This window comes from Mesorhizobium caraganae (assembly GCF_016836705.1).
Taxonomy (GTDB): Bacteria; Pseudomonadota; Alphaproteobacteria; order Rhizobiales; family Rhizobiaceae; genus Mesorhizobium; species Mesorhizobium caraganae.
The window spans coordinates 1-55,358 of record NZ_JAFCGY010000023.1; the positions used below are offsets into that span (position 1 = coordinate 1).

General features: G+C 62.8%; 55 protein-coding genes, 2 tRNA genes and 1 pseudogene (1 of these 58 running past the window's edge). 29 read left to right on the forward strand and 29 right to left on the reverse strand.

Translation table 11 applies throughout. The features are described from left to right. Positions 1–282 precede the first annotated feature (282 nt). Positions 283–1,173 carry an ankyrin repeat domain-containing protein gene (locus JQK88_RS26645; RefSeq protein ID WP_203279966.1) on the forward strand — a complete coding sequence of 297 codons (891 nt, stop codon included), beginning with the start codon at positions 283–285 and terminating at the stop codon, positions 1,171–1,173. Between the two features lie 85 nt (positions 1,174–1,258). Here JQK88_RS26645 and JQK88_RS26650 read toward each other — a convergent pair whose 3' ends face one another. Together JQK88_RS26650 and thrS are read right to left on the reverse strand one after the other, a co-directional pair. Beyond that, complete coding sequence (locus JQK88_RS26650) at positions 1,259–2,197, reverse strand: lysophospholipid acyltransferase family protein (RefSeq protein ID WP_203279967.1); 939 nt, start codon at positions 2,195–2,197, stop codon at positions 1,259–1,261. A gap of 85 nt (positions 2,198–2,282) precedes the next feature. Next, on the reverse strand, positions 2,283–4,256 hold the full coding sequence (gene thrS, locus JQK88_RS26655) for a threonine--tRNA ligase (protein WP_203279968.1): 1,974 nt from the start codon (positions 4,254–4,256) through the stop codon (positions 2,283–2,285). 206 nt (positions 4,257–4,462) lie between these two features. On the opposite strand from thrS, the gene JQK88_RS26660 reads away from it, so the two are divergent. After that, on the forward strand, positions 4,463–5,191 hold the full coding sequence (locus JQK88_RS26660; protein ID WP_246750055.1) for an SAM-dependent methyltransferase: 729 nt from the start codon (positions 4,463–4,465) through the stop codon (positions 5,189–5,191). Positions 5,192–5,311: 120 nt separating this feature from the next. Here JQK88_RS26660 and blaOXA read toward each other — a convergent pair whose 3' ends face one another. The 3 genes from blaOXA to JQK88_RS26675 form a co-directional block, all read right to left on the reverse strand. Then, positions 5,312–6,127 (reverse strand): class D beta-lactamase, encoded by an 816-nt coding sequence (blaOXA, locus tag JQK88_RS26665; protein WP_203279969.1) that lies wholly within the window; start codon positions 6,125–6,127, stop codon positions 5,312–5,314. Positions 6,128–6,283: 156 nt separating this feature from the next. Beyond that, positions 6,284–6,652, reverse strand: a complete 369-nt coding sequence (gene yidD / locus JQK88_RS26670) for a membrane protein insertion efficiency factor YidD (protein WP_192257192.1) — start codon at positions 6,650–6,652, stop codon at positions 6,284–6,286. 124 nt (positions 6,653–6,776) lie between these two features. After that, positions 6,777–6,935, reverse strand: a complete 159-nt coding sequence (locus JQK88_RS26675) for a hypothetical protein (RefSeq protein ID WP_192257194.1) — start codon at positions 6,933–6,935, stop codon at positions 6,777–6,779. A gap of 92 nt (positions 6,936–7,027) precedes the next feature. Between JQK88_RS26675 and JQK88_RS26680 the strand changes: the two genes are divergently transcribed. After that, entirely contained in the window at positions 7,028–7,957 is a 930-nt protein-coding gene (locus JQK88_RS26680; RefSeq protein ID WP_192257196.1) for a LysR substrate-binding domain-containing protein, read from the forward strand. 59 nt (positions 7,958–8,016) lie between these two features. On the opposite strand, the gene JQK88_RS26685 is transcribed toward JQK88_RS26680, so the two are convergent. Further along, positions 8,017–8,463 (reverse strand): iron-sulfur cluster assembly scaffold protein, encoded by a 447-nt coding sequence (locus JQK88_RS26685; protein WP_112564670.1) that lies wholly within the window; start codon positions 8,461–8,463, stop codon positions 8,017–8,019. 240 nt (positions 8,464–8,703) lie between these two features. Here JQK88_RS26685 and folE point away from each other — a divergent pair, with 240 nt between their 5' ends. From folE to JQK88_RS26700, 3 genes are all read left to right on the forward strand, one after another. Further along, positions 8,704–9,354 carry a GTP cyclohydrolase I FolE gene (gene folE, locus JQK88_RS26690; RefSeq protein WP_192257198.1) on the forward strand — a complete coding sequence of 217 codons (651 nt, stop codon included), beginning with the start codon at positions 8,704–8,706 and terminating at the stop codon, positions 9,352–9,354. A 14-nt stretch (positions 9,355–9,368) separates the two neighbouring features. Further along, positions 9,369–9,827 carry a phosphoribosyl-AMP cyclohydrolase gene (gene hisI / locus JQK88_RS26695; RefSeq protein ID WP_192257200.1) on the forward strand — a complete coding sequence of 153 codons (459 nt, stop codon included), beginning with the start codon at positions 9,369–9,371 and terminating at the stop codon, positions 9,825–9,827. 84 nt (positions 9,828–9,911) lie between these two features. Further along, positions 9,912–10,883, forward strand: coding sequence for a patatin family protein (locus JQK88_RS26700; RefSeq protein WP_192257202.1), 972 nt, complete (start codon positions 9,912–9,914; stop codon positions 10,881–10,883). 15 nt (positions 10,884–10,898) lie between these two features. Here JQK88_RS26700 and recJ read toward each other — a convergent pair whose 3' ends face one another. From recJ to JQK88_RS26725, 5 genes are all read right to left on the reverse strand, one after another. Further along, complete coding sequence (gene recJ, locus JQK88_RS26705) at positions 10,899–12,683, reverse strand: single-stranded-DNA-specific exonuclease RecJ (RefSeq protein WP_203279970.1); 1,785 nt, start codon at positions 12,681–12,683, stop codon at positions 10,899–10,901. A gap of 60 nt (positions 12,684–12,743) precedes the next feature. Continuing rightward, entirely contained in the window at positions 12,744–13,727 is a 984-nt protein-coding gene (gene glpX / locus JQK88_RS26710) for a class II fructose-bisphosphatase (protein ID WP_192257206.1), read from the reverse strand. Positions 13,728–13,933: 206 nt separating this feature from the next. Next, a complete protein-coding gene (locus tag JQK88_RS26715) occupies positions 13,934–15,247 on the reverse strand; it encodes a homoserine dehydrogenase (RefSeq protein ID WP_203279971.1) in 1,314 nt (437 codons plus the stop codon). A 48-nt stretch (positions 15,248–15,295) separates the two neighbouring features. Then, positions 15,296–16,513: an LL-diaminopimelate aminotransferase gene (locus JQK88_RS26720; protein WP_192257210.1), complete on the reverse strand. Its 1,218-nt coding sequence runs from the start codon at positions 16,511–16,513 to the stop codon at positions 15,296–15,298. Positions 16,514–16,604: 91 nt separating this feature from the next. Continuing rightward, on the reverse strand, positions 16,605–17,015 hold the full coding sequence (locus tag JQK88_RS26725; protein ID WP_203279972.1) for a hypothetical protein: 411 nt from the start codon (positions 17,013–17,015) through the stop codon (positions 16,605–16,607). 97 nt (positions 17,016–17,112) lie between these two features. Between JQK88_RS26725 and phaC the strand changes: the two genes are divergently transcribed. The 5 genes from phaC (at position 17,113) to JQK88_RS26750 (ending at position 23,007) form a co-directional block, all read left to right on the forward strand. Then, positions 17,113–18,948, forward strand: coding sequence for a class I poly(R)-hydroxyalkanoic acid synthase (gene phaC / locus JQK88_RS26730; protein ID WP_192257214.1), 1,836 nt, complete (start codon positions 17,113–17,115; stop codon positions 18,946–18,948). A gap of 328 nt (positions 18,949–19,276) precedes the next feature. Next, a complete protein-coding gene (locus tag JQK88_RS26735; RefSeq protein ID WP_246750056.1) occupies positions 19,277–20,413 on the forward strand; it encodes a YcbK family protein in 1,137 nt (378 codons plus the stop codon). Positions 20,414–20,545: 132 nt separating this feature from the next. Continuing rightward, positions 20,546–20,620 (forward strand) — tRNA-Glu (locus tag JQK88_RS26740). Positions 20,621–21,087: 467 nt separating this feature from the next. Further along, positions 21,088–21,321, forward strand: a complete 234-nt coding sequence (locus JQK88_RS37530) for a GcrA family cell cycle regulator (RefSeq protein WP_192257217.1) — start codon at positions 21,088–21,090, stop codon at positions 21,319–21,321. 1,170 nt (positions 21,322–22,491) lie between these two features. After that, positions 22,492–23,007 carry a hypothetical protein gene (locus JQK88_RS26750; protein ID WP_246750057.1) on the forward strand — a complete coding sequence of 172 codons (516 nt, stop codon included), beginning with the start codon at positions 22,492–22,494 and terminating at the stop codon, positions 23,005–23,007. 24 nt (positions 23,008–23,031) lie between these two features. On the opposite strand, the gene JQK88_RS26755 is transcribed toward JQK88_RS26750, so the two are convergent. The 4 genes and pseudogenes from JQK88_RS26755 to JQK88_RS26770 all read right to left on the reverse strand — a co-directional run bounded on the left by JQK88_RS26755 (position 23,032) and on the right by JQK88_RS26770 (position 26,352). Then, positions 23,032–23,700 (reverse strand): DUF2161 domain-containing phosphodiesterase, encoded by a 669-nt coding sequence (locus JQK88_RS26755; RefSeq protein WP_203279974.1) that lies wholly within the window; start codon positions 23,698–23,700, stop codon positions 23,032–23,034. A gap of 96 nt (positions 23,701–23,796) precedes the next feature. Next, complete coding sequence (locus tag JQK88_RS26760) at positions 23,797–24,294, reverse strand: GNAT family N-acetyltransferase (protein WP_203279975.1); 498 nt, start codon at positions 24,292–24,294, stop codon at positions 23,797–23,799. 96 nt (positions 24,295–24,390) lie between these two features. Further along, entirely contained in the window at positions 24,391–25,632 is a 1,242-nt protein-coding gene (locus tag JQK88_RS26765) for a sensor histidine kinase (RefSeq protein ID WP_203279976.1), read from the reverse strand. Beyond that, a pseudogene (locus JQK88_RS26770) lies at positions 25,629–26,352 on the reverse strand (response regulator). Before JQK88_RS26770 ends, JQK88_RS26765 begins: the two are co-directional and overlap by 4 nt. Positions 26,353–26,479: 127 nt before the next feature. Here JQK88_RS26770 and JQK88_RS26775 point away from each other — a divergent pair. The 5 genes from JQK88_RS26775 to JQK88_RS26795 all read left to right on the forward strand — a co-directional run bounded on the left by JQK88_RS26775 (position 26,480) and on the right by JQK88_RS26795 (position 33,842). Continuing rightward, positions 26,480–27,256, forward strand: coding sequence for a hypothetical protein (locus JQK88_RS26775; RefSeq protein ID WP_312037329.1), 777 nt, complete (start codon positions 26,480–26,482; stop codon positions 27,254–27,256). 199 nt (positions 27,257–27,455) lie between these two features. Further along, on the forward strand, positions 27,456–27,644 hold the full coding sequence (locus JQK88_RS26780) for a hypothetical protein (RefSeq protein ID WP_246750058.1): 189 nt from the start codon (positions 27,456–27,458) through the stop codon (positions 27,642–27,644). Between the two features lie 267 nt (positions 27,645–27,911). After that, positions 27,912–29,180, forward strand: a complete 1,269-nt coding sequence (locus tag JQK88_RS26785; RefSeq protein WP_203280008.1) for an efflux RND transporter periplasmic adaptor subunit — start codon at positions 27,912–27,914, stop codon at positions 29,178–29,180. Between the two features lie 4 nt (positions 29,181–29,184). Then, the gene (locus JQK88_RS26790; protein WP_203279978.1) at positions 29,185–32,328 is read left to right on the forward strand and encodes an efflux RND transporter permease subunit; all 3,144 of its coding nucleotides are present in this window, start codon (positions 29,185–29,187) and stop codon (positions 32,326–32,328) included. Between the two features lie 11 nt (positions 32,329–32,339). Continuing rightward, on the forward strand, positions 32,340–33,842 hold the full coding sequence (locus tag JQK88_RS26795; protein WP_203279979.1) for an efflux transporter outer membrane subunit: 1,503 nt from the start codon (positions 32,340–32,342) through the stop codon (positions 33,840–33,842). Between the two features lie 23 nt (positions 33,843–33,865). Here the strand turns inward: JQK88_RS26795 and JQK88_RS26800 are convergent, their stop codons facing one another. From JQK88_RS26800 to JQK88_RS26810, 3 genes are all read right to left on the reverse strand, one after another. Beyond that, on the reverse strand, positions 33,866–34,141 hold the full coding sequence (locus JQK88_RS26800) for a DUF6074 family protein (protein WP_192257235.1): 276 nt from the start codon (positions 34,139–34,141) through the stop codon (positions 33,866–33,868). A gap of 147 nt (positions 34,142–34,288) precedes the next feature. Further along, positions 34,289–34,588 carry a DUF982 domain-containing protein gene (locus JQK88_RS26805; protein WP_192257237.1) on the reverse strand — a complete coding sequence of 100 codons (300 nt, stop codon included), beginning with the start codon at positions 34,586–34,588 and terminating at the stop codon, positions 34,289–34,291. A gap of 196 nt (positions 34,589–34,784) precedes the next feature. Further along, positions 34,785–35,099 carry a hypothetical protein gene (locus tag JQK88_RS26810; protein ID WP_246750059.1) on the reverse strand — a complete coding sequence of 105 codons (315 nt, stop codon included), beginning with the start codon at positions 35,097–35,099 and terminating at the stop codon, positions 34,785–34,787. Positions 35,100–35,315: 216 nt separating this feature from the next. On the opposite strand from JQK88_RS26810, the gene map reads away from it, so the two are divergent. Beyond that, a complete protein-coding gene (gene map, locus JQK88_RS26815) occupies positions 35,316–36,143 on the forward strand; it encodes a type I methionyl aminopeptidase (RefSeq protein ID WP_192257239.1) in 828 nt (275 codons plus the stop codon). Between the two features lie 55 nt (positions 36,144–36,198). On the opposite strand, the gene JQK88_RS26820 is transcribed toward map, so the two are convergent. Next, on the reverse strand, positions 36,199–37,101 hold the full coding sequence (locus JQK88_RS26820) for an SDR family oxidoreductase (protein WP_203279980.1): 903 nt from the start codon (positions 37,099–37,101) through the stop codon (positions 36,199–36,201). Positions 37,102–37,144: 43 nt separating this feature from the next. Beyond that, on the reverse strand, positions 37,145–37,894 hold the full coding sequence (locus tag JQK88_RS26825; RefSeq protein WP_203279981.1) for an SDR family oxidoreductase: 750 nt from the start codon (positions 37,892–37,894) through the stop codon (positions 37,145–37,147). A 106-nt stretch (positions 37,895–38,000) separates the two neighbouring features. Here JQK88_RS26825 and JQK88_RS26830 point away from each other — a divergent pair, with 106 nt between their 5' ends. The 9 genes from JQK88_RS26830 to JQK88_RS26870 all read left to right on the forward strand — a co-directional run bounded on the left by JQK88_RS26830 (position 38,001) and on the right by JQK88_RS26870 (position 45,595). Then, on the forward strand, positions 38,001–38,903 hold the full coding sequence (locus JQK88_RS26830) for a LysR family transcriptional regulator (RefSeq protein ID WP_203279982.1): 903 nt from the start codon (positions 38,001–38,003) through the stop codon (positions 38,901–38,903). Positions 38,904–38,988: 85 nt separating this feature from the next. After that, a complete protein-coding gene (locus tag JQK88_RS26835) occupies positions 38,989–39,198 on the forward strand; it encodes a hypothetical protein (protein WP_203279983.1) in 210 nt (69 codons plus the stop codon). 114 nt (positions 39,199–39,312) lie between these two features. Further along, positions 39,313–40,083 (forward strand): RadC family protein, encoded by a 771-nt coding sequence (radC, locus tag JQK88_RS26840; RefSeq protein ID WP_203280010.1) that lies wholly within the window; start codon positions 39,313–39,315, stop codon positions 40,081–40,083. 317 nt (positions 40,084–40,400) lie between these two features. After that, positions 40,401–41,285: a cytochrome c oxidase subunit II gene (locus tag JQK88_RS26845; RefSeq protein WP_192257249.1), complete on the forward strand. Its 885-nt coding sequence runs from the start codon at positions 40,401–40,403 to the stop codon at positions 41,283–41,285. A gap of 19 nt (positions 41,286–41,304) precedes the next feature. After that, entirely contained in the window at positions 41,305–43,074 is a 1,770-nt protein-coding gene (ctaD, locus tag JQK88_RS26850) for a cytochrome c oxidase subunit I (protein WP_192257251.1), read from the forward strand. Next, positions 43,071–43,775 (forward strand): cytochrome c oxidase subunit 3, encoded by a 705-nt coding sequence (locus JQK88_RS26855; RefSeq protein WP_192257252.1) that lies wholly within the window; start codon positions 43,071–43,073, stop codon positions 43,773–43,775. Before ctaD ends, JQK88_RS26855 begins: the two co-directional genes overlap by 4 nt. A gap of 13 nt (positions 43,776–43,788) precedes the next feature. Then, entirely contained in the window at positions 43,789–44,511 is a 723-nt protein-coding gene (locus JQK88_RS26860; protein WP_112564734.1) for a heme-copper oxidase subunit III family protein, read from the forward strand. A gap of 9 nt (positions 44,512–44,520) precedes the next feature. Continuing rightward, positions 44,521–44,925 carry a cytochrome C oxidase subunit IV family protein gene (locus JQK88_RS26865; protein ID WP_192257254.1) on the forward strand — a complete coding sequence of 135 codons (405 nt, stop codon included), beginning with the start codon at positions 44,521–44,523 and terminating at the stop codon, positions 44,923–44,925. A gap of 196 nt (positions 44,926–45,121) precedes the next feature. Beyond that, complete coding sequence (locus JQK88_RS26870) at positions 45,122–45,595, forward strand: aminoacyl-tRNA deacylase (RefSeq protein WP_203279984.1); 474 nt, start codon at positions 45,122–45,124, stop codon at positions 45,593–45,595. A gap of 54 nt (positions 45,596–45,649) precedes the next feature. Here the strand turns inward: JQK88_RS26870 and JQK88_RS26875 are convergent, their stop codons facing one another. From JQK88_RS26875 to tig, 5 genes are all read right to left on the reverse strand, one after another. Beyond that, positions 45,650–46,468 carry a DUF2189 domain-containing protein gene (locus JQK88_RS26875; protein ID WP_192257258.1) on the reverse strand — a complete coding sequence of 273 codons (819 nt, stop codon included), beginning with the start codon at positions 46,466–46,468 and terminating at the stop codon, positions 45,650–45,652. A 312-nt stretch (positions 46,469–46,780) separates the two neighbouring features. Then, the gene (cyoE, locus tag JQK88_RS26880; RefSeq protein ID WP_192257260.1) at positions 46,781–47,713 is read right to left on the reverse strand and encodes a heme o synthase; all 933 of its coding nucleotides are present in this window, start codon (positions 47,711–47,713) and stop codon (positions 46,781–46,783) included. Positions 47,714–47,764: 51 nt separating this feature from the next. After that, entirely contained in the window at positions 47,765–48,118 is a 354-nt protein-coding gene (locus JQK88_RS26885) for a c-type cytochrome (RefSeq protein WP_376740459.1), read from the reverse strand. A 46-nt stretch (positions 48,119–48,164) separates the two neighbouring features. Further along, positions 48,165–48,386: a hypothetical protein gene (locus JQK88_RS26890; RefSeq protein WP_192257264.1), complete on the reverse strand. Its 222-nt coding sequence runs from the start codon at positions 48,384–48,386 to the stop codon at positions 48,165–48,167. Positions 48,387–48,402: 16 nt separating this feature from the next. Further along, positions 48,403–49,878 carry a trigger factor gene (gene tig / locus JQK88_RS26895; protein WP_192257266.1) on the reverse strand — a complete coding sequence of 492 codons (1,476 nt, stop codon included), beginning with the start codon at positions 49,876–49,878 and terminating at the stop codon, positions 48,403–48,405. 340 nt (positions 49,879–50,218) lie between these two features. Here tig and JQK88_RS26900 point away from each other — a divergent pair. Continuing rightward, positions 50,219–50,301, forward strand: a tRNA-Leu gene (locus JQK88_RS26900). Between the two features lie 100 nt (positions 50,302–50,401). Here JQK88_RS26900 and JQK88_RS26905 read toward each other — a convergent pair. The 3 genes from JQK88_RS26905 to JQK88_RS26915 form a co-directional block, all read right to left on the reverse strand. After that, positions 50,402–51,850: an aromatic amino acid lyase gene (locus JQK88_RS26905; protein WP_192257268.1), complete on the reverse strand. Its 1,449-nt coding sequence runs from the start codon at positions 51,848–51,850 to the stop codon at positions 50,402–50,404. An 81-nt stretch (positions 51,851–51,931) separates the two neighbouring features. Further along, positions 51,932–52,513, reverse strand: a complete 582-nt coding sequence (locus JQK88_RS26910) for a GDYXXLXY domain-containing protein (protein WP_203279985.1) — start codon at positions 52,511–52,513, stop codon at positions 51,932–51,934. Continuing rightward, complete coding sequence (locus tag JQK88_RS26915) at positions 52,510–53,622, reverse strand: DUF2157 domain-containing protein (protein WP_192257271.1); 1,113 nt, start codon at positions 53,620–53,622, stop codon at positions 52,510–52,512. The genes JQK88_RS26910 and JQK88_RS26915 overlap by 4 nt, the downstream gene beginning before the upstream one ends. 236 nt (positions 53,623–53,858) lie before the next feature. Between JQK88_RS26915 and JQK88_RS26920 the strand changes: the two genes are divergently transcribed. Together JQK88_RS26920 and JQK88_RS26925 are read left to right on the forward strand one after the other, a co-directional pair. Beyond that, complete coding sequence (locus tag JQK88_RS26920) at positions 53,859–53,999, forward strand: DUF1127 domain-containing protein (protein WP_006335194.1); 141 nt, start codon at positions 53,859–53,861, stop codon at positions 53,997–53,999. 51 nt (positions 54,000–54,050) lie between these two features. Further along, on the forward strand, positions 54,051–54,194 hold the full coding sequence (locus tag JQK88_RS26925) for a DUF1127 domain-containing protein (RefSeq protein WP_142865062.1): 144 nt from the start codon (positions 54,051–54,053) through the stop codon (positions 54,192–54,194). A gap of 366 nt (positions 54,195–54,560) precedes the next feature. Here the strand turns inward: JQK88_RS26925 and JQK88_RS26930 are convergent, their stop codons facing one another. Continuing rightward, a protein-coding gene (locus tag JQK88_RS26930; protein WP_192257273.1) for a LysR family transcriptional regulator crosses the window boundary here: on the reverse strand, positions 54,561–55,358 show its 3' portion. 102 nt of this gene lie beyond the right edge of the window; 798 of the gene's 900 nt are visible here — the last part of the coding sequence; its start codon lies beyond the right edge, outside the window; the stop codon is at positions 54,561–54,563.

Here is a 55,358-nt window from a genome sequence, read left to right on the forward strand (position 1 = left end):
ATCGAGTTGCCAATCCCTGTTCATGGTCGGCCCCTCCAACAGCCGACCTCTCATGAATCACGCAAAACCGCTCTTGGGAATCCTCAAAACGCTCCCAGAACTAAAAATCTGCCAAAGTAGTGCTAGGTCGTGGACTCATAAACCCGAAGCCACAGCCGGACGGATGGACCTTGCGATTCGTTTCTAGGCACCGGTTGGAGTGGCTGCGATCAGGCATTCGTGGTATGTTTTTGCCGCCTTGAAAGCATGACGCGCACCGCGGTTTGCCTTGGGAGATGCCAAATGCGCATGTCCTTGCTTTTCATTCCACTACTGCTTGCACCGATTGTATCGCATGCCGCCGACATTCACGACGCCGCCATGAAGGGCGATGTTGCGGCGATCACGGCAGCGCTCGACGCTGGTGCCGGCGTCGATGAGAGCGACGGGCGCACGACACCACTCTATCTTGCGGTCAAAGGCGGTCATTTTGCAGCGGCAAAACTGCTCATTGAACGCGGTGCCGACGTCAACGCCGTCCCGGACCCGCGTTTGGGTCCTGCCCTTATGCTGGCTTTGGCAAAACGCAGGACCGATTTGATCAATCTGTTGCTGGACGGGGGCGCAAATCCAAATTCGAAGCGCAGCCGCGAAAACGCTATCCACATCGCGGTCAATCTCGGTTGCCTCGATTGCGTGAAAGCACTGGTTGAGGCCGGCGCGGACGTGAATGCGAAGACAAAGGACGGCAAGACACCGCTCCATCTGGCAAAATTCAAGGGGCAACGCGAAGTCGCTGACTATCTCATGTCGCACGGCGTCGTCTTGCCAACACCAGCCCCGATCTCGATGAAGTTGGCTGCTGCCGATGTCGAGAAAGGCCGAACCTACTTCACACATGTGTGCCACGGTTGCCACAATGCCGAGCCACAGGGAGGGATCAAAACGGGACCGAACTTATGGGGCGTCGTCGGCCGCGACAAGGCATCCATGGCAAATATGCGTTACTCCGACACCTTGCTGGGCCTGGAGGGTGTATGGACGTACGAGGACCTGAACAAATATCTGCTTGAGCCCATGCTCACCACGCCGGGCGTTTACATGGAGGTGCCTGGCGTCCCGGACGAGGCCGAACGGGTCAACCTGATCGCCTACTTGCGTACACTCAGCGACAAACCACTCCCACTGCCCTAGGAGCTATTGAGCAAAGGGGCCGAGATTGGTCGAAACGTTGATCGACTGATCGTCGTTTATGAGTACACGCCTTAGTTAGCGTTTCTCAGGCGGCCTTGCGCAGGCGGCGCGGCAGGAAATGGACGCGGCTACGCGGTGCATCGGGCGCCAGATCGAAGACGCCGCGATGAAGACGGTCGAGCAAGGTCTTGCGGTCGCGCAGCGGCTCCAACTCGTCCCAGCTCAGCACGTTGCCTACGCGCACGTCGATCGCCTTGCCGGACAGCCGAGCGAACTCGCGGATGAGCATCGAAAGGCGCAGCGTCAGCGACGCCTTGCCGACGAATTTCGCCACCCGCCCTTCACGCTCGGCCATGTTCATCGGGCCGCTGATCAGATGGAACAGCCGCCCGTTCTGACCGGAAAAATGCATCGGCACCACCGACGCCTTGGCATCCTGCACGAGGCGCGCCGGAAACATCTTCCACGGCAGATCGCGCGCCCGGCCAAAGCCTTTCGGCGCGGTGGCGACGCCTCCGGCCGGAAACACGACGATGATGACGCCCTCTTTCAACAGCCGCACCGCCTCATGGCGCACAGCCATATTGTTCTTCACCGCGTCCTTGGTCTCGGAAAAGTCGATCGGCAGCGAGTACGGTTCCATCTCGCGGATCTTGAGCAGATCCTTGTGGATCATGACACGGAACGGACGTCCGAGCTGCTCGACCAGCGACAGCACGGCAATGCCGTCGCCGATGCCGAACGGATGGTTGGCGACGACCACCAGCGGTGTGTCCGGCAGTTTCGCCGGCGGCCACTGATCGGCGCTGCGCACCTTGACGTCGATCAGCTCCAGCATGCGGCTGAACACGCGTTCGCCGGTAGGCACCACCTGGCGGCGCCAAAAATCGTAGAGCGCGGCATACCGGTCACGTCCCGACAGGCCTTCAATGGAATGGATGAACCAGCGCGTCAGCGCCGGCTGGCTCGCATTGGCATAGGACAGCTCGGGAAACGGTCTTTCCCGCATTTTCAGCTTGAGCATGTGGGCTCGTTACAGGGTTGGCGTGACAGGCATGTGAAAATGGCGGTGGATCGCTCCACCGCCATTCCCGCAGATATTGATGCTTTCAGGCCGCGTTTCGTCTGCGGTCGGGCGACGTGGCTTCGTCGGACAGCGACTTGAGCGCGTCGGCCAGCGTCAGCGATTCCTGGTCGCGGGAGCCGAGCCGGCGGATGTTGACCGTCTCCTCCTCCGCCTCGCGCTTGCCGCAGACGAGGATCACCGGAACCTTGGCCAGCGAATGCTCGCGCACCTTGTAGTTGATCTTCTCGTTGCGCAGGTCCACTTCGGCCAAAAGCCCCGCCGCCTTCAACTGTGCGACAACCTTTCGCGCGTAGTCGTCGGCATCCGAAGTGATCGTCGCCACCACCACCTGCACCGGTGCGAACCACAGCGGGAAATGACCGGAATAGTGCTCGGTCAGAATGCCGAGGAAGCGCTCCATCGAGCCGCAGATGGCGCGATGCACCATCACCGGCTGCTTCTTTTCCGAATCCGAACCGATGTAGAAAGCGCCAAAACGCTCCGGCAGGTTGAAGTCGACCTGCGTGGTGCCGCACTGCCATTCGCGGCCGATGGCGTCCTTCAGCACATACTCGAACTTCGGCCCATAGAAGGCGCCCTCGCCCGGATTGATCGAGGTCTTGATGCGGTTGCCCGACCGCGTCCTGATCGTATCCAGCACGCTGTTCATGATCGCTTCGGCGTGGTCCCAGGCCTCGTCGGTGCCGACGCGCTTGTCAGGTCGCGTCGACAGCTTCACACTGACCTCGTCGAACCCGAAATCGGCATAGGTCGACAGGATCAGGTCATTGATGCGCAAGCACTCGGCGGCGAGTTGATCCTCGGTGCAGAAGATATGCGCATCGTCTTGCGTGAAACCGCGCACGCGCATCAGCCCGTGCAGCGCGCCGGACGGTTCGTAGCGATGCACATTGCCGAATTCTGCAAGTTTTACGGGCAGATCGCGATAGGATTTCAACCCATGCTTGAAGATCTGCACGTGGCCCGGACAGTTCATCGGCTTCAGCGCGAACACGCGGTCGTCATCGGTGTCGTCGCCGGCCACCGTCACCTTGAACATGGCGTCGCGATACCAGCCCCAGTGACCCGACGTCTCCCATAGGCTCTTGTCCAGAACCTGCGGCGCGTTGACCTCCTGGTAGCCCTGTTCGTCGAGGCGGCGACGCATGTAGTTGACCAGGTTCTGGAACATCTTCCAGCCCTTGGCGTGCCAGAAGACGACGCCCGGACCCTCTTCCTGGAAATGGAACAGATCCATTTCGCGGCCGAGTTTGCGGTGGTCGCGCTTCTCCGCCTCCTCCAGCATCGTCTGGTAGGCATCGAGCTCAGCCTGGTCGGCCCACGCCGTGCCGTAGATGCGGGTCAGCATCGGGTTGTTCGAATCGCCGCGCCAATAGGCACCGGCCACCTTCATCAGCTTGAAGGCGTTGCCGATCTGCCCGGTCGAGGCCATGTGCGGCCCGCGGCAGAGGTCGAACCAGTCGCCCTGGGCATAGATCTTGAGATCCTGGTCCTCGGGAATGGCATCGATCAGCTCGAGCTTGTAGCGCTCGCCCTTCTCGGCAAAGACCTTTTTCGCTTTGTCGCGCGACCAGACTTCCTTGGTGAACGGCTTGTTGCGCGCAATGATCTCGCGCATCTTCTTTTCGATCACCGGGAAATCGTCCGGCGTAAACGGCTCGTTGCGGGCGAAGTCGTAATAGAATCCGTTCTCGATCACCGGCCCGATGGTCACCTGCGTTCCCGGCCACAGCTCCTGCACGGCCTCCGCCAGCACGTGCGCCGCATCGTGGCGGATGAGCTCCAGCGCGCGCGGATCGGTGCGCGTGATGATCTCGACCTTGCCGGACTTGCCAAGCGGGTCGGAAAGGTCGCGCACGGTGCCGTCGATGGCATAGGCCACAGCCTTCTTGGCCAGCGACTTCGAGATCGATTCGGCCAGCCCAGCACCGGTCATCGCCGCGTCGTAATCGCGGACGGAGCCATCGGGAAATGTCAGGGAAACGGAATTCAGCACTTGTATCTCCTATCCAGTCCCGCAAACGAGCGCGGGTGGTCGTGGTGTGAAGCCGGAGGCATCTGGCAGCGGGCGGGTTTTAGAGGCAGCACGGTAAGAGGTAAAGAGCCGTCGTTGGCGCAGCCGTCAGGAATTGGCGCGACAGATGTCGCAGGCCAGTCGCACAGGCTTGCGAATTTCCCCGACACGAGGTTGGAATCCCCGGCATGGAAGACGCAAAACCCAGCCGGACCGCACTGGGCGTCGCGCGCCTGCGGGCTCTCCATCAGTTCTCGCCGCAGGCGGCGCTGTTTCGCGACCCATATGCGAGTGCGATACTGGGCGATGCGGCACCGACGGCAAAGGAGCTCGAGCAGGAAGATGAGCGCAGCCGGCGCATGCGCCTGTTCGTGGCCTCGCGTGCCCGTCTCGCCGAGGACTGGCTGGCTGCGGCGGTGCGCCGGGGCGTTCGGCAACTGGTGGTGCTCGGCGCCGGTCTCGACACTTTCTCGCTGCGCAATCCGTACCCGGATGTCGCGGTGTTCGAAGTCGATCATCCGGCAACGCAGGCCTGGAAACGCAAATGCCTCGCCGATGCTGGCCTTGCCGAACCGCCGGCCACCACGTTCGTGCCACTCAATTTCGAGCGGCAGAACCCGGCGGACGAACTGGCATTAGCCGGCTTGAGGCCAGCCGAGCCCAATTTCTTCATCTGGCTGGGCGTCGTTCCGTATCTGAGCCAGGAAGCGATCTTCAGCACCCTGTCCTGGATTGCCGGCATGCCCGGTTCGGAGGTCGTCTTCGACTATAGCGAGCCGGCCGAGAACCGCGATGCGGCGGGTCAGGCTGCCCTGTCCTTCCATGTAGCGCGCGTCGCCGCTGTCGGCGAGCCTTGGATCAGCTTCTTCGTACCCGCCGCACTGGCACAATCCACTGCGCGAGCTCGGCTTCGATGAGATCGAAGATATGGAAAGCAGCGACATCGCCGCCCAATTCTCCAGGGCGCCAAAGGCAGAGGCAAGGAATTCCGGCGGCCACCTCATCCGTGCCCGCCGGAGCGCTTAAGCCACGCAAGGTCACTTCACCAGCTGCGGCAAATCCTTCAGGAACGCCGTGCGCGTCGCAGGCCCTTTCGGCGTGTCGACCGGCTTGGTATCGACCACCAGCCGGGCAAAGACGATCCGGCGTCCGCCCTTTTCGGCCCAGCCGACGAACCAGCCCAGCGAGCGCTTGTCCTTGCTGTTGCCGAGCCTTGTGCTGCCGGTCTTGCCCTGCACCGTCCAGTCGCCGGCCTGAAAACTCGGCAGGATGGCTTGGGTCATCTCATGCACCTTGGCCGTAACAGGCATCTTGCCGGCAAGCAGCTGGCGCAGGAAGGCTGTCTGTTCGACCGGCGATATCTGCAGTGAGGAATTTATCCAGGATTGCGTGAGCCCGTTGTCCTTGCCGGCATCGCCCGAGACATCCATGTTGCCGTAGCCGAATTTCGAGACGTAGCCTGCAAAGCTTTTCGCGCCGAGCCGGCGCACGATCTCGCGCGAATACCACACGATCGAGTCGCGCTCCCAGATCGTCGGGTCGACGGTTTTGTGGTCGCGCTTCACGGCCTTGAATTCAGGCTTATAGTCCCAGTTCGGCGTATGCGCGTCACTCAGGATGCCGCTGTCGTAACCGATCAGCGCCAGCGGCACCTTGAAGGTGGAAGCCGGGCTGACACGTTGGTCGCAGACACCGTTCTGATAGAGCGTCTCGCCGCTCGCCGCGTCCTGGATCAGCGTGCATGCGACATCGCCGAGCGGCGCCGAGTGCGCCCGCATCGGAAACCCCAAAAACCAGGCCAGAAGGAACAGGACCGCGGCAATGATAAAGGGATGGGTTTCGATCCGACGCATGTGAGCTCTCCTGGGAATGACAGGAGGCGCTTAGCGAGTTGTCTTGGCTCGATTTTGACTCAAATGCGCAGTCTTAGTGCAGGCCGTTGTTAACCCTACCGGACCGTAAAGAAATGCGGCCTTGGCGATCTGAATCAAGGGCCAAGAGCGTCGCCGTCAGGCCTCGCCGCGCTTCTTGCCGATCCGCCAATAACGCCAAGGTGTGAACCAGACATAGCGTGGGGCGAGCACCTCCGGAACACGGTCTATGCCATGCGTTCCGAATGGCCCGCAGCGCAGCACGCGAAACAACCCCATCCAGCCGCCGGCCCACAAGCCGTGCCGGGCAATCGCCTCATGCGCGTATTCGGAACAGGTCGGCAGATGCCGGCAGGAGTTGCCGACAAAGCCGGACAGCGTCAGCTGGTACAGCCGCACCAGCGACGTGCCGAAAATGCGGCCGGGCGTCCTGCGCCAGGGACCGGGCCAGTTGCGCCCGCGCTGGGTCTGTCCGGTGGCATGCACATGCCGGTGCTGGTCGCCCACGGCGATCTCTTTCTGAACGTGATCCGAACCCGGTTTTCGGGATCGGCTTGCGCTTCCAAGCCGATAGATGTGAGCTTCGGCAGGCAAACGCAATCCCGTTCACTCACTTGCTTCCCTGTCGGCATCAGGGTCGCGAGCGACGAAAGGGATGCCGCTCCGTTGGAGTCGCCCAGCGGGTGGCCGGCCGTTCCTCAATGCGCGGGGAGTGATGCCGCCTGTCGCCACGCCATTGAAACGTCGCGATCCGCATCACATCGCCAAAGATTTCCAGAAACTGGATCATGTCCGTGTCTCCTTTGAGACGGATTAGACGCCCACTGGTCTTCGCCTTCAAACGAGTATAATTTCCGCTTCGGATAACTTTGGGTTATGCGAATGAAGCGCGGCCGGCTGCCCCTGACAGCGTTGCGAAGTTTCGAGGCAGCCGGTCGGCAATTGAGTTTCAGCCGGGCCGCCGAGGAGCTGTTCGTCTCGCAGGCCGCGATCAGCCGGCAGATCCGCGAGCTCGAGCAGTTCCTACGGCAACCCCTGTTTCACCGTCATCATCGCCGGGTCGAACTGACGGAGGCGGGCCAGCGCCTGCTCGATCAGCTGGTCAGAAGTTTCGACGACATCGACAGGCTGCTTTCGGACCTAGTGGCGGCCCCGGCGCAGTCCGTGGTTCGCGTCAGCGTCGAGCCTTCGCTGGCCTCGGTATGGCTGTTGCCGCGGCTCAACCGCTTCAGCCAGTTGCGGCCCGATATCGACGTTTCCCTCGAAGTTGACCCAAGGCCGATCGAGTTCCGCAGCGATCAGCCCGAACTTGCCTTGCGCTTCAGTGCGCGCGCCACCTCATGGCCGCGCAGCGAAGCCGAATGGCTCGCTTCGACCGTCGATTCACCGGTCCTGTCGCCGGCCTTGCTGGCGTCAGGCCCTCCTCTCGAAAAGCCGCTCGACCTCGCCCGCTACACGCTGTTGCACGAGGAAAACCGTCAAGGCTGGGCGCGCTGGTTCGAGGCAGCCGGCGTGGCCGCCGACGCCATTCCGGCGCGCGGCCCGATGTTGGCGGATGTGTCGCTGTCAAAGCAGGCGGCCCTGCTCGGACACGGCGTGGCGCTCGGCGACCTGTTGCAGATCGGTGAGGAGATCGCGTCCGGCGCGCTGATCAAGCCGTTCGACATCGATGTCGCATCCGGCGCCTACTGGCTGGTGGCCAGGAGTTTGAAGGACCTGCCGGAACCGGCCAAGGCTTTTGCCGACTGGGTGAGAAGCGAATTTGCCGAAAGCAGAAGGACGCAGGAAACGAAGGCTGGAGCCACCGGCTAGTTAGCGAGCCAGCAAGGCTCGAAGCAAAAACACCAGGCTCTGGCGGTCAAACGGCAAGGTCAGGCGGCTTCTTCGGCGCGTTTCTTCTCGATCTGGCCGATGGCATCGACTACGGCATCGAAGGTCAGCATGGTCGAGGCATGGCGCGCCTTGTAGTCGCGCACCGGCTCCAGATATTTCAGATCGGCGAAACGACCTTCTGGCGGCGCCCCGTTTTCCTTGAGCATCTTCAGCATGGTGTCGCGCACAGCCCGCAATTCGTCAGCGCTGGCGCCGATGACATGCTGAGCCATGATCGAGGACGAGGCCTGGCCAAGCGCGCAGGCCTTCACGTCATGGGCGAAATCGGTGACGACGCCATCGTCCATCTTGAGGTCGACAGTCACCGTCGAGCCGCACAATTTGGAATGGGCACGTGCCGTCGCGTCCGGATCATCGAGCCGGCCGATGCGTGCGATGTTTCCGGCAAAGCCCAGAATTTTCGCATTGTAGACGTCGTCAATCATATTTTTCCAATCCGTCGCCGCCAAGCGAACAGCGATTGCCGCTATGGCGTCTTTCATTCGCTCGGCACGACCATATATAATGCTGGCAGTCGGGTATCGACAAGGCAACGCAAAGCCGCCGTCCTTGCCCATTCGTTCACGCCGCTTGCGGGCTGGAAGCCGGGCGAATTTCCAGCACCCGAAAGGTCGTGGTCCGTTCAACTCGTTCCTCCTGAGAGAGGAACTACGGGAGACGCCTTTATGGATGCCGTCATCAAGAAGATCATGCCCCCCTCCGACTATCTGGACAAGCCGGTCACCGACAGACCGAGCGAAGCCGAGGTCGAGGCCGCCGTGCGCACGCTGTTGCGCTGGACCGGCGACAATCCGAACCGCGAAGGCCTGATCGACACGCCCAAGCGCGTCACCAAGGCCTACCTCGAAATGTTCAACGGCTACGACATGTGCCCGGCCGAAGAACTTGGCCGCACCTTCGAGGAGGTCGCCGGCTATGACGATCTCGTCATCGTCAGGGACATCCAGTTCCATTCGCATTGCGAGCACCACATGGTGCCGATCATCGGCAAGGCGCATGTCGGCTATCTGCCGGACGGCAAGGTCGTCGGCCTGTCCAAGATTGCCCGCGTCGTCGATATCTTCGCCCATCGCCTGCAGACGCAGGAGGCCATGACCGCGCAGATCGCCGGCGTCATCCAGGACGTGCTCAATCCGCGCGGCGTCGCCGTGATGATCGAGGCCGAGCATATGTGCATGGCTATGCGCGGCATCCGCAAGCAGGGCTCCACCACGCTGACCTCCACCTTCACCGGCGTGTTCAAGGACACGCCCGAGGAACAGGTCCGTTTCGTCACCATGGTGCGCGGCCTCGGGGCCCCTCGTCGGCATCGCTAGATCAAGGACCGGCGATGTCGGCACTGGAATTCCCCAAAGCTCCATCGGACAAGAAGGCTCTGGAAGAAGGCGCGGTGTTTTCACCGCGCTTTGACGCCAGCGGTCTCGTCACCGTCGTGGTCACCGATACCGAAGACGGCATGCTCTTGATGGTCGCGCATATGAATGCGCAGGCGCTGGCGCTGACGCTGGAGACCGGCATCGCGCACTATTGGTCGCGCTCGCGCAACGCGCTGTGGAAGAAGGGCGAAACATCAGGCAATTTTCAGCATGTCGTCGAGATGCGCACCGACTGCGACCAGGACGCCTTATGGCTTCGCGTGAAAGTGTTGGGCCACGACGCAACTTGTCACACCGGCCGGCGTTCATGTTTTTATCGGACGGTGGGGTTCAACGACGGCAAGGCAACGCTTGCCGACGACGGCAGCAAGCCGCTGTTCGATGCGGAAAAAACGTATCGGAAGCCTGCGTGAACCATTCAACAGTCGCGAACCACTCATATTCACTATTTTCAAACGTCCTTCCTGTAGAACGGAAGCGGGACAAGGGAGATCATGATGCTCGAATGGGCGTCATTGCGCAGCAGACCAGACGTGCGGGAGGCTAATGGCCCCTCATCGTCCGGCGGCGCGCCTGACCCGCAACCTGCGGGCAAGACCGGCATTTCGCTCGCCCTGGGCGGTGGCTGCGCACGCGGCTGGGCGCATATCGGCGTGCTGCGCGCGCTGGATGAGGCCGGCATCGAAGTCTCGATGATCGCCGGCACCTCGATCGGTGCACTGGTTGGCGGCTGCTACATTGCCGGCAAACTGGACGAGCTCGAGGAATTCGCCCGCAGCCTGACCAAGCGCCGCCTCTTCGGCCTGCTCGATCTCAATCTGCGCGGCAGCGGCCTGTTCGGCGGCATGAAACTGGACGCCAGGCTGCGCGAGCACATGGCCGGCATCCGTTTCGAAGACCTGACGAAACCCTTCGTCGCCGTCGGTGCTGAAATCCGCACCGGCCATGAAATCTGGCTGTCGAGCGGCTCGCTGATCACCGCCATGCGAGCCTCCTATGCGCTGCCCGGCGTGTTCGAGCCGGTGAATTGCAACGGCCGCATCCTGGTCGACGGCGCGCTGGTCAACCCGGTCCCCGTCTCGGTCTGCCGCGCCTACGAGCAGCCGCTGGTCGTCGCGGTCAACCTTCACTACGATCTGTTCGGCCGCGCCGCCGTGATCAAGCACAGCGCCGGCGAATTGCTGATCGAGAAGGATGCGCCTCGGCCAGGCCAGGCCGACCCCGACCACCAGGCGCACCAGACGCGCCTCGGCATCACCGGCGTCATGGTCGAGGCCTTTAACATCATCCAGGACCGGATTTCGCGCGCGAGGCTGGCCGGCGATCCGCCCGACATGTCGCTGCAGCCGAAGCTCAGCCATATCGGCCTGACCGAATTCCACCGCGCCGACGAGGCCATCAGCCTCGGCTACCACGCGACGATGGCGCAGATCGGCGAGTTGAAGCGGCTGCAGACGGTTCTGGCTTAAACCAATCCAGTAATCTCAGGCCTTGGCCGCATCGCTGATGCGAAACTGCACCGACCGGTTGCCGTTCCAGTAATTGCCCGACAACGAACCGGCGACATGGATCGTCTTGCCCCGGTTCTTGAACAGGAATTCGCCGAGCGCGGTATCGACCGCGCGAAAGGCGATCGCCTGGATGCGGCCGCCGCTCTCCGACTGCAGGTCGGCGCGGATGTGGTTGGTGCCGACTGTGCGCGCGTCGGCCAGCCGGTGGCGTGGCAGCGCGAACACCGGCGCGACATGGCCGGCCCCGAACGGACCGGCCTTCTCCAGTGCATCGAGCAGGCTCAATGTCGCCCCTTCGGCGGCGAGCGCACCGTCTATGGCCAGGCTTTCCTCGTCCTGCAGGCGGAACACCTCGGCCGCCGCGCGCTCCTCGAAGAAGGCTCTGAGTTCACCGAGTTTTGCGCGCTCCACCGTGATACCGGCCGCCATGCCATGGCCGCCGCCCTTGACGATCAGTCCGGCATCGGCCGCCTCGCGCACCAGCCGTCCGAGGTCGAAGCCCGACACCGAACGACCAGAGCCGGTGCCGATGCCATTGGCGTTGAAGGCGATGGCGAAGGCAGGCCGGCGTGTATGATCCTTCAGCCGCGAGGCGATCAGGCCGACAATGCCTGGATGCCAATTGGTGCTGGCGGTGACGATGATGGCCGGGCCATTGCCGCCGGCAAGCTCGGCGTCGGCCTCGGCGCGCGCCGCGGCCAGCATCTCCAGCTCCATCTGCTGGCGTTCCTGGTTGAGCCGGTCGAGCGTCTCGGCAATCGTGCCTGCCTCGACCGGATCGTCGGTGGCGAGCAGCCGGCTGCCAAGGGCTGCGTCGCCGATGCGGCCGCCGGCATTGATGCGCGGCCCGATCAGATAGGCGAGATGAAAGGTGCTGATCGGCTCGCCGATGCGCGATACCCGCGCCAGGGCGGCCAGCCCCTCATTCTTCTGCTGGCGCGCCATCTGCAGCCCCTTAACCACGAAGGCGCGGTTGACGCCGATGAGCGGGACGACGTCGCAGACGGTCGCCAGCGCCGCGAGATCAAGCAGCGACAGCAGGTCCGGCTGCGCGGCATCGGGCAAGCGGCTGCGCAGGATCCTGGCTGTCTGCACCAGGGCGAGGAAGACGACACCGGCTGCGCACAAATGGCCCTGTCCGGAAAGATCGTCCTCGCGATTGGGATTGACGACCGCGGTCGCTTCCGGCAGCGCGCCACCGACCTGATGGTGGTCGAGCACCACCACATCGGCGCCTGCGGCTTTGGCCGCGTCGATGGAAACGGCGCTGTTGGTGCCGCAATCGACGGTGACGATCAGCGTCGCGCCACGCGAGACCAGTTCGCGCATGGCCTCCGGATTGGGGCCATATCCCTCGAAGATGCGGTCCGGAATGTAGATTTCAGACGGCACCGAGAAATGCGCCAGGAAGCGCTTGAGCAGCGCCGACGAGGCGGCGCCGTCGACATCGTAGTCGCCGAAGATCGCCACCTTTTCCTTGGCCATGACCGCTTCGGCGATACGAGCGGCGGCCTTGTCCATGTCGGTCAGCGAGGCCGGATCCGGCAACAGGTCGCGGATCGTCGGATCGAGGAAGCGCTCGGCATGGTCGGCGGTGACGCCGCGCCCGGCCAGCACGCGCGCGACAATGTCGGGCACGCCGTGGCCCTGCGCGATGGCAAGCGCCGTCATGTCCTGCCGCTCGCTCAACCGGTGTTCCCAGGAAACACCGGTCGCGGACTGCCTGACATCGAGGAAAAGGCGTTTGTCGCCCGTCATAGGAGGGGTCGTCTGCAGATTGTCATTTCCGGCAATATGCGACGGCTAAACAGGAAAGTCTCAAAACTTTTCCAGATCCTGGTGACGCGCCTTGATCTCGCGCACGGTACGCGAAGACGAGCGCAGCACGATGGTGTGCGTGGTGATGTAGTTGCCGCCGAACTTGACACCGGCCAACATGTTGCCGTCGGTGACCCCGGTCGCCGCAAACAGTACGTCGCCGCGCGCCATGTCCTCGGCGCGATAGACCCGCTTCGGATCGGCAATGCCCATTTTTGCCGCGCGCGCCACTTTTTCCGCTATGTCGAGGATCAACCGGCCCTGCATCTGGCCGCCGGTGCAGCGCAGCGCTGCCGCTGCCAGCACGCCTTCCGGCGCACCGCCGGTGCCGAGATAGATGTCGATGCCGGTCTCTTCCGGATCGGTGGTGTGGATAACGCCGGCGACATCGCCGTCGCCGATCAGCCGGATCGCAGCACCCGTGGCACGCACCGCTTCGATCAGCCTTCCATGGCGCGGCCGGTCGAGGATGCAAGCAGTGATTTCGGAGACCGCGACACCCTTGGCCTTAGCCAGGCTGGCGATGTTTTCGGCCGGCGAGGCATCGATGTCGATGACGCCTTCGGCATAGCCCGGGCCGATGGCGATCTTGTCCATGTAGACATCGGGGGCAAACAACAGGCTGCCCTTTTCGGCAATGGCGATGACGGCCAATGCGTTGGGCAGGTTCTTGGCGCAGATCGTCGTGCCTTCGAGCGGATCGAGCGCGATATCGACCGCCGGACCTTTGCCGCTGCCGACCTCCTCGCCGATATAGAGCATCGGCGCCTCGTCGCGTTCGCCCTCGCCGATCACCACCGTGCCCTTTATGGCGAGGCGATTGAGCTCCTGGCGCATGGCGTCGACGGCGGCCTGGTCGGCGGCCTTTTCATCGCCGCGCCCGCGCAGTCTGGCGGCCGCGACCGCGGCGCGCTCGGTGACGCGCACGACTTCCATGGTGAGTATCCGGTCGAGACCGGCGACAATGTTCTGGGCCACATTCATCGGGAGAAATCCTCGTTCACACACGCCTCCGCCAGGGGCGCGCTTCTTGTGTCAAAGCTCCATGACAAGGGCAAGACTGGCTGCGTCAATTTTTCGAAATCGCAGCAATATCAATCGATTAAAGAGGAAAGATGACTTCCTCAAAAGCAATTCCAGGAAAAGAGCAAGGCGGTTTTCCGTCCGGAATTGCGTCAAACAAAAAGAGGCTACCCAGCCCGCTCGATGCGGATGACCTGCGGCTTGTCTGTGAGATGGCCGTCCTTGGTGATGCCGTCGACAGCCTTGCGCACCGCCGCTTCGGTCGTCTCGTGGGTGACCAGGATCACTGTCTTCTGCGCATCGGTTTCCGGCCCGGCCGCGTGCTGGACGATCGATTCCAGCGAAATATCATTGTCGGCCATGCGCTTGGCGATTGCGGCAAAGACGCCGATGCGGTCATGCACGGTCAGCCGGATGAAATAGCCGCCGGCATGGCTGCGCATCTGCGCCTTCTTGTAGGGGCGCAATTCCTTGGCCGGCAGACCGAACACCGGACCGTGCTGGAAGCCCGGCCGGCTCTTGGCGATGTCGGCGATGTCGCCGACCACCGCCGAGGCGGTCGCATTGCCGCCGGCGCCGGGGCCGGAGAGCAGGAGTTCGCCCAGAATGTCGGTTTCGATCGCCACCGCATTGGTCACGCCGTGCACCTGCGCGATCACCGAGGCGGTCGGCACCATGGTCGGGTGCACGCGCTGCTCGATGCCGCTGTCGGTGCGCTGCGCGACGCCAAGCAGTTTTATCCGGTAGCCGAGATCGCCGGCGGCGCGGATATCGGCCTGGCTGATGTTGGAAATGCCTTCCATGTAGATGTCGTTAGCGGCGATCCTGGTACCGAAGGCCAGGCTGGTCAGGATCGACAGTTTGTGCGCCGTATCATGGCCCTCGATGTCGAAGGTCGGATCGGCCTCGGCATAGCCCAGCCGCTGCGCGTCCTTCAGGCACTCGTCGAAGGAAATGCCCTCGGCCTCCATACGGGTCAGGATGTAATTGCAGGTCCCGTTGAGGATGCCGAAGACGCGGGTCACCGAATTGCCGGCCATCGCCTCGCGCATCGTCTTGATGACCGGGATGCCACCGGCGACCGCCGCCTCGTAGTTGAGCAGCACGCCCTTCTTCTCGGCGATTTCGGCCAACGCCACGCCGTGCTTGGCCAGCAGCGCCTTGTTGGCGGTGACGACATGGCGCCCAGCCTCAAGCGCTGCCTTGACCGACGAGCGCGCCGGCCCTTCGTCGCCGCCGATCAGTTCCACGAAGACGTCGATGTCGGCGGTCTGCGCCATCTTGACCGGATCGTCGAACCATTTGGCGGCGCCGAGATCGACGCCGCGATCGCGCTTGGCATCGCGGGCCGAAACGGCTGATACAACGACGTCACGGCCGCACTGGCGCGTCAGTTCGGCCGCCTTGTCGCGCAGCACGCGCGCCACCGAAGCGCCGACGGTGCCGAGACCCGCAATTCCAACACGCAACGCTTCAGCCATGTCCGGCGACGCCCCTCAAACTCTGCTCAATTAAGATGTGCGACGACCTCAGCGATGCGCGGCGAGCGGCACCACATTGTTCGGCTGCTTGGCGCTGGACGCCAGAAAGCGCTTGATGTTGCGCGCCGCCTGACGGATCCGGTGCTCGTTTTCGACCAGTGCGATGCGCACATGATCGTCGCCATGCTCGCCGAAGCCGATGCCCGGCGCCACAGCCACGTCGGCGTGCTCGATCAGCAGCTTGGAGAATTCGAGCGAGCCTAGATGCTTGAACGGCTCCGGGATCGGCGCCCAAGCAAACATCGAGGCCGCTGGTGCGGGAATGGTCCAGCCGGCGCGGCTGAAGGCGTCGACCATGACGTCGCGGCGCTTCAGATAGACCTCGCGCACTTCGGCGATGTCGGCGCCGTCGCCATTGAGCGCATATGCCGCCGCCACCTGGATCGGCGTGAACGCGCCGTAGTCGAGATAGGACTTCACCCGCGTCAGCGCCGAAATCAGCCGCTCATTGCCGACCGCAAAGCCCATCCGCCATCCGGGCATGGAGAAGGTCTTCGACATCGAAGTGAACTCGACGCAGACATCGATGGCGCCCGGCACCTGCAGCACCGAAGGCGGCGGGTTGCCGTCGAAGTAGATCTCCGAATAGGCAAGGTCCGACAGGATGATGATGTCGTTCTTCTTGGCGAAGGCGACGACGTCCTTGTAGAAATCGAGCGAGGCGACCAGTGCCGTCGGGTTCGACGGATAGTTGAGGATCAGGGCCAGCGGCTTCGGGATCGAATGGCGGACACCGCGCTCGAGCGCCGGAATGAAGCCATCATCCGGCTCGACCTGCAGCGAACGGATGACGCCGCCCGACATGATGAAGCCGAAAGCGTGGATCGGATAGGTCGGGTTGGGGCACAGGATCACGTCGCCGGGCGCGGTGATCGCCTGCGCCATGTTGGCGAAGCCTTCCTTCGATCCGAGCGTGGCCACCACCTGCGTGTCGGGATTGAGCTTCACGCCGAAGCGGCGCTGATAGTAGGCGGCCTGGGCGCGGCGCAGACCGGGAATGCCGCGCGATGAGGAATAGCGATGCGTGCGCGGATCGCGCACCACTTCGCACAATTTGTCGACGATCGCCTTCGGCGTCGGCAGGTCCGGATTGCCCATGCCAAGGTCGATAATGTCGGCGCCGCGCGAACGGGCATTGGCCTTCAGCCGGTTGACCTGCTCGAACACGTAGGGCGGAAGCCGGCGGACCTTGTGAAATTCTTCCATGTCAGTTCCAGACGATTAGAATTGGCTTTGGCAGAGTTGGTTTGGCAAAGCGGACCTTGGCAAAGGTGGGCTTTCGGCGCGCCATATAGCCCTATTTGCAGGTAGGGTCGAGGGCGGGATCGCATTTGGCCTCGATCTGTTTCAGCGTGTCCTTGCCATGGTTCTTCGCCAGCGAGTTCAGCGCCGCCGGGCTGGTGGACGGGACACCGCCGCCGCCCTTGCCCGCCTGCGCCTGCTGTTCGCCCTTCAGCAGGGCAAGCTTGGCCTGGGTCTCCTCAGGCGTGAGCTGCTTTGCCGCCACCTGGGGCGGGATGTTCAGATTGGGGTAGGAGCCGGTGTCCTGCGCGCCCTGTGTCAGGCCGACATTCATCCCGTTGCCGGTGTTGGCGCTGGTGCAGCCGCCTGCTGCCAACAGCCCTGGCGCCAGAAAAGCTGTCGCAACAGCGATGCGGCAAAAGCGGCCTGCCCCCGAAAAAATGGTCTTGCCGGTGTTAATCGTCATATTGTTTTCCTGGCAGCCGGGGTACAGCTCATTGGACCCGGTCAGATGTCCCATGATAATATGTCAAGAAAACGCCTCGGGAGGAACCCCGCGAGCCATGTCCAAAACACCTGATTCGAGCAAAGCGGAAGATGATCAATCTTCGACCGTCGAGCAATATCTGGTGAAAGACCCTGAACGCTTCGCGTTGAACATGGCGCGCATGGTCGAGCAGGCCGGCAAGGCGGCCTCTGCCTGGGCCGAGCCGCGTGAAAAAGGTGAGGTGCGCGATCACGTCGCCGAGCCCGTGGTCGACATGGTCAAAACCTTCTCCAAGCTCAGCGAATACTGGCTGGCCGATCCGCAGCGCGCGCTGGAAGCGCAGACGCGGCTGTTCGCCGGCTACATGACCGTCTGGGGAAACGCCATCCAGCGCATCAGCCCGAATGCCGAGGCGCCCGACGATGCGGTCAAGCCGGAGCGCGGCGACAAGCGCTTCCAGGACCCTGAGTGGGGCCGCAACGCGTTCTTCGATTTCCTCAAACAGGCCTATCTCGTCACCTCGCGCTGGGCGGCCGACCTCGTCGAGCATGCCGAAGGCCTCGACGACCACACCCGCCACAAGGCGAGCTTCTACGTCAAGCAGGTGTCCAACGCCATCTCGCCGTCGAACTTCATCCTCACCAATCCGGAGCTGTTTCGCGAAACCGTCGCCTCCAACGGCGAAAACCTGGTGCGCGGCATGAAGATGCTGGCCGAGGACATTACCGCCGGCAAGGGCGACCTGAAGCTGAGACAAGCCGACTATTCGCCCTTCGAGATCGGCAAGAATGTCGCGACCTCACCCGGCAAGGTGGTCGGGCGCAGCGATGTCGCCGAGATCATCCAATACGATCCGACGACCGAAACGGTGCTCAAGCGGCCGCTGCTGATCTGCCCACCATGGATCAACAAATACTACATCCTCGATCTCAACCCGCAGAAATCCTTCATCCGCTGGGCGATCGAGCAGGGCCACACCGTCTTCGTCATTTCCTGGATCAATCCCGACGAGCGCCACGGCGCCAAGGGCTGGGAAGCCTATATCCGCGAAGGCCTGCAATACGGGCTCGACACGATCGAGAAGGCGACCGGCGAGAAGGAGGTCAACGCCATCGGCTATTGCGTCGGCGGCACGCTTTTGGCGGCCGCACTCGCGCTCCTGGCGCAGGAAGGCGACAACCGCATCAAGTCGGCGACCTTCTTCACCACGCAGGTCGACTTCACCCATGCCGGCGACCTGAAAGTGTTCGTCGACGAGGACCAGGTGGCAGCGGTCGAAAAGTCGATGAACGAAAAGGGCTATCTCGACGGCACCAAGATGGCGACCGCCTTCAACATGCTGCGCTCGGGCGATCTGATCTGGCCCTATGTCATCAACAACTACATGCGCGGCAAGGATCCCCTGCCCTTCGACCTGCTCTACTGGAATGCCGATTCCACCCGCATGGCGGCGGCCAACCACTCCTTCTATCTGCGCAACTGCTATCTCGAGAACAATCTCACACGAGGCGTGATGGAACTCGCCGGCCGCATTGTCTCGCTCGCCGACGTCACCATCCCGGTCTACAACCTGGCATCGAAGGAAGATCACATCGCGCCGGCGCTTTCGGTATTCCTCGGCTCGCAATATTTCGGCGGCGACGTCGAGTATGTAATGGCCGGCTCCGGCCACATCGCCGGTGTCGTCAATCCGCCGGCGGCCAAGAAGTATCAGTACTGGACCGGCGGCAAGCCGGTGGGCGATTTTGGCCAGTGGTTCGCCAATGCAGTGGAGCATCCCGGCTCCTGGTGGACGCACTGGCAGCACTGGATCGAGACCCAGGACGACACCCTCGTTCCGGCCCGCAAACCGGGCAAGCATATGAAAACCCTGGGTGATGCCCCCGGCACCTATGTCAAGGTGCGTGTGTAACGGACTGTAATGTCTGGTGAGTTGACGGACCCGGCAAAACGGGGCGAAATGGTGTCGTCAACCATCAAGTAGCCTCAATTCGCCTCCAACGAGCGATTAATTCAGAGGCTTGCAGAATTGACACAAGTCTCGTTTCCGGTTTGGGAACACAAGGTTATTGGACGTGAACGTTTCGACGCCGCACCAATAGCAGGCAGACCGGACACCGAGGGGGAATTTAGTTTTGAAATCAGTAGGAACGCGTCTCGCGGGGAGAGAGGGTCGCACAATAGCGGCGGCACTTTTCTCCGTGCTTCTGGCGTCCTGCACGTCCGCCGGCGACCCGACAATGTCGGTCGGCATGCCCGGCTATAACGCCACTGCTTCTGACATCGCCGCAGCTTCCGGCACCAGCACTGCGGCGCCGGGCGATTCGACCGTGCAAGTCACATCGACCGCGCAGATCACGTCGACGGGGCCACAGATGATGATGACGGCCGCGGGCGATGCGACGCTGCCCGAGCAGGTCGCCTATGTGCCGCTGGCCAAGCCCGGCACCGGCTTCCCGGTCACTGTTCCCGCGGGCGCCGAAGCCATCGTCGGCCAGACGCCGCAGCCGCTGCAGCAGCCGGCACAGACTGCGGCCGCAACGGACGACGCGGCACAGAAGATTGCCGCTGCCGATGCCGGCGTGACCGCACCGAAGCCGACGGCGACCAATGAAGTCTACGTGACGGCCGCCGCACCCCAACAGGTCGATGCGCCGAAGAAGGGTTTCTTCGCTTCGCTGTTCAGCACGGCACCAGCCTCGGCTGCACCCGCTCCGCTGATCAACCCCCGCTCGGGCGAACAGCCTGCGGTTGCTGCCCAGTCCAAGGAAGCGCCCGCCAACCCCATTGTCACGCAGGCTTCTGCCACCTCGGCCGACAAGCCGGTTCAGTTGGCCTCGCTCGGCGACGACAGCAGCAGCCATATCACCGGCGCCGATGCGCTGCCCGGCGTGCGCCAGACGGCGCTGTTCGAGATCAAGCGCAAATCCGGCATCGACGACGAAAGCGACGTCGATCTGAACGAGGACGAAGGCTCGGGCGGCAGCTATCAGGTGGCCTCCGCCGCCGGTCTAGCCCGGCTGGCGCCCAACGGCCTGCTGAAGCAGAACGAAAGCGTCGACGTCGCCTGCCTGAAGCCGTCGCTGGTGCGCGTGCTGAAGACGATCGAAGGCCATTACGGCCGCAAGATGATGGTCACCTCCGGCTATCGCGACCCCGCCCACAACCGCCGCGCGAAAGGCGCCAAGAACTCGCTGCACATGTATTGCGCCGCCGCCGACATCCAGGTGCCGGGCGTCTCCAAATGGGAGTTGGCGAGCTACATCAGGACCATGCCCGGCCGTGGCGGCGTCGGCACCTATTGCCACACCGAATCCGTCCACGTCGACGTCGGCCCCGAGCGCGACTGGAACTGGCGCTGCCGCCGGCGCGGGTAGTCCACGCGACCACAGAGCCCGCCTGCCTTACCGAAACCGCGGTTCTTGCCCCTCTTGAAAAAAGTTGTCGCATCTGGCGGCTGATGGGTTGCCGGTTGGCAACAACGCAATTATAAGCCGCTTCGTCTGAGCGCGCCCATCGTCTAGCGGTTAGGACACCGCCCTTTCACGGCGGTAACAGGGGTTCGATTCCCCTTGGGCGTACCAGATATTTCAAGGACTTGATTGTGATCTGATGTCTGCGGACCCGATAAGGGGCCCGAAATGCATCTCCGCGTCGGTGAGTCTCCGCACCAAGGTAGGCTTGGCGAAGCAGGGGCTCGTTAGTTCAGGTCGATTATTTTGAATGGCTGGACCGTCACGACTGTTTTAGCGCCGCTTACCATCCCGTCGGCCGCCCGCGGTTAACCAATGTCCGATTTAAGCCAGCATTCCTTCTTGCTCCGAACGAACGCAAAAGCGGCACAACTAGTGGCGCAGGTGTGGCCTTAAGTCGCAAACTATTGGCTTCAAAAGCAGGGCGTCGGGCTTCATTGACGGTGCGACCAGCACCATATGGTGATCCAAAGCCTTCCAAATCGAGAGAAGCTCGCCCGACGGGTCGCACTGCGGCTGTCAGCCAAAAATGGCTATGAACCAGAAATGGCTATGAACCAAGGAACCTGAAAACCATCATGCCTGAAAATGTCAGACCAACTTCGAGAGACATTCCCCTCATTCAGCTCGGCGTCTATCAGTGCCGCTTCCCGGTGAGCGAAGACCCGTCAGTACCTGGCGGCTACCGTTTTTGTGCCGGGCCAACTTCGCCGGATCGTGTCTACTGCGATCACCACCACAACATTGTGACCACCGTGGACCCTCGTCGAGCCCGTTCGGGTCTCCATATCCCCCAACGGCGCGCCGCTTAGGTTACGAGGCCCACAAGCCACACCCGCCGGCAGTGGCGCGTCACATCCCGGTGGAAACGTGCTGTTAACGTCGTTCGCGGGTGACGGTATGTCGGCCCCGGTCCGAAAGTGTAAGTTCTGCATGCTCTCAGCCGTGGAGGTCGGGAATGAACTTGCTGCGAACAGCGCTTTTTTGCGCGGCCATGATCGGCCTGACAGGACTATCGGTCGTTCGCGCCGAAGATCAGCCTGTTTCGCCGAACGCCGCAGCGGTACCAGAGCAGCCGCCGGTTCATTGCGAGGGGCAAAATTGCTTGCCGCCGGCCGAGGACCACGTCGAGGAGTGCAAGGGGCAAGATTGCACGCCGGTGCCCTCGACCGACCAGGCGCCTGCTCCTGAGGTCGAACAGGTCAAGTAAGCAGCATCGGCCGTATCCCGTCAGCGAAACCGGCGCCGCCGCTTATCAGTTCGGAACCATTGGCGACGCCTCTTCGCACCGATAAACCCTGCACTGACCGTCACTGGCCGGCACATACCTAGCCATCGGCACGGCAGGAGCATCACACTCATTGCCGAGTTGGCGGACATAGCGGTCATAGGTATTTGGTCCGGTGGACAGCACCGCGGCGTGCTGGCCCTGGATCAGCGCCTGGGTCTGCGCGCACGTCATTTTGCGCGTGTCAGGCCGGCGTCGGCAAAATTTGTGTGGGCAATGACGATCGCTGCCGAGCAAAACATGATCTGGCGTATGGGCATGGTGGCATCCTGGAAAAAATCGTGCCACCAAACTCGCACCTTGTGCCCCGGTTCAGCAACCTTCGGCCTGTCACGATGCAGCGAGCGAGGCCGACCTCGCCTCGATTTTGGCACAGGCTAGGCCTCCCTCTTGGTGGCGAGGCGGATCAAGTTCACTCCAGGACCGCACTGGTCATGAACGATGCCAGGGCGGAGCCGCCAATGCCTCCCCGCGCAACCACCCCACGTCCCCCTGACATCGGCATCCCGAAGCCGACCCTGGGTGGAAAGGGCGTACCATCTGCGACCGGCGTCGAGGACATGGTCGTATGGCAACGCCATCTTTACCGGCGGATGTCAGGATCCAGCCGTCATTGTGCCTTCATCGATGATGGCAGATTGTGGCGGGCGCCACGGGCGGGATCGGCAGGATGCTGGCTTGGGAGACATCGCATATGGACCGGTGGCAGGCCGGCGGCTGGAATGGTCTGCAAGCCTGCTTTGCCTTCCTCGCCTTGACGGCGGCCTTGGTACAGCCGGCAGAGGCAGGCGACCGTGTCTCGCATGTGCTTGATCGCACCAGCACAGCCTCGGCCTATGCGGCCGAATCGGACCTTGTAACTGCCTACACGTCGGGCATGGCGCGCAGCCGCCTGAACCTTGCCGGGCGCACCGGTGAGACCAATCTGGCGGTCCCGCTCGAGCCATGGTCGTTGCGCGCGGAATTCCGGGCGCGGACATGGCGTGCGGCGGACGGCAGCCTGCTGCAGGGTTTTGCAGGCACTGGCGGCTTCCGGGTGACCGTCGGAAATTGCCTTGCCCGCTTTTGCGCCGCCAGCGAATGCAGCGATGTCGGTTGGCCGCTCTACAGCTGCAGCGACGGCCGCAAACGAAAGATGTCGGCCACCGACTTTGTGACGGCAAGTTTCGATGGCGTCTCCTACCGGCGGTTGAGCGCCGCCAAGGAGTAACGCTGCAGGCACCGCGAAAAATCCTCACCCCTGGTCGTGCGCCACTTGCGGCCAGCGCTGCAGGGCGGCATGACCGACTTCGGTCAGCGCATAGACCCCGCGCTCGGCCCTGGCGAACCATCCATAGACATTGTCCAAAAGGATGCTGGCCGCGCGTGGCGAAATCGTTTTCAGATCGCGCGGCCGCTTCGGGCCATCAGTCATGGCGGCGGCGCAGGCCAGCGCATCCTGTCTGTAGGCGGTCATGATCGGCGCGCGCGACCCGCCGCCGATCACCGGATCGCCGCGCCGGCGCCGATGTTCCTCCATCAGCCGCGAGCGCCGCTTCGGGTCGCGGCGCGGCGGCAAGGCGGCCGGGCTGAGCAGCAATTCGACCTCGCCCTTGCTGCCGACAGCCAGAAGCCCGAAGCCGAGCCGCCGGCAGAGCGCGCGAAAACGGCGGTCGTGCTCGCGGCCCTTGCCACGCGCCGACATGCGCGCCGCCAGCCACACTTCATCGCAGGCGGCGGCGCGATCGACGCCTTGCAGGACGAGTTCGAGGTTGAACTGCAGTTTCAGTTCGCAAATGACCAGCACTGGCGGCTCGCCTTCGCGCACCGCGACGATATCGCAGTTGCCGATTTCGCCCTTGACCGTGAATTCCAGGCTTTCGAGAAACCGCTTCACCGGGTCGTAGAGAGACGTTTCCTGCATGGCGCAGGCATAGCCGATTCGGACCGCGCCGGCACAGATCGGCGAAGCGCGCCGGAACGCGTACCAAAAGCCCGACGAGAGAAGGCACCGAAATCGCTAGACCGCCAAGCCTGGCTCGGCAGGTCGTGACACATATTCGGGGAATTCCGCCGCGCCCCGGCTCAGTGCCTTCACCATGATAAGGCCGTCATCAAAGAAGCCGTTTCGCGCATAAAACTGGTGCGTGCGTTCCTTGCCGAGCACCATGGCGATACGGAAGACAGCGCATCCGGTCCGCTCGCCCTCCGCCTCGATCCACGCCATCAGCTTGGCGCCTGTGCCGAGGCTGCGCAGCGCCGTGTCGACCACCACATGGTCGGCTTCGATGTACTTCCCGCACCAGAGCTGAGTACCCGTCCAGAAGCCGGAGAGACCCACCATCCGATCGCCGGTGTAGGCCGCGATACAGCGGTAATTGCCCTGAGCGAACATTGCTGACAGTCGTTCACGAAACGCTGTTTCGTCTAGATGCGAGTTGCTCTGTCGGAACACTGGATAGATCGAGAGCATCTCATCGAGCCCATTCAGTTCACGAATTGTCAACTCGTCGGTCACGACAGCCCTCCTAGCCTGTCACTCCACTTTGCGGTCGATCCCGCCCGTGGTCCAGTGGGTCTTCCATCGGGAATTGAGAGTGATTGGGTTTTGATCCTAGACTGCCTTGAAATCCACTGTCTGCAAAAGCCCGCCCCCAGGCAGGTTTTCCAGCGTGATGGTTCCGCCATAGCGTTCGACGATTTCCTTGGCGATGGCCAAGCCCAGACCGGCGCCGGGGATGGATTGCCAGCGGGCGGGGTTGACGCGGAAGAATGGTTCGAACGCCTTGTTTAGCAATTCCGGCGGGATGCCGGGGCCATGGTCGGCGATTGCCAGGACGGCGCGGCCGTCGGCAGCGGTGAGCGAAACGCTGCAACCCTTGCCGTGCGTGGCGGCGTTGACGATCAGATTGCGCAAAGCCCGGCGCAGACCGAGCGCCCCTGCCCGCACCGAGACCTTGTCGAGGTGGTCGGCCGACACCTGGTGTCCCAGCGACCGCATCTCGGCGGCGATGTCGCGCACCAGCCTTTCCAGGTCGACCGGTTCGACCGCATCCTGGTTGACCTCCTCGCGCACCAGCCGGATGGCGCTGTCGGCGATGCGGTCGAGCTCGTCGAGGTCGTGCAGCCATTTTTCGCGGTCGTCGTCCAGGAATTCGGCGCGCAGCCGCATGCGGGTCATCGGCGTGCGCAGATCATGGCCGGCGGCAGCGACCAGCCGCATGCGACTTTCCATCGCCGTCTTCAGCCGGGCGGAAAGCTGGTTCAGCGCATGCGCGGTCGCCTTGACCTCGGCCGAGCCCACTTCCGGCACCGACGCCAGCACACCGTCCGAGCCGATCTTGGAGACGGCGGCTTCCAGCATTTCCAGCGGCCGGATCAACACGGACGTGAAATAGACGGACACCGCCGTGGCGCCGGCCACGATCAGCGAGATCCAGCCGGCCAGAACCAGCCATTCGCGCCTTGGCGGCTTGACGTGCGGCACCTCCATGATCGCCCAGCGGCCGTCGGGCATTTGCACCGATGCGATTTGTCCGGGTTCGTCCGCCTTGTCGTTGACGATGGCCCGGAGGTCGAAGCCCCGGCGGCGCAGTATGTCGCTGAGCATTGCCGTTTCGGCACGGGCGACCTTGCCGTCGGCGGGATGATCGGTGAGCTGCACGTTCAGCACATCAGGGACAGGACCGGGCTGCAGCCGCACCACGAGTTCCATCTGTTGCGCAATCCAGGGCACGGTCAGTTCCGGCGGCGGCCCGCCGCCGCGCACGCTGATCACGGCGGCGGTGGCCAGGCCGACCACCCCGACGATGGACGCAACCAGCAACAAAATGAGCCGCCGGCGCAGCGAGTTCATATCTCGGCCTCCACGGCCTCGACGCGTGCGGTAAGCTGGTAGCCGCCATTGCGCACTGTCTTGAACAAGGGCCCCTCGCCGGTCTCGCCGAACTTGCGGCGCAGCCGGCTCATCAAAACGTCGACCGAGCGATCAAGCGGTTCGCGCTCGCGCCCTTGGGTGAGATCGAGCAACTGGTCGCGCGACAACAGCCGGCCGGGCCGGTCGAGAAACACCTGCAACAAGTCGAATTCGGCGCCGGTGAGATCGACAAGGGCACCTTCAGCGTCGGTCACTTTGCGGATGTCGGGCTCCAGCGTGTAGCTGGCGAAGCGGTAGATGCGCGCGTGGTGCGGCAAACTCCTCCGGCGCCGCGCGCCGCAGCACGGCGCGGATGCGCGCGGAGAGTTCGCGCGGGTTGAACGGCTTGCCGATATAGTCGTCGGCGCCGAGTTCCAGGCCGATGATGCGGTCGACATCCTCTTTGAGCGCCGTCAGCAGGATGATCGGGATATGCGGTTTGCGGTCCCGCAAGCCCCGGCAGATATCCAGCCCCGAGCCATCGGGCAGCATGACGTCGAGCACGATCAGATCGAACTGGCCGGCGCCGAGCTTCTGCTCGCATTCGCGCCGGTCCGCCGCCATCGACACGCGGAAGCCCTGGCCGTCGAGATAGCGCCCGAGAAGCGTCCTGATCTCGCGGTCGTCGTCGACGACGAGGATATGGGGTTGCGATTGCATTGCCTGCGACATGCCCATTGCCGATTTACCTTCGCCGATTATAGGCAAGCCGCCGGCGCACAGCAGATAAAATTGCAACCGAATGTTGCCAGCAATCCGCCAGAAACATTCCGAAACAAATCTCCCTTTGCTGGAAACCTTCGGCAACACACCGAAGCAAAGCGGAAAAAAAGCCCCCCTATCCTGCCGCCATCCGATGCATGTGGGAAAGGATTACGTCATGCAAAGCAGACTTCTGGCGCTCGGCCTGTTCTCCGCGGTCGCCATTCATCCCGCCCTTGCGCAGCAGGCCGATTTTGTCGCCCCGCCCGGCGAGCCACCGCAAATTTTGGCGTTGCAGGACGACCCGGACCAGGGTCCCCCGGATCAAGATCCTTGGCCGCACCGGCCGGCATGGCACGGACCTGAGGGCTTCGGTCCGCATCGCATGGGTCCGCCGCCGCAATTCATGCTCGCAGCTCGGCTTGCAACGCTCGAAACCCGCATCGGGGTACGAAGCGAACAGCTCGATGCCTGGCGCGACTACACCAGCGCGCTGCAGGCGGTGCTGGCGCCGCCCGGTCCCGATCATGGCCCCGGTGGTTCCGGCAATCGTGGTCCGGGAGCCGCGGATGGCTCCGGCGGCAAAGCCGACCAAGGTCCCCGCGATCCCTTCGCCTTCCAGGAAAGGCTGGCCGACGATGTAACTGAGCGCGCGGTCGCAGCCACCAAGTTGAAGGACGCCATCGCAGCCCTTCGCACCAAACTGACGCCCGAACAGCTCGAAATCCTTGCCTCGGCGGAACCCCATGGACCACCCCCCGGTCCCTGGGGACATCCGCCGGACGCAGCCGGTCCAGGAGGTCTGCCTGGCCATGACAGACACGCTCCCAATGCCCTATCCCGGACTGACGAGCAACTCTGACCGGCTGCGCCGGCCGGCCCGCTGACGCCCGGTCTCGGGCCGGCCGGTTCTCTCTCCCGTGGAGCAATTCCAGGAAAAGTGTGAAGCGGTTTTCCCGGGAAAAGCGCACAGCGCTTTCCCTTGGGAATTGCGTAAAAAACTATGTCGCCGGTTCCGGCCGCCATCAAGCAAAGAAAGCACGACAATGTGGGAAGCCCTGATGATGCTGCGGCTGATCGCGGCGTATGGCCCAGCCGGCTCGACCGGCCATGGCGCGCGAGCCGTGCAAGCGGCCCTGCCGGCGGACACGCTCAAGGGCGCGATCCGGCTAAGCTTCGCCGCCTGGCGCCTGTCGCTGCCGTTTTCGACGCCGTCGAGTGCCGCCCTTGATGACAAGAAAATTGCGTAAGGGCCGCCCATTGCCGATCAAGGGCAAGGCGCTTGGCGAAACGCTGTCTGTTGGCCTATTGATGGCACTGAGCATCGCGGCCAAGACTTCATTCTGCCAAAGACTTTATTCTGCTTGTCGAATACGCCCTGGCCGCCGAGAAGGAGCGCAAGATGAGCCGCTTCGAGGCAATGCTCGACGCCGCGCGCAAGCGGGCGCAGCCGATTGCGATAACCTTCCGATTGCCATGACCTTCGACCGCAACCCCAGCGAAAGATGACCGACGCCATGCCGTTCCCGTCCAGCCAGTTCTTTTTGCCGTCGCGTCGGTCCGCATCCTGGACTTCTGTGCTAGGCGCAACGCTCTTTCTCGCAGCCTGCTCGCAGGAGGGAGCCCAGGCTCCGGCAGGCATGGGCGCTGCCGGCCGGCCCGAGGTCGGTGTCGTCACCCTGCATCCGCAGTCGGTTGCCATCACCGCCGAACTGTCGGGACGCACCAGCGCTTCGCTGACCGCCGATGTCCGCCCGCAGGTGAACGGCATCATCCAGGCCCGGCTTTTCCAGGAGGGCAGCGAGGTCGTGGTCGGCCAGCCGCTCTATCTCATCAACCCCGCGAGCTACCAGGCAGCCCTGGATAGCGCAAAAGCTTCGCAGCAGAAGGCCGAATCGGCAGTGCCGACCGCACAGGCCAAGTTCGACCGCTACGCCGGGCTGCTGGCGCAGAAGGTGGTCTCGCAGCAGGACTACGACGATGCCGCCGCGACGCTGGCGCAGGCACAGGCGGATGTAGCGTCGGCCAAGGCAAGTGTCGAAGCCGCGCGCATCAATCTTGACTACACCAGGATCACCGCGCCGATCGCCGGCCGCATCGACAAGTCGTCACTGACGCCGGGAGCGTTGGTCACCGCCAACCAGGACACCGTGCTCACCACCATCCGCGCGCTCGATCCGATCAACGTCGATGTCACGCAATCAAGCACCAACCTGCTCAATCTGCGCCAGGCCATCAATGAAGGCCGGCTGAAGTTCAGTGGCCCCAATGTCAGCGTCAAGCTGAAGCTCGACAACGGCACCGTCTATACGCAGACCGGCAAGATGGAATTCGCCAGCGCCAATGTCGACCAGTCCACCGGCACTTTTGCGCTGCGGGCGCAGTTCCCCAACCCGGATCGCCTGTTGCTGCCCGGCATGTATGTGCGCGCGCTCATCGAAGAAGGCGTCGCCCAGAACAGCTTCCTGGTGCCGCAGCGCGCCGTCAGCCGCAACACCAAGGGTGAAGCGACCGCCATGGTCATCAATGCTGCCGGCAAGGTCGAGCAGCGTGTGCTCACTGTCCGCAACAGCGTCGGCAACAGCTGGCTGGTGGATTCCGGTGTCGGCGACGGCGACCGCGTCATCGTCGAGGGCGTGCAGTTGGTGCGCCCGGGCGGCGATGCGACCGGCGTCGAGGTGACGATCGACGAGGCAACCGGCGAGGTCAAGGACCGCGCGCAGACCTCCTCGGCCGTACCTGCGACCTCCGAGGTGGCCGCCAACGCCCAGAAGACCGGGAACTGAGCCGATGTCCGCATTCTTCATCAACCGGCCGATATTCGCCTGGGTGATCGCCATCGTGATCATGCTGGGCGGCTTGCTCGCCCTCACCACGCTGCCGATCTCGCAGTACCCGCAGATCGCGCCGACCACGGTCAACATCAGCGCCACCTATCCCGGCGCTGACGCCCAGACAGTGGAAAACTCGGTGACCAAGGTCATCGAGCAAGGCATGACCGGCATCGACAATCTCGACTATATGACGGCGACGTCGACCTCGACCGGTGCGGCCTCGATCACGCTGTCCTTCACCACCGCGGCCGATCCCGATACCGCGCAGGTGCAGACGCAGAACAAGCTGCAGCTGGTGCAGTCGCAGCTGCCTCAAGTGGTGCAGAGCAACGGCATCACTGTCTCCAAATCCTCGACCGGCTTCCTGATGGTCATCGGCTTCGTCTCCAGCGACGGCAAGATGAACTCGACCGATCTCGCCGACTATGTCGACTCCACCATCAACGACACGCTGAAGCGTGTCGCGGGTGTAGGCTCGACGCAGCTTTTCGGGTCCGGCTATGCCATGCGCATCTGGCTCGACCCCGACCAGCTCGCCAAATACGCCCTGATGCCAAGCGACGTGGCCGCCGCGATCGAGGCGCAGAATACGCAGGTGTCGGCCGGGCAGCTCGGCGGCCTGCCGCAACGCAAGGGCCAGCAGCTCAATGCAACGGTAACCGCCAAGAGCCGGCTGCAGACCGCCGAACAGTTCCGCAACATCATTCTGAAGAGCCAGACCGACGGCTCGCTGGTCCGCCTCAACGATGTCGCCACCGTCGCGCTCGGCGCCGAAAGCTATACGACGCAAGCCAATTACAACGGCAAGCCGGCAGCCGGCGTCGCCATCAATCTGGCGACCGGGGCCAACGCCATCAGCACGGCGGAAGCGGTGCGTTCGACGATCAACCGGCTGAGTTCGACCTTCCCGCAAGGCGTCGAGGTCGTCTATCCCTACGACACCTCCCCCTTCGTCCGGCTGTCCATCGAGGAGGTGGTGAAGACGCTGCTCGAGGCGATCGTGCTCGTCTTCCTGGTGATGTTCGTTTTCCTGCAGAATCTGCGCGCCACCATCATCCCGACCATCGCCGTGCCGGTCGTGCTGCTCGGCACGTTCGGCGTGCTGTCTTTCTTCGGTTATTCGATCAACACCCTGACCATGTTCGCCATGGTGCTGGCCATCGGCCTGCTCGTCGACGACGCTATCGTCGTGGTCGAGAATGTCGAGCGCGTCATGCAGGAGGAAGACCTGTCGCCGAAAGAGGCGACGCGCAAATCGATGAACGAGATCACCGGCGCGCTGGTCGGCATCGCCACCGTGCTCTCGGCGGTGTTCGTGCCGATGGCTTTCTTCGGCGGCTCGACCGGTATCATCTACCGGCAGTTCTCGGTGACCATCGTCTCGGCGATGATCCTGTCCGTACTGGTCGCACTTGTGCTGACGCCGGCACTCTGCGCCACCATCCTGCGGCGGCCCAAGGACCATGCGACACAGACCGGTCCGTTCGGCTGGTTCAACCGCGTCTTCGACCGCGGCACGACGGCCTATCGTGACGGCTCGCACGGCATCATCAACCGCTCCTGGCGTTTCCTCGCCGTCTTCCTCGCCATCGTCATCGCCATGGGCTGGATGTTTGCCCGGCTGCCGAGCTCCTTCCTGCCGGAAGAGGACCAGGGCATCCTGATCACCAGCGTGCAATTGCCGGTCGGAGCGACGCAGGACCGCACGGAGCGCGTGCTGAAGCAGGTCACCGACCACTATCTCAACGACGAAAAGGACGCGGTCGCAGGGGTGTTCACCGCTTCCGGCTTCGGTTTTGGCGGCGCCGGGCAGAATGTCGGCATTGCTTTCGTGCCGCTGAAGGAGTTCAGCCAGCGCTCATCGCCGGCCTTGTCGGCGCAAGCGGTCGCCGGCCGCGCCATGGGCGCCTTCCGCAAGATCAGGGACGCGCAGGTCTTTGCGCTGGCGCCGCCCGCCATCCAGGGTTTTGGCAACACCAACGGCTTCGATTTCTACCTGCAGGACGTCAATGGCGCCGGCCATGATGCCCTGATCCAGACGCGAAACCAGCTTCTTGGTCTTGCCGCACAGAGCAAGATGCTCACCGCCACGAGGCCCAACGGCCAAGAAGACCAGCCGCAATTCTCGGTCGACATCGACCAGGAGAAAGCCAGCGCGCTTGGCGTCAACCTCGCCGACATCAACAACACGCTGTCAGCCGCATGGGGCAGCGATTACGTCAACGATTTCATCGATCGCGGACGGGTCAAGCCGGTCTATTTGCAGTCGGACCCGAACTTTCGCATGCAGCCTGAAGATCTGGACAAATGGCAGGTCCGCAATTCCGGCGGCGCCATGGTGCCGTTCTCCTCCTTCGCCTCCAGCCACTGGACATTCGGCTCGCCTCGGCTCGAACGCTACAATGGCTCGGCCGCGGTCGAGATCCAGGGCGCCGCGGCCGCCGGTATCAGCTCGGGCGCCGCCATGGACGAGATCGATAAACTCGTGGCGCAGCTGCCGCCCGGCTACTCCCATGAATGGACCGGGTTGTCGCACCAGGAGCGGCTTTCCGGCAACCAGGCGCTGTCGCTCTATGCGATCTCGGCACTGGTCGTGTTCCTGTGCCTGGCAGCACTCTATGAGAGCTGGTCGATACCATTCGCGGTCATGCTGTCGGTGCCGATCGGCATCTTCGGCGCGCTGCTTGCGGCAAGCCTGTTCGGCCAGACCAACGACGTCTATTTCAAGGTCGGCCTGCTGACCACGATCGGCCTCGCCGCCAAGAACGCCATCCTCATCGTCGAGTTCGCCATCGAGCGACAGACGGCCGGCATGGGCCTCGTCGAGGCGACGCTGGAGGCAGCGCGACAACGATTGCGGCCGATCCTGATGACATCGCTGGCTTTCATCCTCGGCGTCACGCCGCTGGCGATCGCCAACGGCGCCGGCTCAGGCGCGCAGAACTCCGTCGGCATCGGCGTCATGGGCGGCATGATCGCGGCGACGGTGATCGGCGTGTTCCTGGTGCCGCTGCTGTTCGTCACGGTGCGGCGCATCTTCAAGGGCAAGGTGGCTAAACAGGAAACGGGCGAGACGCCAGCAGCAGCCAACCAGCAATAAGGGTATTTCGTATGACAGGTTTTGAACGTGGCCGTCCCGCCGCGAGGCGGACGCTTTTGCCTATGCTTGCCGTTGTCCTGCTTTCGGGCTGCGTCGTCGGCCCGGACTATGAGAAGCCGCTTCTGGCGATGCCGGCAAGCTGGAGCGACCAGAAGACGGCTTCAATAGCCAGGCCGCCGCAACTGTCGCAATGGTGGCAGCGCCTACGCGATCCCCAGTTGAACACGCTTGTCGACGAGGCGGTTGCCGGCAATCTGGACGTCGCCACCGCCAAGGCCAAGATTCGCCAGGCGCGCGCCAGCTACCGCCAAAGCGCCGGAGCCTTATTCCCCACGGCCGACGGTTCCGGCTCGGCCAGCCGCAGCAAGACCGCCGCAACCACGGAAGGCGGGAGCGCCGGCGATGCCTACAGCTATTACCAGGCCGGCTTCGACGCCAGTTGGGAGCTCGACCTGTTCGGCGCCAACCGCAGGAGCGTCGAAGCCGCGCGCTATGGCGTGGACGCTTCCGAGCAGGAGCTGCGCTCGACGCTGCTGACCCTGGTCGGCGACGTTGCCTCCTATTATGCGCAGGCCCGCGGCTTCCAGGCACGCATCCAGCTGGCACGCCGCACGGCCGCATCGCAGCAGCAGACCGCGACGCTGACCCGCACCATGCTTTTGGCCGGCACGGCGACGGCGGCCGACGTCGCCAAGGCCCAGGGGCAGGCAAACGCCACTGCGGCCGATGTTCCCTCGCTCGAGGCCAGTTACGCCCAAGCCGTACACCGGCTTTCCGTGCTCACCGGCCGCCCGCCGGCGGCGCTGAACGAGCGGCTGAAGCGCGGCGCGCCGATCCCGACGCCGCGCCTGCCGCTGCCGACCGGTATTCCGGCCGACATCCTGCTGACTCGGCCGGACGTGCGCATGGCCGAGCGGCAATATGCCCAATACACCGCCAAGGTCGGCCAGGCCGAGGCGGCCCGTTATCCCGCGGTCAGCCTGACCGGCAATATCGACACCTCGGCTTTCAGGGTCGGCGACCTCGGCAAGAATTCCACCATCGGCTGGTCGTTCGGGCCGACGCTCAGCGTGCCGATTTTCAATGCCGGGCAGCTGAAGGCGGCGGCCGACGTCGCCAGGGCCGAGCGCGATCAGTATTTCATCGCCTACAAGACGTCCGTACTGTCGGCGCTCGAAGATGTCGAAAACGCCATCGTCGCGCTGCACCAGGAGCGCATCAGGAACAGCAAGCTTGCGGCTTCGGTGAAATCCTATGGCGAGGCGGCAAATCTCGAGCGCACGCTGTTCAAATCAGGGGAAGCCGGCCTTCTCGACGTGCTGGACGCCGAGCGTTCGCTCTATTCGGCCGAGGACGATCTGCTGCAAAGCCGCATCGCCATCGCTACCGACTATGTCGCGCTCAACAAGGCGCTCGGCGGTGGCTGGGACGGCACGATCGACAGCGCCAAGCCCGAGATCGTCGACGCCAAGACCGGTCCACGGCTGGCGTCGTCGGTGCCCGCCACGCAATGATGAGCGTGTCAGTGTGCTTCTACTTAGAGCCGGGTGCGCGTCTGGCGCTGCCCCGGTGCGGCATCATTCGCCTTGAAATGCATCTCGTTCTGGACGGCGGCAAAAAACCGGCGGACATCGTTGGCGGCCGAAGCCGCGTCGCTGCCGGCGGCGATCGCCTTGTCGAGCAGTTCGCGCGCCGTGGCCTTCCAGAAGGAATTGGCCGTGTCGCCATGCAGCCTGCCCAGCCTGGCCGCCACCTCGCGCACCAGCATGGTTTGCCGGTCTAGCGGAAAGGCGCGCACATTTGCTGAGGACATATTCTGCACCATGACACTGACGCAACGAATCAGACGCTGCTCTATGGCGTCATGCCTAGCTGTGAAGTCGGAAACGGAACCTTAACGGCGCGGAGTCCGCGTCGATCCGAGCGAGTCGGGTGGTCGGCCTCCGGATCAAAAAAGGCTTTAGATTCGCAGGCCCCTCGCCTCGCCGCCGCTGCGCTTGGCCGTAATCATCATGTCCCTGGCCAGCAGGCCGCTGACGCGGCAGAACGCCATGAACGCACGGCAGGCGTCCTCGGTCTTGACGACATCCACCGTGGCGCCGAAGCAAGCGTTGAACGCCGCCTCATAGACCTTGCCCTGTCGCTTCTTTGGCCACTCATGCAGGACATCCAGCGCCTGTTCGACGCTGTAAATCTCCTCTACCGGCAGCCCGGGCGCGGGCGCGATGCGCACCGGCACCTCGAATTGCAATCTGTCCATTTCCAAGTCTCCCGAACTGGTGTCGCCACAACGCCGTTCGTCGTCAAAAGTTGCTTTGACCTGATGTCGCGCAAGAATGTGTCGTCACTGCGGTCGCAGCTTTCGGGCGTTAAAGCGCGCCCAGGCGCGCACTTTAACGCTTTGTTTTTAAGCAATTCCCGATGGAAACCGCTGCACTCGTTCCTGGAATTTGTTGCTATTGGTTGGCCGGATCGGTCTCGGCCTCACAGGCCATGCGCACGGGTATGAAGAGCACATAGGCCGATGGCAGAGCAAAGATGGCGGCAAGAACCAGTGTTGCGGTTCCCGCCATGCCGAGCGTCTCGGCGATCGCCCAATAGACCGCGCCGATGCAGATGAGCACCTGCACCGAAAGAAACAAGGCGGCCGAGACCGGCCGCGGGCGCCGCCCTCCGTTTAGCAGCAACGCCATCAGGCCCGAGCAGGTCGCCCTGATCGGCGTCACGACTGGTTTTGCGGGCTTGAACGCGATGGGACGGCAAGATCTCATGATATTTCCACCGGCCTAGCCGACTGAGTCCAAAAAGGAAAGCGTCGGCCCCCCAGGCAGAACAAAGCACGAGACAGCGCCGCAAGTGATGAATATCGCTGGCGCGAGCCCCTCGCCGGCAGTTCTTCCTTGAACCTTGCGGCTTCCAGTGCCAAATCTGGGAAGATTTTCGAACGGGCTGATATGCATCGCCCGCTTACAGACAAAACGGACACTATGGTCACCTATCTCGACGCCGCCACGGCACCCCTCAGAAACACCGGCCAGATCCGCCTCTACGGCGAGGAAGGCTTTGCGGGAATGCGCAAGGCCTGCGATCTCACCGCGCGCTGCCTCGACGAGCTGGTGCCTATGGTCCAGCCGGGCGTCACCACCGAGACAATCGACCGTTTCGTTTTCGAATACGGGATGGACCATGGCGCGCTGCCGGCGACGCTCAATTATCGCGGCTACACCAAATCGTCCTGCACCTCGATCAATCATGTCGTCTGCCACGGCATTCCCGACAACAAGCCGTTGAAGGATGGCGACATCGTCAACATCGATGTCACCTACATACTCGATGGCTGGCACGGCGATTCCTCGCGCATGTATCCGGTCGGCACCATCAAGCGCGCCGCCGAGCGTCTGCTCGAAGTCACCCATGAATGCCTGATGCGCGGCATCGCGGCGGTCCGGCCCGGCGCCCGTACCGGCGCCATCGGCGCTGCCATCCAGACCTATGCCGAAGCCGAGCGCTGCTCGGTGGTGCGCGATTTCTGCGGCCACGGCGTCGGCCAGCTGTTTCATGACGCGCCCAACATCCTGCACTACGGCACGTCAAGCGAAGGCGTCGAGATGCGGCCGGGCATGATCTTTACCATCGAGCCGATGATCAATCTTGGCCGCCCGCATGTGAAAGTGCTGTCGGACGGCTGGACGGCGGTGACGCGCGACCGCTCGCTATCGGCGCAGTACGAACACACGATCGGCGTCACCGAGACTGGCTGCGAGATCTTTACGCTGTCGCCAAACAAGCTCGACCGCCCCGGCCTGCCGGCCTGAGCGGTCGATATTTGTCGCGGCCGGTTGACGGCCCGCTAACTCACACGCCGTCGCCTCAGCCGACAGCAGCCGGGTGAAGCAGCTCTTCGAGGCCGATATTGCGGTAGATTTCCCGGCGCATGCGGTCGGCAACGCCGTTGACGATTTCGGCGCCGTCCTGTGACGGGTCAACATGGACGCGGAACGGCCGCTTGCCGAACGGCATATTTACGACGCGAACGATCTCGCGCGCCACTTCCGACGGATCGGCATCGGCGGGCTCGAGGCTAGCCAGCCCCTTCAGCGCCCGATCGGCAATCCCGGCATAGGGTCCGGCCTCATATTCGGCAACGCGCACCGCATCGGACGGCTTGCCCGAATGCGCAAAATGATTGGTGCCCTTAGTGAACGCACCGGGAACCATGATGGTTGTTTCTATCCCCCACAAAGCGAGCTCGGTGGAGTAGGACACGGCCAGCGCATCCATCGCCGCCTTGGCGGCAAAGTAAGGCGCCAGGAACGGCGGGGTACCGCCGCGTGTCGAGGACGAGCCGAGCCAGACCAGCAGGCCCTTGCCTTGCCCGCGCAGATGCGGAAGCGCGGCGCGATTGACCCGCTGCGCCCCCAGAACATTGACGTCATACTGCTGGATGAACTGGTCGGGTGTGAACGCCTCGGCGGGACCGAACACCATATGACCGGCATTGTGAACGATGACATCCAGCCGGCCCGCATCGGCGATGATGTGTGCGATACCGGCCTCGGCCGAGGCCTCCGATTGCACGTCAAGCTCAGCGGTGCGCAGATCGGCCTTGTGCTCAGTGGCCCACGCGGCGACGGCGGCGACCTGAGGCGCATTGCGCCCTGTGGTCTCGCGCATGGTGGCGTAGACCGTGTGGCCGGCTTCAGCCAGGGACCTGGCGGTCATCAGGCCGAAGCCCGAGGACGCGCCGGTGACGAGGATGACGAATTTGGACATGACGATGTTCCTTGATTGAGGTTGGGTGTGCGGGGCGGCTGGATCAGATGATCCCGCCATTGGCGCGCAAGGTCTGGCCATTGATCCAGGCGCCGTCCGGCCCGGCGAGGAAGGCTACGGCGTCGGCGATATCCTTGGGCTGGCCGAGACGTTCGAGTGGGGCCAATTTGGCCAGGCGATCGACGAGGTCCTGCGGCTTGCCGTCGAGGAACAGCTTGGTGGCCGTTGGCCCCGGTGCGATGGCGTTGACGGTGATGTTGCGGCCGCGCAGTTCCTTGGCCAGCACGCTGGTCATCGCTTCCACGGCAGCCTTGGTGGCGGCATAGACGCCATAGGTCGGCTGCAGCAGGCCGACGACGCTGGACGAGAAATTCACGATCCGGCCGCCGTCGCGCAGCCGCTTCGCCGCCTCGCGCAATGTGTTGAAGGTGCCCTTGAGGTTGACGGCGATCGTGCGGTCGAACAACGCGTCGTCGCTGTCGGCGATGGTGGCGAGGTTCATGATGCCGGCATTGTTGATCAGCACGTCGACGCCGCCGAAAGCGGTTTCGACCGTGTCGAACATGCGGGTCACCGCGGCAGCGTCCGAAATGTCTGCCTTGGCCGTCACGGCCTTGCCTCCGGCCGCTTCGATCCTGGCGACGACCGCTTCTGCCGAGGCGGCGTTGCCGGCATAGTTCACCACGACGGTGAAGCCGTCCTTGGCGAGGCGCTCGGCGACGGCAGCGCCGATGCCGCCCGAGGCGCCGGTGACGAGGGCGATCTTGCCGGTCTGATTGATCTGGTTGGTCATTGTCTGTCTCCTTGCTGATGCCGTTGATCGGCTGACAGCAAGATGCGCCTTTCCGTGCTGCGGATAATCGGGCACTATCCGACATCATCATTCGAGATTTCGAACAATGGATCGCTTCGACGCCATGCGCGTCTTCATCCGCATCGTCGAGCGGCGCAGCTTCACCAAGGCCGCCGACGACCTGGGCCTGCCCCGCTCATCTGTCACCGATGCGGTCAAGAGTTTGGAGGCACGGCTGGGCGTGCGGCTTTTGCAGCGCACGACCCGTCAGGTCAGCCCGACACTGGACGGCGAAGCCTATTATCAGCGCTGCGTCAGCCTGGTCGCCGATCTGGAAGACGCCGAGGGCGCCTTTGTCGGCGCCAAGCCGTCGGGCCTTGTCCGCGTCGACATGTATGGTACCCAGGCGCGGTATTTCCTGCTGCCCGGCCTGCCCCGCTTCCGCGAGCTGTATCCGGACATCCGGCTGCATATCAGCGAGATGCACCAGCCGTTGGATATGATCCGTGAGGGGTTCGATTGTCTCCTGCGCGCCGGCGAACTGTCCGACAGTCCGCTGATCAAGCGACGCCTGGCGACGCTGGAAAGGGGCACCTTCGCCAGCCCCGACTACCTCAGCCGCTTCGGCACGCCGCAGACGCTCGACGATCTTGCGGGCCACGAAATGGTCGGGCTGATGTCGCCCGAGGCAGCAGAGATCATTCCGCTCGTCTTCAGCATCGACGGCAAGCCCCGCCGGATCACCTTGCCTGCCAATGTGACTGTGACCGGCCCCGAGACCAATGTCGCTTCCGCATGCCTTGGCCTTGGGCTGATCCAGGTACCACGCTACCGGATCGTCTCGGAACTGGCCAGCGGCGCGCTGGTCGAGGTGCTCGCAGGCTTTCCGCCGACACCGTTACCGGTTCACGTCCTCTATTCGCCCACACGCCAATTGTCGCCGCGCCTGCGCGTGTTCATCGACTGGATGGCGCAACAGTTCCGCAATCGAACCTCGCGGGCCGAATGAAGCGCCGCCCCATCGCTCCGGGCGGATGCATGTCATGACAGCTGGGTCGCTGGTTCATTCGGCAGGTCGACGATCAGGCGGCGGGATGAAATCGTCGGAATTCGCGGCAATGGCATCGGCTGCCATGCCCGAATGCGTTGAAAACAGCATTGCCATCGCCGCGACAGATGCCCTGCCGGCAAATATTCCAGTCCCGATTTTAGCGAACATGCGTGCTCCAGGCATAAAAGGCGAAAGCCCCCCGATGCTGTCAGCATTTCAGGTGAAGGTGGCTGCATGCATTAAGTGGTGTTAAGTTTTGTTGCGCAATCGTGGCTGCATCTTGCCGCCTCCACTATCTGCGCGACGAACTGTTTCAATCCACGCCAGAAAAGCTCTAATGTCTGCGTCGAAGGGATGTGGGCTGCATATGGCGAACAACGGCAATGACGATGAACGGGGGTTCTTCTCCGAGCGGTGGATTGAACCGCCGGCGAAGCACAAGGCGCCAAAAGACAAATCGGATGAGAAGCCGCATTATCACGGCCATCGCGATCGCTTGCGCGAGCGCTTCGTTGCCGGCGGTCCCGACGCCCTGCCCGACTACGAGCTTCTCGAACTGCTGCTGTTTCGCCTGATCCCGCGTGTCGACACCAAGCCGATCGCCAAGGGACTTTTGGCGCGCTTCGGCACATTCGGCGAAGTGCTCGGCGCGCCGGTGGCGCTGCTGCAGGAGGTGAAGGGCATTGGCCCGGCCGTGGCCGTCGACCTGAAGGTGATTGCCGCAGCCGCGCAACGCATGGCGCGCACGGAAGTCCGCGACCGCGAGGTGCTGTCCAACTGGACGCAGCTTCTTGCCTATTGCCGCTCGGCCATGGCGTTCGAGAACCGCGAACAGTTCCGCATCCTCTTCCTCGACAAGAAGAACGTTCTGATCGCCGACGAGGTGCAGCAGGTCGGCACCGTCGACCACACGCCGGTCTATCCGCGCGAAGTGATCAAGCGCGCGCTGGAACTCTCGGCCAGCGCCGTCATCCTGGTGCACAACCACCCCTCAGGCGACCCGACGCCGTCGCGCGCCGACATCGAGATGACCAAGCAGATTATCGACAGCGCCAAGCCGCTCGGCATCGCCGTCCATGACCACATCATCATCGGCAAGAAGGGCAATGCCTCGATGAAGGGCCTGCTGCTGATCTAAGCCAACCCGAACCGAAGGTCAGTGTGGGTTCGACGGACCGTCCATCGACGTCATGAAGGAGAGCGCCGTGACTGGCGCGACGCCGGGATCGCCATGAAGCGCCGGCACGGTTGAATGGATAGGAGCTGCGTTCCAAATTGCCATCGTCGACTTGGCTGATGAGGATCTCGGCCGAACCGAAGGTCCGCAACTGCGCAAAAGCGATTTTTCTCCCCTTCCACAGCCGGCTCTAGAATTTCCGTCGCAAATCACGCATGATGCACTTTGGTATTTCCAGCGATGGCTTCACGCCCCTGGAATATCGGGAGGAACGGGACATGCCCATCGTGGTTGTACTCGTTTTGATCGTCTTGGGCTCGGTGTTGTTCCACTTCCTGAGCCCATGGTGGTGGACTCCGATTGCCTCCAACTGGGACTATATCGACAACACCATCATCATCACCTTTTGGATCACCGGCGTTGTCTTCGCCGCCGTGGTGCTGTTTATGGCCTATTGCGTTTTCCGCTTCCGTCATCGCGAGGGCAGCCGGGCTGCCTACGAACCTGAGAACAGGCGGCTCGAATGGTGGTTGACGATCGTCACCGGCGTGGGTGTTACCGCCATGCTGGTCCCCGGGCTGTTCGTCTGGAGCCGGTTCGTCAACGTTCCAAGCGACGCAACCGTGGTCGAAGTCGTTGGCCAGCAATGGCAGTGGAGTTTCCGCTTGCCCGGCAAGGACGGCAAGCTCGGCACATCCGACACCCGTGACGTTACCGCTGAAAATCCGCTGGGCGTGATCGCCAAGGATCCCAACGGCCAGGATGATGTCGTGGTCGAAGCGGCCGACCTGCATCTGCCGGTCGGCAAGCCGGTCAAGATGCTGCTGCGCTCGATCGATGTGCTGCATGATTTCTATGTGCCGGAATTCCGCGCCAAGATGGACATGATCCCGGGCTCGGTCACTTACTTCTGGTTCACCCCGACCAAGACCGGAACCTTCCAGGTTCTGTGCGCCGAACTGTGCGGCCAGGGGCATCCGATGATGCATGGCATCGTCATGGTCGACACCCAGGAAGACTATGTGGCCTGGCTCGACCAGCAGCAGACGTTCGCGCAATTATCGGCGCCCCAGCAGACGGGCTCGGCGGAACAGGCGCCGGGCAATGCCACGGTGTCAGCTTTGAAAGTTGCGGCAAAACTCGAAACTGTCGGGTCCCGCTGAAGGGCACGGAGGTGCTCCCATGGTCGATGTCACGCCTGCAGATGCCGTCCCGCCCGCCGAAGTGGCGGAAATGGAACTCTACCATCCGCACAGCTGGTGGACGAAGTATGTCTTCTCGCAGGACGCCAAGGTCATCGCGATCCAGTATTCGGGGACCGCAACGGCTATCGGCCTGGTCGCCCTGGTCTTGTCATGGCTGATGCGCCTGCAACTCGGCTTCCCCGGCACGTTCGACTTCATCACCCCGGAAGCCTACTACCAGTTCATCACCATGCACGGCATGATCATGGTGATCTACCTGCTCACGGCACTCTTCCTCGGCGGCTTCGGCAACTATCTGATCCCGCTGATGGTCGGCGCCCGCGACATGGTCTTCCCCTATGTCAACATGCTGAGCTACTGGATTTACCTGCTTGCAGTGCTGGTTCTGGTGTCGAGCTTCTTTGCGCCTGGCGGACCCACCGGTGCCGGCTGGACGCTCTATCCGCCGCAAGCCATCATGACCGGCACGCCTGGCGGCCAGGAATGGGGCATCATTCTGATGCTCGTCTCGCTGATCCTGTTCATCATCGGCTTCACCATGGGCGGCCTGAACTACGTCGTGACGGTGCTGCAGGCCCGCACGCGCGGCATGACAATGATGCGCCTGCCGTTGACCGTGTGGGGCATCTTCACCGCGACTGTCATGGCGTTGCTGGCCTTCCCGGCGCTGTTCGTCGCCTGCGTGATGATGTTGCTTGACCGCGCGCTCGGCACCTCCTTCTTCATGCCCGCAGTCGTCGAGATGGGCGAACAGCTGCAGCACAATGGCGGCAGCCCGATCCTGTTCCAGCATCTGTTCTGGTTCTTCGGCCACCCCGAAGTCTACATCGTAGCGCTTCCAGCCTTCGGCATCGTTTCCGATCTGATCAGCACGCATGCGCGCAAGAACATTTTTGGCTACCGCATGATGGTCTGGGCCATCGTTGGCATCGGCGCGCTGAGCTTCGTGGTCTGGGCGCACCACATGTATGTCAGCGGCATGCACCCCTATTTCGGCTTCTTCTTCGCCACCACGACATTGATCATCGCCATCCCGACCGCAATTAAGGTCTACAATTGGGTGCTGACGCTGTGGCGCGGCGACATCCATCTCACCATACCGATGCTGTTTGCCATGGCTTTCATCGTCACCTTCGTCAATGGCGGGTTGACTGGATTGTTTCTCGGCAACGTCGTCGTCGACGTCCCGCTGTCGGACACGATGTTCGTGGTCGCTCACTTCCATATGGTCATGGGAGTTGCCCCCATCCTCGTTATCTTCGGCGCGATCTACCACTGGTACCCGAAGGTCACCGGCCGGATGCTCAACGAGACGCTCGGCCGCTTCCATTTCTGGGTCACCTTCCTCGGCGCCTACCTGATCTTCTTTCCCATGCACTATATCGGCCTGATGGGTGTGCCGCGGCGCTATGCCGAGATGACCGATGTGACGGTGATGACGGAATCGGCTCACCACCTGAACTCGTTCATCAGCATCATGGCGTTCATCGTCGGCTTTGCCCAGATCGTGTTCCTGTTCAATCTGATCTGGAGCATCCGCCATGGCCGCGAGGCCGGTGGCAATCCATGGCGCGCCACCACACTCGAATGGCAGACGCCGCAGACGCCGCCGGCGCATGGCAATTTCGGCAAGGAGTTGCCGATCGTCTATCGCTGGGCCTATGACTACAGCGTGCCGGGCGCCAAGGAGGACTTCATTCCGCAAAACATGCCGGGCACCTTCGGCCCCTCCAGGGAGCCGGCATGAGCGTCATCCTGGTCTTCCTGCTCGTGATCGCCGGCTTTGCCGGCTGGTGGCTCTCGCATCAGCGGCTGATGACCAAGCCATGGCTCGAGCAAGGTGCGGCGGGAGATTTCGTCCCCTTCGACCGGTCTGGCCTGCCGACCGCCAAGATCGGCCTCGGTGTCTTCCTCGCCGTCGTCGGCTGCCTGTTCGCGCTGTTCACCAGCGCCTATTTCATGCGTATGGCGCTGTCGGACTGGCAGCCGCTACCCATGCCACGCCTGCTCTGGCTCAACACCGGCATGCTGGTCCTGAGCAGCGTCGCGCTGCAATGCGCCTCGGTCGCGGCGCGCAAGCGCCAGATGGACACGGTCAGGCTCGGCCTTGCCGCAGCTGGGCTCACCGCGATCGCCTTCCTCGTCGGGCAGCTCATGGCATGGCGGGACCTGACCGCCGATGGTTATTTTCTGGCCTCCAATCCGGCCAACAGCTTTTTCTACCTGATAACCGGGATGCACGGCCTGCACATAGTGGGAGGGCTGGTGGGCCTGGGCAGAACAACCGCCGGCGCCTGGAACGGAGCACGGCCGGAACGGCTTCGCCTCAGCGTCGAATTGTGCGCCATGTACTGGCATTTCCTGCTTTTCGTCTGGCTCGCCATCTTCGCTCTTTTGGCCGGCTGGGCCGCGACGTTCATCGATATTTGCCGGCAGTTGCTGACCTAGGAGGTCGAGGAGCATGGCAGAAACGACGCTGACGCATACCGGCCAAACGGAGTCGCGGCCCGCAGGCTGGCAAGGCATTGCCGCCGACTGGTCCTCGGATCAGCGCGCGTTCAAGAACGTGTCCTGGGGCAAGGCCATGATGTGGATCTTCCTGCTCAGCGACACCTTCATCTTCGGCTGCTTCCTGCTCTCCTACATGACCGCGCGCGCCTCCACGCGCGTGCCGTGGCCCAACCCGAGCGAGGTCTTTGCGCTTCGTATCGGCGGTTCGGACATTCCACTGATCCTGATCGCCATTATGACCTTCGTGCTGATCTCGAGCAGCGGAACGATGGCCATGGCGGTCAATTTCGGCTATCGCCGCGACCGCCGCAAAACGGCAATCCTCATGCTTTTGACGGCAGCGCTGGGAGCCACCTTCGTCGGCATGCAAGCCTTCGAATGGACCAAGCTGATCACCGAAGGGGTACGGCCCTGGGGCAATCCGTGGGGCGCGGCGCAGTTCGGTTCGACTTTCTTCATGATCACCGGCTTCCACGGCACGCATGTGACGATCGGGGTGATCTTCCTCATCATCGTGGCGCGGAAGGTCTGGCGTGGAGACTACGACGTCGGACGTCCCGGCTTCTTCACCAGCCGCCGGGGTCGCTACGAGAACGTCGAAATCATGGGGCTCTACTGGCATTTCGTCGATCTGGTCTGGGTGTTCATTTTCGCATTCTTCTATCTTTGGTGAGAGGCTGACATGGCTGAAGCAACCGCAAACGGCCTGGGGCAACACGCACTTCACGCTGGTCATGCGCATGACGCGCCAGCGACTGGCGTCGCCCAGGCGGAGGTTCATCAGGAACACCCGATCAAGCTCTATCTGGTGGTCTGGGCATGGCTGTTCATCCTCAGCACCTGTTCCTATCTGGTCGATTATTTCGGCCTCCACGGCTATCTCAGATGGTCGCTGATCCTCATCTTCATGATCCTCAAGGCGGGGCTGATTGTCGCCGTGTTCATGCACATGGCCTGGGAGCGGCTGGCACTGACCTATGCGATCATCCTGCCGCCGGTTCTGATACTGGTGTTCGTGGCGATGATGCTCTTCGAAGCGGATTACACACTTTTCACCCGGATGGTGTTTTTCGGGCCGGGGCCCTGACGCGCAATCCGGATTTGAGGCTTCGCCCGCGGCATTTCGAGTCAGGAACCGCAGGATCCTGACTGCGGTCCGGGTCGACATGCTGCTGCCTTGAAACAAGCGGCTGCTGATCCATCTTGCTATTATCGGAAACGATCGGAGGGGAATGATTGCCTTCGTTTCCAATGCGCCGCGAACTCCAGCAGGGAGGCCGAAGATGACGATCGCAAACAGACTGAAGGACTACATTGACGGGAGAGGAATCTCCTACGACACCGTCGCCCATCATCGCACATCGACGAGCAGGCAGTCCGCCATTGCCGCGCATGTGCCCGGCAGCATGATGGCTAAATCGGTGGTCGTTCACCACGAACTCGGTTATGCGCTGGCCGTGGTCCCAAGCACGCACAGAATCGAGTTCGGTACACTGCAGGACGTCATGGACAGGCGTCTTGGACTCGCCTCCGAAGACGAGGTGGTCTCACTCTTCGGCGATTGTGACATCGGCGCCATTCCGCCGATCGGCGCGGCCTATGATGTCCCGGTGATCCTCGACGACAGCCTCGGCGAAGCCGCCGACATCTATTTCGAGGGCGGCGACCACAGGACGCTGGTGCATGTGAGCGGCAAGGATTTCCGCAACCTGACCATGGACGCACGTCACGCCCGCTTCAGCCACGCTGCCTACTGAAAAAATCAACCGTCTGCACCGGTACTCTTGCCGGTGCAGACCAGCCGGATATCGTCAACTCGACGGCCTGACCGGCGACGGCGGTTCCACAACCTTGCGGTAGACATGCCATGTGGCGTGACCGAGGATCGGCAGCACGACCGCCAGCCCGGCAAACACCGGCAGCGAGCCGATGATCAGGGCGACGGCGACGATCAGTCCCCAGACAGCCATGGTGATCGGATTTGCCAGCACCGCTCGCACCGAGGTGTGGATGGCTTCGTAGGCGCCGACATCGCGGTCGAGCAACAATGGGAAGGCGACGACCGTCGTGCACAACACCACCACCGCGAAGACGAAGCCGATGGCGTGCCCCAGGATAATCAGAGTCCAACCGCGCCCGGTGGCAAATATCTCATTGATGAAGCCGGATATCGATTCCGGCGGAGCCGGGCCGAAGAGATATTGATAGAACATCTGCGCTGTCAAAAGCCAGGTGATGAAGATGGCAAACAGCATGATCCCGACTGCCGCGATGGCCGGCACGGCCGGAGAATTCCTGACCTCGAAAGCGTGCCTCCAGGAGGTGTCGAGCCCGGCTTCTCGTCTACGGCTGATCTCATAGAGGCCGATCGCTGCGAATGGACCGATCAGCGCAAAGCCGGACACCAGTGGAAACAGCAACGGCAACGCATTGGCGCCCGAAGTCCAGGCAGCAAGCACGACGCCGACAAGCGGATAGAGCAGGCAGAGAAAGACGATGTGCGACGGTTTGACCATGAAATCGTCAACACCGCGCTTGAGCGCATCGAAAAGATCGGAAATACCGATTTTTCGAATTTTGGTGTGTTCCAGCGTTTCGCTGGCGCCTGCAATCACGTGAAAACTTGCCATGCCCGTTCCTCCAGACCAGGTCCGGTACGGTCGCGGTTTCACGGTGCTGCCGTTCTGCATGACTGGCCACGCAAACCCGCGACCTGCACCGAAATCAACATACTCCATTGCCTGGAACTTGTCGCCCTTTTGTCACAAAGGCTCGGAAGGTCATGCGCTGGCTCTTGCGGCCCTTCTTCGATATCCTGTCCAATCGAAGGTGTAGGTCATGGACGGAAAAACCATTCTGCTGCTCGGCCTTGGCGTCGTCGCTCTGCTGGTCCTGGGATTCTGTGCTCTGCCAGCGTGAGCCGATCCCGATGTGCAACGCTGTCAACCTCCGGCAGAGATGAACGCGCGCATCGCGATGGTGTCGGCAAGCAGCATGGCAAAGATCGCGAAAAGATAGAAAATCGAATAGGCAAACAGCGCCTTTGCCGGCTTCATCTCCTTGTCGGGGATGACCAGAACCTTCCAGGCGTACCAGATGAAACCCGCGCCCAACGCGGTCGAAACAACCCCATAGAACCCGCTCGCGAATCCGAACGCCCAGGGCAGCACGCCGATTGGCGCCAGGAGCAGTGAATAGGCGAAGATCTGCCTTCTGGTCGAGGCCTTGCCGGCCACGTTCGGCATCATCGGGATGCCGGCAGCGGCGTAGTCGCCGGCCTTGAACAGCGCGAGCGCCCAGAAATGCGGCGGCGTCCACAGGAAAATGATCAGGAACAGGATGAGGCTTTCAATGCCGATGGCGCCAGTGGCCGCCGCCCAGCCAATCATCGGAGGAAGGGCACCCGCCGCGCCGCCGATGACGATGTTCTGCGGCGTCGAGCGCTTCAGCCACATTGTATAGATGACGACGTAGAAAAAGATGGTGAAGGCCAGCAGCGACGCGGCAAGCCATCCCACCAGCACGCCGAGCGTCATGACCGAAAACGCAGAAAGCACCAGGCCGAAGCCGAGAGCTTCGCCGGGCGTGACACGGCCTGACGGAACCGGCCGCCTTGATGTGCGTGACATCAGCGCGTCGATGTCCGCGTCGTACCACATGTTGAGCGACCCGGCCGCTCCCGCTCCAACCGCAATCGCACCGATTGCGATCACGGCGATGACCGGGTTCATCGCGCCGGGCGCCACCATCAGGCCGACGAAAGCGGTAAAGACGGCAAGCGCCATGACCCGCGGCTTCAAGAGCGCAAAGAAATCGCCGGCCGTCGCTTCCGAGAAGCGGACGCCGGTATCCTTGAGGCTTTCCTTGACCGACATTTGAGACGACCATCAATGGAAACGGGCGGTCTGGCCGACCGAAGAGCCAAGCTACTGGGAAAATTGCTTCAGATAGGCAATGACATTGGCGATGTCCTCGTCCTTCTTGAGGCCGGGAAACGCCATCTTCGTACCTTTGACCATGGCCTTGGGATCGTGAAGGTAGGTCGTCAGGGTGGGGTCATCCCATTTGACGCCGGATTTGCCGGCCGCGATCATGGCCTCGGAATATTTGAAATCCGGATGCGTGCCGGCCGTCCGGCCGATAACGCCGTGCAACGACGGGCCGATCTTGTTCGTGTCTTGGTCTGCGACGTGGCAGACCTTGCATTTGGTGAAGACCTTCTCGCCCGCCGCGGCATCCTGTGCCCGCGATGGATTGGCGATGAAGGTTGCAACAGACATGACAGCGAAAAACACAACCAAGCGCATGGCATTTCCTCCCTGATCGTCAAATTTGCCCGAGACGATCTTCGCATGCCGATACCGCCAGCATGCGCGTTGCACGACAGAACGGATTCTCCGCTTCTCCCCCCAAATGGAATTGCAGCACCTGTGTACCACAGAATCTGGCCGGCAGGTAGAACAGGTCGACCGTACAAAGGTTTAGGTGGTCTGCCGTGGCTCGAGCCGCCACAACGAAAAAGGCCGCCTCGAAGGCGGCCTTTTCCAATCTTGTCGTCAAGCGCTTATTCGGCGTCCTTGGCGGCCTTCTTCTTCGGCGCGGCCTTCTTCTTGGGCTCTTCCGCGTCGTCGGCCTTTTCAGCCTTGTCGGCCTTCTTGGCAGCGGCCTTCTTGGCCGGCTTGGCCTTGGCGGTGTCGGTCTCCTCGTCGTCTGCCATCAGCTCTTCCTTGCTGACCTTGACGTCGGTGACCGAAATCTGGCCGAGCAGATGGTCGACGACCTTCTCCTCGAACATCGGCGCGCGCAACGTGTTCAGCGCTTCCGGATTGCTGCGGTAGAACTCGAAGGCTTCCTGCTGCTGGTTGGCCGGGTAGCGGCGCACCTGCTCGAACAGGCCGCGCTGCAATTCCTCGTCCGAAACGGTGACGCCGGCCTTCTCGCCGATCTCGGCCAGAACCAGACCGAGACGCACGCGGCGTTCGGCAAGGCGCAGATATTCGGCGCGTGCCTCTTCTTCCGTCGTTTCTTCGTCGGCGAAGGTACGGCCGGCAGCTTCGAGATCGCGGTTCACCTGGGTCCAGATGTTGTTGAACTCGGCATCGACGAGCTTCGACGGCGCTTCGAACGAATAGGCCGCGTCAAGCTGGTCGAGCAGCTGGCGCTTGACCTTCTGGCGGGTCATCGAACCGAACTGGTTCTCGATCTGGCCGCGCACCACGTCGCGCAGGCGCTCCAGCGATTCCAGGCCGAGATTCTTGGCCATCTCGTCGTTGATTTCCAGCGCGCCGGGCTTGGACACTTCCTTGACGGTGACGTCGAAGGTGGCTTCCTTGCCGGCCAGATGCGCCGCCTGATAGTTTTCTGGGAAAGTGACCGTGACCTGCTTCTCGTCGCCGGCCTTGGAGCCGATCAGCTGGTCCTCGAAGCCCGGGATGAATTCCTTGGAGCCCAGCACCAGCGGCTGGTCGGTGCCGGCACCACCGGAGAAGGCCTCGCCGTCGATCTTGCCGACATAGTCGATCGAAACGCGGTCGCCTTCGGCGGCCTTGCCGGTCTTCGGCTCGAAGCTGCGTGCCGATTCGGCGACGCGCTGGACCTGCTCGTCGATCTCGCTGTCCGGCACTTCGAACACCTGACGAGTCACCTTGATGTCGGAGAAATCCTTGATCTCGATCGCCGGGATGACCTCGTAGTTGAGGCGGAATTCGAAGTCTGCGCCGCCGGCCAGGATCTTCTCGGCCTCTTTCTCGTCCTCGGTCATGATCACTTCGGGCTGCATGGCGGCCTTTTCGCCGCGCCCGGTGATGATCGAACGGGTCGAATCGTTGAGGATCTCGTTGACCACTTCGGCCATGAACGACTTGCCGTAGACCTTGCGCAGGTGCTGGACCGGCACTTTGCCGGGACGGAAGCCGTTGATGCGGACCTTGTTGCGGGCGTCGGACAGCCGCGCCATCAGCTTGGCTTCCATATCACCGGCCGGCACGGTGATCTTGATCTCGCGCTTGAGACCGGAGTTGAGCGTTTCGGTGACCTGCATCGTAAAACCTTTATCTTCACCAAAGAGACTGCCACGGCCTTCTGCCGTTCACAGCCTGCCGGTACAATCTTGCCGGGAATGGCTTTTGGTACGGAACCTGGCGATTTGACCGAAATTACGGCTCAAATTCTTCCAAACTGCGTTCCAAGATGTGAATAAGTTCTTGTTTTTCCTACTTCTTATCACATTCTGCAGAAGCGGATCGGCGCGTCCCGTCACATTTGACACGCCTTTTGTCACAGGCGAGGCTAATTTTCAACCATCTTCGCGTTGCAGCGAATGGGCACCATTTTCGCCCCGACATTGACAGAATGATGGCTACATGGGATTGCCGGGCCACGCGGGTATGGCGGAATTGGTAGACGCACCAGATTTAGGTTCTGGCGTGAAAGCGTGGGGGTTCGAGTCCCTCTACCCGCACCACCCTTCGCTCTATCGAGCTTCGGGTGGCAGGCCACCCGGGAGCTTGATAGAGCGAAGGGTGTCCTCCGAAGCCTTGGCGTAGGAGGACTGGCGCGACGCCCTACACCTCGAACACCTGTCCCGTGAACCACTCTGCCAGCTTGGCCAGTTCCGGCCCCAACACCCTATCGGCGTCGACCGGCGGCACGATCGTCCTGATATCCGCCACGAAAGCCTGCAGCGCCGGCGGCGCGGCGCGTTCAGTCACGTACAGCGCCTGCGAGGCGATCATGGCGAGCATGGCCATCGCCGCATCGAGGCAGCGGCCGGCGGTCGCTTCCTTGGTCCAGGCGAAGAATGCCGTGGTGGCGACATCGTCCTGGCCGGCGCCGGCCGATTCAGTGCCCGGAATGAAGGTGCGTTGCGCCGCAAGCTTGGCCTGTTCGAGATAGCCGGTGATCGCCATCGGCACATAGCCGACATTGCCGTGGCCGTCGCTGTCGGCCCAATGCCGGCCGGTCATCAACAGGTCCGGCAGCAGCGACACCTTGCCGTTGAGCAGCTTTGAGGCATGGCGGTCGCAGAGCAGGCAGAGATCGGCCCAGATCGCGGCCAGATCGTCCAATGCCGGCGTCGCCATCGCATTGTGGTAGCCGCCGGTGGAGATGCAGCGTCCCAGCGGATGCGCCTCGTCGGGCGGGATATAGACGGGATTGTCGGATATCGAGGCCAGCGACACGGTGGCCGCCTGCTCGGCGCCCGAAAGCGCCCGGTGCGCGTGGCCGAGCACGCGCGGCACGATGCGGTAGCTGACCGGCGCCTGATAGTTGCGCCGCCCGTCGCCGGCGCCGACCAGAAACTGCCGCAACCCGCGCAAGGCCGCCGCTTCGTGTTCGTCGCCCCAGAGCCCGTCGAGCGCGGCATCATAATGCTCGAGCGGGGCGCGAAACGCTTCGATCGACAGCGCAAACACCTTGTGCGCCATGGCGATGCGGCGCCGCGCCGCCAGGGCCGCATCGGCCACGAGGGCCGCCGCGCAAGGCGAGCCGTTGATCAGCGAGCCCCGTTCCTTCACTTCGAGCTCCAGGCCAGCGGTAAGCTCGGCAAATAGCGGATAGAGCGCCAGGATCTCGCCGGCGCCGCCCTGCCCTTGCGACGGCACCATTGGCATCGGTCCGCCGTCGAGCATTGCGGCAACGGCTAGCGCAATGCGTGGCGTGGTGGCGGCATTGCCTTCGATGAAATTGGTCAGCCGGGCCAGCACGATTGCCCTGACGACGCGCTCAGGCAACGGCTCGCCGAAGGAGGTGGCCGCAGCAAAAGCCTTGATGCGCGCATGGCGGTCGCGCTCGTCACGTTCGAGCTTGCGGCTCGCCAGTTCGCCCATGGCGGTGGTGACGCCATAGATGACCGGCGGCGGATCGGATTCAATGAGTTTAAGGAACGAGGCTCGGCACTCGGCAATGCGTTGCAAGGCCCTGTCACTGATTTCGACCGTGTCGTTTTTCCAGGCGACGCGAAAAACCGCATCGAGATTGATGTCTTCGCGCGTCGTCAGCGTAATCGTCATGGTTCTTCGCCCGGCCTGGTCTGCATGCATCTGGGCGAAGCGATCGATGTCTACCGAAATCCGTGCCCTGGGTAACGTCGTTTAATAGAGCGGTTCCTCGTACAACGTCTTGTCGCCGTCCATCAGCGCCTTGATCTGCGCCTCGCCATTGGCGGCGAGCGCGATGCGCACCCCGAATGGCCGCACTCGCATGTCGTTCTGAATAGCGATGCCCTGTCCCTCAGGCAGGTAGAAACGGTCGATGCCATATTGCGGTGCGATTGTGGATTCGGGATCAAGCGTCCAGCCCGGCGCGACCTGGCCGACGATATCGGCTTCGTCGGCGGCCGGCGGCGTCGGCGCCTTGCCGAACCAGGCAGTGGTCGCATGCCAATAGCCGTCGGCGCCCGGCTTCAGCCGGACCACGATCGGCGTGTTCTCGGTGCTGAGCTGTCCGACCGGAATGTTGGCGATCAGCTTCACCGGCAGGCGCGATATCTCGTAGCCGAGTATAATATAGTCACCGCGCAACAGGTCGCGCGGATCGACCGGCTCGATCTTCAGCAAGACCTCCTTGCCCTTGCGCAGGATCGCGGCCCGGCCGGCGATTATCCAGCTCAGGAAGCCGATCTGCGCCAGCGCCAAGATCAGCGCCGAGATGACAAGTTTCTTTCCCGACATCATGCTGCCGCTCCTTCCGGGGCCTTCATGCGTTTTTCCACGCGGATGATGACGAGGGCCAGGATGCCGAACAGCGCCGCTGCGGCCAGGAAGAAGCCGGCCGTGTCGAGCATCGACTGCAGTGTCACCACGTAGATGACGGCGAGTTCGAAGGCAAAGCCGGCATAGGCGACCCAGCGCAGCCCCCTGCTCTCGCGCCCGCCCAGCATGACCGCCGCGGCAATACCGGCCAGCGCCACGACCGAGGCGATAGCAAAGCCGCCGTTGAAGGTGCTGTGATCGCCAAGCTCGAACTGAATCATTGCCAAGCCTGTCAGAAAGCCGATCAAGGCATGCAATGGCAGCCGCCCGCCGAGCTGCAGAACCCGGTCGACCGGCTCAGCGGCGAAGATTGCCACGGCAAACAGCAACACCGACACCACGACCAGCGGGATGGCCAGCAGAAGCGTGTTGTGGTCCGTGCCGCGCACCGCGATATAGAAGATGACCGAGAGAATAATCAGATGCCGGGCCGGCTGGCTGCGCGTCCAGAACGAGACGACAAAAAGCACCGGCGCCATGATGACGAAGAAATTCAGGAATTCGGTGCGGTTGTAGAAGTCGAACTCGCGCACGAACAGCCAGGCCACGGATATGCCGACGGCAGCGACGGTCAGCGGGTTCGAGCGCAACGCCACCGCGGCAAGTGCTGTGCCGATGCCCCAGGTGACAATGGCCGAGGCCTCGTCGCCCGTGAGATGGTACATCTGGCCGATCAGCGCGATCGATCCACCGAACGCCGCTGCAGCCACAATCCACAGGGCCTCGCCGATCGCCGCATGGTCGCGCGTCTTTAGCACCGCGCCGCCGACATAGCCGGCGAGAATGACGGCAAACAGTGCTGCGACGCGCACCAGCCGCGGGATGGCCTCCCAGTTGGCGGCAACGAAGAGCAGGATCGCGGCGCCGAACAACAGCGCCGCCATCATTGCCAATATGGTGCCGAAGCTCAGCGATTTGCGTTCGTTTGCGTCGATGTCGCGCGTCAGCGCATCGGCCGTCTTCGCGTCGATCAGGCCGGCCTGCAGCCAACGCCCGATATCCGTCCTCACCCGTGACGAATAGCTCGCCATGCCGCGTCTCCCCCAGTTTGGTCTTTCCTAAAAACCGATCGGGTCAAATTATTGACGCTACGGCATTTTCCGATTCGGGTTTCTTTATGTCGAAGCCGTGAACGGGCGTTAATGTTGCATTGCACAATTTGCATTGCTGCCATGCGTCAATGGCACTTTTAAATCGATATAGGTCCACCTATTTTCTGTTCGTACACAAACGGAATGATCCGAAGAAAGACGAAACGAGTACTACCATGAACCTGATCCGCAACTACCGCAACTGGCGCCGCTACCGGGACACCGTCTCCGAGCTGAGCCGCCTGTCGAACCGTGAACTGACCGACCTCGGCATCAGCCGCAGCGACATCCACTACGTCGCCCGCAAGGCGGTCTAATCCGCTTCGGATCGCAAATGATCCGAACCAGTTTTGAAAAAGAGAACGACAATGAACCTGATCCGCAACTACCGTAACTGGCGCGTTTATCGCGACACCGTTACCGAGCTGGGTCGCCTTTCGAACCGCCAGCTCCATGATCTCGGCATCGTCCGCGACGAGATCAAGATCATCGCCCGCAAGGCGACCATCTAACGGCAAAGATTTCGCCAGGGTCGACCTCCTCCCCGACCCTGACGGATACGGCCAACCCTTACCTCCTCCCAAGGGTTGACCACCAAAACGGCGCCCGCCGCACCTCCTCCCGCGGCGGGCGTTGTTTCCAAAGCGAACGTAGTTCGTCTTACCAGGGTTTCGCCCCCTTCATCCGGCGAAAGGAATTTCGTCAAAGCCGACCTCCTCCCCGGCGATGACGAATACGGCCGATCCCCACCTCCTCCCGAGGATCGGCCCCCAAAACGACACCCGCCGGATCCTCCCCCGGCGGGTGTTGTTGTTTCTGGGGCAGGCTTTCAGCTGAGCAAGCAGTCGACCAAGGCGCTTATGCCGCCATCAAAGCGCTTATGCCGCCATCAAAGCATCGTCGCGGACGGACTGGACAAGAAAGTCGAGCACCGTCGTCACCCGCAGCGGCATGTTCTTGCGGGATGGATAAACGACATTAATCGGCAGCCGCGTCGGCGGAAAATCCGGCATCATCTTGACCAGCCTGCCTGCTTCGATGTCCGGCCCGGCCAGGATATGGGACAGCACCGCAAGCCCGGCCCCGGCCAGTGTTGCCCGATGAGCCGCCATTGAATTGCTGGCGACCAGGCGAGGTTCAACCCGCAGAACAACATCGTCCACCCCGTCGGAGAACGACCATGACCGCCCATCGCCGGCACGGCTGTAACAAATGCAGCGGTGATCCCTGATGTCTTGCGGCGCTTGCGGCATATCCCGTCCCTCGAGATAGCATGGCGAGGCCACGAGAAAGGCAGTCGTCCAGCCGATCCGGCGGCAGATCAGGCTGCTGTCACTGACCGGCCCGAGGCGTACCTCGAGATCGATGGCATCGGCGACCAGATCCGAGGCTTCCTCCCGCAGGATCAGTTCGATGGCAAGGGACGGATGATCGTCCAGAAGCCTTGCGAGGCGGTCGCTAATGGAGAGCCCGAGCGGCGCCGGCAAGCTGAGCCGCACTTTTCCAGACACGGTTGCACCATCAGTGCCACCCGCTTCGCTCAACGCTTCGACCGCTTCCACCACGCGCAGCGCCATCGGCAGCATCTGTTCACCCTCGGCCGTCAGGGCAAGCGCGCTCGTGGTGCGATGCAGAAGGCGCGTCTTCAGATGCGCTTCCAGCGCGGAGACCTGCCG

Bases quoted from the DNA above. Each gene is read 5' to 3' on its own strand.
- JQK88_RS26645 (WP_203279966.1), top strand. From the start codon at position 283: ATGCGCATGTCCTTGCTTTTCATTCCACTACTGCTTGCACCGATTGTA.
- JQK88_RS26650 (WP_203279967.1), bottom strand. From the start codon at position 2,197: ATGCTCAAGCTGAAAATGCGGGAAAGACCGTTTCCCGAGCTGTCCTAT.
- JQK88_RS26660 (WP_246750055.1), top strand. From the start codon at position 4,463: ATGGAAGACGCAAAACCCAGCCGGACCGCACTGGGCGTCGCGCGCCTG.
- blaOXA (WP_203279969.1), bottom strand. From the start codon at position 6,127: ATGCGTCGGATCGAAACCCATCCCTTTATCATTGCCGCGGTCCTGTTC.
- JQK88_RS26675 (WP_192257194.1), bottom strand. From the start codon at position 6,935: ATGATCCAGTTTCTGGAAATCTTTGGCGATGTGATGCGGATCGCGACG.
- JQK88_RS26680 (WP_192257196.1), top strand. From the start codon at position 7,028: ATGAAGCGCGGCCGGCTGCCCCTGACAGCGTTGCGAAGTTTCGAGGCA.
- JQK88_RS26685 (WP_112564670.1), bottom strand. From the start codon at position 8,463: ATGATTGACGACGTCTACAATGCGAAAATTCTGGGCTTTGCCGGAAAC.
- folE (WP_192257198.1), top strand. From the start codon at position 8,704: ATGGATGCCGTCATCAAGAAGATCATGCCCCCCTCCGACTATCTGGAC.
- hisI (WP_192257200.1), top strand. From the start codon at position 9,369: ATGTCGGCACTGGAATTCCCCAAAGCTCCATCGGACAAGAAGGCTCTG.
- JQK88_RS26700 (WP_192257202.1), top strand. From the start codon at position 9,912: ATGCTCGAATGGGCGTCATTGCGCAGCAGACCAGACGTGCGGGAGGCT.
- recJ (WP_203279970.1), bottom strand. From the start codon at position 12,683: ATGACGGGCGACAAACGCCTTTTCCTCGATGTCAGGCAGTCCGCGACC.
- glpX (WP_192257206.1), bottom strand. From the start codon at position 13,727: ATGAATGTGGCCCAGAACATTGTCGCCGGTCTCGACCGGATACTCACC.
- JQK88_RS26715 (WP_203279971.1), bottom strand. From the start codon at position 15,247: ATGGCTGAAGCGTTGCGTGTTGGAATTGCGGGTCTCGGCACCGTCGGC.
- JQK88_RS26720 (WP_192257210.1), bottom strand. From the start codon at position 16,513: ATGGAAGAATTTCACAAGGTCCGCCGGCTTCCGCCCTACGTGTTCGAG.
- JQK88_RS26725 (WP_203279972.1), bottom strand. From the start codon at position 17,015: ATGACGATTAACACCGGCAAGACCATTTTTTCGGGGGCAGGCCGCTTT.
- phaC (WP_192257214.1), top strand. From the start codon at position 17,113: ATGTCCAAAACACCTGATTCGAGCAAAGCGGAAGATGATCAATCTTCG.
- JQK88_RS26735 (WP_246750056.1), top strand. From the start codon at position 19,277: ATGTCGGTCGGCATGCCCGGCTATAACGCCACTGCTTCTGACATCGCC.
- JQK88_RS37530 (WP_192257217.1), top strand. From the start codon at position 21,088: ATGCCTGAAAATGTCAGACCAACTTCGAGAGACATTCCCCTCATTCAG.
- JQK88_RS26750 (WP_246750057.1), top strand. From the start codon at position 22,492: ATGGACCGGTGGCAGGCCGGCGGCTGGAATGGTCTGCAAGCCTGCTTT.
- JQK88_RS26755 (WP_203279974.1), bottom strand. From the start codon at position 23,700: ATGCAGGAAACGTCTCTCTACGACCCGGTGAAGCGGTTTCTCGAAAGC.
- JQK88_RS26765 (WP_203279976.1), bottom strand. From the start codon at position 25,632: ATGAACTCGCTGCGCCGGCGGCTCATTTTGTTGCTGGTTGCGTCCATC.
- JQK88_RS26780 (WP_246750058.1), top strand. From the start codon at position 27,456: ATGATGCTGCGGCTGATCGCGGCGTATGGCCCAGCCGGCTCGACCGGC.
- JQK88_RS26785 (WP_203280008.1), top strand. From the start codon at position 27,912: ATGCCGTTCCCGTCCAGCCAGTTCTTTTTGCCGTCGCGTCGGTCCGCA.
- JQK88_RS26790 (WP_203279978.1), top strand. From the start codon at position 29,185: ATGTCCGCATTCTTCATCAACCGGCCGATATTCGCCTGGGTGATCGCC.
- JQK88_RS26795 (WP_203279979.1), top strand. From the start codon at position 32,340: ATGACAGGTTTTGAACGTGGCCGTCCCGCCGCGAGGCGGACGCTTTTG.
- JQK88_RS26800 (WP_192257235.1), bottom strand. From the start codon at position 34,141: ATGTCCTCAGCAAATGTGCGCGCCTTTCCGCTAGACCGGCAAACCATG.
- JQK88_RS26805 (WP_192257237.1), bottom strand. From the start codon at position 34,588: ATGGACAGATTGCAATTCGAGGTGCCGGTGCGCATCGCGCCCGCGCCC.
- JQK88_RS26810 (WP_246750059.1), bottom strand. From the start codon at position 35,099: ATGAGATCTTGCCGTCCCATCGCGTTCAAGCCCGCAAAACCAGTCGTG.
- map (WP_192257239.1), top strand. From the start codon at position 35,316: ATGGTCACCTATCTCGACGCCGCCACGGCACCCCTCAGAAACACCGGC.
- JQK88_RS26820 (WP_203279980.1), bottom strand. From the start codon at position 37,101: ATGTCCAAATTCGTCATCCTCGTCACCGGCGCGTCCTCGGGCTTCGGC.
- JQK88_RS26825 (WP_203279981.1), bottom strand. From the start codon at position 37,894: ATGACCAACCAGATCAATCAGACCGGCAAGATCGCCCTCGTCACCGGC.
- JQK88_RS26830 (WP_203279982.1), top strand. From the start codon at position 38,001: ATGGATCGCTTCGACGCCATGCGCGTCTTCATCCGCATCGTCGAGCGG.
- JQK88_RS26835 (WP_203279983.1), top strand. From the start codon at position 38,989: ATGAAATCGTCGGAATTCGCGGCAATGGCATCGGCTGCCATGCCCGAA.
- radC (WP_203280010.1), top strand. From the start codon at position 39,313: ATGGCGAACAACGGCAATGACGATGAACGGGGGTTCTTCTCCGAGCGG.
- JQK88_RS26845 (WP_192257249.1), top strand. From the start codon at position 40,401: ATGCCCATCGTGGTTGTACTCGTTTTGATCGTCTTGGGCTCGGTGTTG.
- ctaD (WP_192257251.1), top strand. From the start codon at position 41,305: ATGGTCGATGTCACGCCTGCAGATGCCGTCCCGCCCGCCGAAGTGGCG.
- JQK88_RS26855 (WP_192257252.1), top strand. From the start codon at position 43,071: ATGAGCGTCATCCTGGTCTTCCTGCTCGTGATCGCCGGCTTTGCCGGC.
- JQK88_RS26860 (WP_112564734.1), top strand. From the start codon at position 43,789: ATGGCAGAAACGACGCTGACGCATACCGGCCAAACGGAGTCGCGGCCC.
- JQK88_RS26865 (WP_192257254.1), top strand. From the start codon at position 44,521: ATGGCTGAAGCAACCGCAAACGGCCTGGGGCAACACGCACTTCACGCT.
- JQK88_RS26870 (WP_203279984.1), top strand. From the start codon at position 45,122: ATGACGATCGCAAACAGACTGAAGGACTACATTGACGGGAGAGGAATC.
- JQK88_RS26875 (WP_192257258.1), bottom strand. From the start codon at position 46,468: ATGGCAAGTTTTCACGTGATTGCAGGCGCCAGCGAAACGCTGGAACAC.
- cyoE (WP_192257260.1), bottom strand. From the start codon at position 47,713: ATGTCGGTCAAGGAAAGCCTCAAGGATACCGGCGTCCGCTTCTCGGAA.
- JQK88_RS26885 (WP_376740459.1), bottom strand. From the start codon at position 48,118: ATGTCTGTTGCAACCTTCATCGCCAATCCATCGCGGGCACAGGATGCC.
- tig (WP_192257266.1), bottom strand. From the start codon at position 49,878: ATGCAGGTCACCGAAACGCTCAACTCCGGTCTCAAGCGCGAGATCAAG.
- JQK88_RS26905 (WP_192257268.1), bottom strand. From the start codon at position 51,850: ATGACGATTACGCTGACGACGCGCGAAGACATCAATCTCGATGCGGTT.
- JQK88_RS26910 (WP_203279985.1), bottom strand. From the start codon at position 52,513: ATGATGTCGGGAAAGAAACTTGTCATCTCGGCGCTGATCTTGGCGCTG.
- JQK88_RS26915 (WP_192257271.1), bottom strand. From the start codon at position 53,622: ATGGCGAGCTATTCGTCACGGGTGAGGACGGATATCGGGCGTTGGCTG.
- JQK88_RS26920 (WP_006335194.1), top strand. From the start codon at position 53,859: ATGAACCTGATCCGCAACTACCGCAACTGGCGCCGCTACCGGGACACC.
- JQK88_RS26925 (WP_142865062.1), top strand. From the start codon at position 54,051: ATGAACCTGATCCGCAACTACCGTAACTGGCGCGTTTATCGCGACACC.